The 43292-nt window shown below is 47.2% G+C and carries 20 protein-coding genes (1 of these 20 running past the window's edge); 7 read left to right on the top strand and 13 right to left on the bottom strand.

The features are described 5' to 3' along the window. Positions 1-134 precede the first annotated feature (134 nt). The gene (locus QGP82_RS01905) at positions 135-848 is read right to left on the bottom strand and encodes a DUF928 domain-containing protein (RefSeq protein WP_499056844.1); all 714 of its coding nucleotides are present in this window, start codon (positions 846-848) and stop codon (positions 135-137) included. A gap of 448 nt (positions 849-1296) precedes the next feature. Here QGP82_RS01905 and QGP82_RS01900 point away from each other — a divergent pair, with 448 nt between their 5' ends. The 3 genes from QGP82_RS01900 to QGP82_RS01890 all read left to right on the top strand — a co-directional run bounded on the left by QGP82_RS01900 (position 1297) and on the right by QGP82_RS01890 (position 5644). Then, the gene (locus QGP82_RS01900; RefSeq protein WP_499056842.1) at positions 1297-3312 is read left to right on the top strand and encodes a CHASE2 domain-containing protein; all 2016 of its coding nucleotides are present in this window, start codon (positions 1297-1299) and stop codon (positions 3310-3312) included. Between the two features lie 19 nt (positions 3313-3331). Continuing rightward, positions 3332-3937, top strand: coding sequence for a slr1658 superfamily regulator (locus tag QGP82_RS01895; RefSeq protein WP_499056840.1), 606 nt, complete (start codon positions 3332-3334; stop codon positions 3935-3937). 69 nt (positions 3938-4006) lie between these two features. Further along, positions 4007-5644: a mechanosensitive ion channel family protein gene (locus QGP82_RS01890; protein ID WP_499056839.1), complete on the top strand. Its 1638-nt coding sequence runs from the start codon at positions 4007-4009 to the stop codon at positions 5642-5644. Between the two features lie 52 nt (positions 5645-5696). Here the strand turns inward: QGP82_RS01890 and QGP82_RS01885 are convergent, their stop codons facing one another. From QGP82_RS01885 to QGP82_RS01865, 5 genes are all read right to left on the bottom strand, one after another. Then, positions 5697-7583 carry a calcium-binding protein gene (locus QGP82_RS01885; RefSeq protein WP_499056838.1) on the bottom strand — a complete coding sequence of 629 codons (1887 nt, stop codon included), beginning with the start codon at positions 7581-7583 and terminating at the stop codon, positions 5697-5699. 598 nt (positions 7584-8181) lie between these two features. Continuing rightward, positions 8182-8538 (bottom strand): slr1659 superfamily regulator, encoded by a 357-nt coding sequence (locus QGP82_RS01880; RefSeq protein WP_163665554.1) that lies wholly within the window; start codon positions 8536-8538, stop codon positions 8182-8184. A 94-nt stretch (positions 8539-8632) separates the two neighbouring features. After that, a complete protein-coding gene (locus tag QGP82_RS01875) occupies positions 8633-11644 on the bottom strand; it encodes a CHAT domain-containing protein (protein ID WP_499056837.1) in 3012 nt (1003 codons plus the stop codon). 47 nt (positions 11645-11691) lie between these two features. Beyond that, complete coding sequence (locus QGP82_RS01870; protein WP_499056835.1) at positions 11692-13410, bottom strand: ShlB/FhaC/HecB family hemolysin secretion/activation protein; 1719 nt, start codon at positions 13408-13410, stop codon at positions 11692-11694. Positions 13411-13438: 28 nt separating this feature from the next. Continuing rightward, entirely contained in the window at positions 13439-13618 is a 180-nt protein-coding gene (locus QGP82_RS01865) for a hypothetical protein (protein ID WP_163665557.1), read from the bottom strand. 150 nt (positions 13619-13768) lie between these two features. On the opposite strand from QGP82_RS01865, the gene QGP82_RS01860 reads away from it, so the two are divergent. Continuing rightward, positions 13769-14974, top strand: coding sequence for a PAS domain-containing protein (locus tag QGP82_RS01860; protein ID WP_499056832.1), 1206 nt, complete (start codon positions 13769-13771; stop codon positions 14972-14974). Positions 14975-15055: 81 nt separating this feature from the next. Next, positions 15056-15811 carry a MinD/ParA family ATP-binding protein gene (locus tag QGP82_RS01855; RefSeq protein ID WP_499056830.1) on the top strand — a complete coding sequence of 252 codons (756 nt, stop codon included), beginning with the start codon at positions 15056-15058 and terminating at the stop codon, positions 15809-15811. Positions 15812-16072: 261 nt separating this feature from the next. On the opposite strand, the gene QGP82_RS01850 is transcribed toward QGP82_RS01855, so the two are convergent. The 5 genes from QGP82_RS01850 to QGP82_RS01830 form a co-directional block, all read right to left on the bottom strand. Then, positions 16073-16912: an SDR family NAD(P)-dependent oxidoreductase gene (locus tag QGP82_RS01850; protein WP_163665560.1), complete on the bottom strand. Its 840-nt coding sequence runs from the start codon at positions 16910-16912 to the stop codon at positions 16073-16075. Positions 16913-16934: 22 nt separating this feature from the next. Further along, a complete protein-coding gene (locus tag QGP82_RS01845) occupies positions 16935-18890 on the bottom strand; it encodes an ATP-binding cassette domain-containing protein (protein WP_499056828.1) in 1956 nt (651 codons plus the stop codon). Between the two features lie 41 nt (positions 18891-18931). Beyond that, positions 18932-20095 (bottom strand): ABC transporter permease DevC, encoded by a 1164-nt coding sequence (gene devC / locus QGP82_RS01840; protein ID WP_163665563.1) that lies wholly within the window; start codon positions 20093-20095, stop codon positions 18932-18934. Continuing rightward, on the bottom strand, positions 20092-21270 hold the full coding sequence (locus QGP82_RS01835; protein ID WP_163665566.1) for an HlyD family efflux transporter periplasmic adaptor subunit: 1179 nt from the start codon (positions 21268-21270) through the stop codon (positions 20092-20094). Before QGP82_RS01835 ends, devC begins: the two co-directional genes overlap by 4 nt. Positions 21271-21423: 153 nt before the next feature. Beyond that, on the bottom strand, positions 21424-21672 hold the full coding sequence (locus QGP82_RS01830; RefSeq protein WP_163665568.1) for a DUF6200 domain-containing protein: 249 nt from the start codon (positions 21670-21672) through the stop codon (positions 21424-21426). Between the two features lie 519 nt (positions 21673-22191). On the opposite strand from QGP82_RS01830, the gene QGP82_RS01825 reads away from it, so the two are divergent. Beyond that, a complete protein-coding gene (locus QGP82_RS01825) occupies positions 22192-24303 on the top strand; it encodes an ABC1 kinase family protein (RefSeq protein ID WP_499056824.1) in 2112 nt (703 codons plus the stop codon). Positions 24304-24523: 220 nt separating this feature from the next. After that, the gene (locus QGP82_RS01820) at positions 24524-24937 is read left to right on the top strand and encodes a rhodanese-like domain-containing protein (protein ID WP_163665572.1); all 414 of its coding nucleotides are present in this window, start codon (positions 24524-24526) and stop codon (positions 24935-24937) included. 9 nt (positions 24938-24946) lie between these two features. Here QGP82_RS01820 and QGP82_RS01815 read toward each other — a convergent pair whose 3' ends face one another. Together QGP82_RS01815 and QGP82_RS01810 are read right to left on the bottom strand one after the other, a co-directional pair. Continuing rightward, positions 24947-30991: a thioester reductase domain-containing protein gene (locus QGP82_RS01815; protein WP_499056822.1), complete on the bottom strand. Its 6045-nt coding sequence runs from the start codon at positions 30989-30991 to the stop codon at positions 24947-24949. Between the two features lies 1 nt (position 30992). After that, a protein-coding gene (locus tag QGP82_RS01810; RefSeq protein WP_499056821.1) for an SDR family NAD(P)-dependent oxidoreductase crosses the window boundary here: on the bottom strand, positions 30993-43292 show its 3' portion. The gene runs 7761 nt beyond the window's last position; the window shows 12300 of its 20061 coding nt (coding positions 7762-20061); its start codon lies beyond the right edge, outside the window — the gene reads right to left on this strand; the stop codon is at positions 30993-30995.

The following is a 43292-nucleotide window of genomic DNA, read 5'->3' as shown; positions in this document are numbered from 1 at the left end:
AACACTCGTATCAAGGCATCTTTTGCCTCAGGGCTTAGGTCACTTAGGTCAGGAAGGTCTTGCATCCTTCTACACTACGATATTTTCTTATGGTTGCCATCCCCAGCGGGGGGAGTTGAGCAATTACCCATGCTTTAAGGTAGTAATGATTCATTCGCCAGAGTTTCTAAGCCCACCGATTGCAACAGATCCTTAAGATTTTGCTCAGCAGTCGCACGGTTAGTCCGGCTCGCCTCCATGAGGCTATTTAAGGTTTCTGGCCATAGTCCTGCTTCTGCATAAACAAATGGCTGCTGACTAACAGAAGTACCTTGCAGTTGCTGATTTACATTCCCACCACTAACACGCTCAAAGCTACCCTGCACAGTCATATCGCTAGCGCGCTCTCGAACATTACAAATTAACGAAAGATACCAGTAATAGCGCTGTCCTGTCCGCAATGGTGACACTGTGGCCCGAGCGGGTACGTCAACTCTGACTAAACCTGAGTTGCCAGTAACATTAAATAATGCTCCATAAACTAGTTCGTCAGAACCTTCTTCATAAAGAGTAAATTCTGCAAACTGAGCTGTACTTGCCGGGAAATAAGCATACACAACTGGATGAGATGCAGCAGTTTGCGCCAGATTATTGTCCGGCATCAACGCTACTAGCCCTTGCTCGCTCTGAGCACAGGCCCCGCTACGATTTGCACCTGACTCACGATTCCCTGGGGCTCCCGTCTGAGTAGGCTGAAAATCTAGACGTCTCTGGCCCCATGCAGGCGTCATCGTGCCAACTGTAATGGACAGGCCAAGGGTTACCCCTATCAGATAAGCACCCAGATTACTCAGCAGCATACGATTCATATCGATAAGTTCAAATAGTTACACTCAGGAGAGTTAAAAGCGCTGGAGAAATCCTAACAGGGAATATAGTTCCTAACTGAGTTAAAACAACCTTTTGTAACCTCTTCATTGGCAAATATTGGCCATCGGTAACAAATGTGGTCTAAAAAGCTTAATATGCGTTTAGCAATAGAATCTTCTGTAAATCAACTAATATTAATTTTAGGATAGTCTTGTTATCTTGTGCTGTCTACACAAACGTCAGAATAACTTGAAATAATTTGTCAGCCAGGGCCTGTAAATCCTTAAAGGGAAATAGACTGTACCAAGAGCTTCATAGTAATAGACAAGTTTATTCTAGTTTAATGGCGGCACAGCTTAAATACACCTATTAGGAGGATTGAGAATCAAACTGGTTAGCTTCAAATATCCTATTCAGGGTCTAAAAACAATATTGAGCCGTCTGCCATTGGTTAAGCAAGGTCGTGATCGTCCACTGTCCAAGCATTTAATCCAATTAGGGCAGCCTGTTCTGCTAACCAGCTTAATTGTTGCCTCGTCTATCCTTGCGATTCGACACCTGGGAGGCCTCGAAAAATTAGAGTTATGGGCCTATGACCATTTTATGAGTCTACGTCCCGAGGAAAGTATAGATCCTAGAATGCTGATCGTCGGGGTTACAGAAGAAGATATTCAGAGGCTGAATCAGTGGCCCCTTGCAGATCAAACAGTTGACCAACTTTTAGCCAAGCTCGAACAATACTCTCCCCGTGTGATTAGTCTGGACATCATGCGCGATGTGCCCTTAGAACCAGGCCGAGAAGCATTGCTTGAGAGGTTAACCTCCAGTGAAAATATTGTTACTGTTTGCAAAGCTAGTAACCAAGAGTCGTTGGGGGTACCTCCCCCCCCCGGTGTCATCAAAGAATCTGTTGGTTTTGCAGATTTGGTGGTTGACTCGGGCGGTGTGCTACGACGCACCTTGTTGTGGATGACTCCGCCTGCACCTGCTGGGGGACTGGCCAACCAACCAGGACATCTTTGCAGCGGTCCTGAAATCATTATCTCTCTAGGGCTACGCACTGCTTTTTACTACCTACTCGATGAAGACATCCAGCCAGAATTCACTGACCGTGGAGAGTTTCGATTAGGCAATACAACCTTTCCTAGACTGACATCTAAGTTTAGCGGTTATCAAACGGTAGATACGGCAGGCTATCAGGTTATGCTCAACTACCGCTCGGAGCAGAATTCTGCTCGACAAGTCACCCTTGAGGACGTTTTGGCAGACCGAGTTGACCCTGATTGGATTCGCGATCGCATCGTTTTCATTGGCTACTTGACCCCTCAAGCAGGGGATGACTTTTATACCCCCTATAGTCAGGCCCTAAGCGATGATCAAAAGATGCCTGGAGTGGAAATTCATGCCCAGTCCACCAGCCAAATTTTGAGCGCCGTTTTAGATCAGCGACCGCTAATTTGGGTTTGGCATACTCCCGTTGAAGCCCTTTGGGTAGTTGTCTGGGCCGGTGTTGGCAGCATCCTAGCCTGGTACATTCGCCATCCCTGGCGACTGAGCCTAGCGGTGTTGGGCGTAGCTATTGGTCTCTACGTTTTTTGTTTTTTGCTCATGCTCCGAGGCGGGTGGGTTCCCCTAGTACCACCGATTATAGCCTTGGGAGCGGCCGCCTCTACCACTATCACTATTCTCAACCAAAAGCTTAAGGCAGAAAACCTGCGCATTCAAACTGAACTCGACATCACCCGCCGTCTGCAGAAAATGATTTTGCCACCTGAGCGTGAACTGCAGGTGATTGAAGATCTAGATATTGCTGGGTACATGGACCCCTGTGATGATGTGGGAGGGGACTACTACGACGTCATATCAGATAGCAATGGACACCTTAAAATTGGGATTGGTGATGTCACTGGCCATGGTTTAGAAAGCGGATTAATCATGATTATGGTGCAGACCGCTGTTAGAACCCTATTAGAAAGTGGCAAAACCAAACCTGAAGAGTTTCTAAGTGCCCTTAACCGTTCTATTTATCACAATGTGCAGCGGATCAATTCCGATAAAACCATGACCCTTAGTTTATTGGACTATAAACAAGGCACTTTATACCTGAGCGGTCAACATGAAGATGTGCTAATTGTTCGTGCCGATGGCTCCCTGGAACAAATTGATACCGTTAATTTAGGCTTTCCCATTGCCCTCGAAGAAGACATTGACGATTTTCTGGCACATACTCAAATTCATTTAGAGACCAACGACGTAGTGGTACTCTACACTGACGGGATTACCGAATCGAGAAATATAGATCGAGAGTTTTACGGCCTAAACCGACTGTGTAATGTCATTATGAGCAATTATCAGCGAACGGCACAAGAAATTAGAGCAGCTGTTATTCAAGATGTGGCCAATCATATTGGTCAGCAGAAAATCTTAGATGACATTACGCTACTAATCCTCAAGAAAAGATAGATGGGAGAGACCTGAAACTATGGCTTCACCCACTTCATCAATGTCTGAGTCATTTGGCCAGTTCGCTAGCGAGCTTCATAACGAGAATCTATGTGTCAAAATCGATTTTCCGGTAGAACTAGTAAAACAGCGAAAGTTTTGGCCCAATAGCAATCTATCCGCCAAATTCGTTTCAGAATACATATCAATTTTTTTCCCAGTTGAAAACGCTCGATCTGAGCAGCTGCACCGACGCACGGAAATAACTGATGCAGCTCGATACATTACCAATGAGCTATTGGAGAATGCATTTAAATTCTCTTGTACAGCAGCTCAACAACCTGTACAGATGGCCTTATACTACTATTCTGATCGGTTAATTATCACGGTTACCAATACTGCCCACATCAATAACATCGACTCGTTTAGGTCGCTAATTCATGATCTCACAACATTAGATCTGACCGAACTATACGTAGAACATCTGGAGAAAAACTTAGACCATGAAAACGCCCTCAGTTCTGGCCTCGGTTTTATTACTATCTTGATTAATTACAACACAAAACTGGGTTGGAAAATTGAGCAAAATTCACCAGAATCAGACTGCTTCCTGGTGACCACTATGGCCCAGCTACTATATGACTAGAATATTTATGGCACTAAGACTATATACTCACCCTGAGTAGCCCACGGATACTTGTGCATAAGCGATGTTATGATAGCTCGGTTAAATCACTACCTGCAAGATATCTTTTATATTGCTCTTAGCTTAGTTATCACCGTCTTTGGTGCAATCGGTTTATATGTGATCTTGTTCCATCTGCTACGGTCTTATTTTCGCAGATTCGAGCGAGATATAGCATTGGTAACGCTGAATGTATCTGCCTATCCAGGCTTAACGTTGTTTGTACTGCTCGGCCTGGCAATGATAGCCCAAAATTCCAATAGTTTGGCTACTGTTGATTGGTTACAGCGTCTACTGCTAGGTTGCATCATTTTAACCATCAGCTATTGGTGCTTGCGCCTGTTCAAACAAGTCCTGATCTATTACCTCAAAGATTATGCTGAAACCACTGAGGTAATGTGGGATGAAGTGCTACTCCCCTTGCTAGAAGCAATTGTTCCAGTCATGATTATCTTAATGAGTGGGGCCCTTATTTTACAGCTTTGTTTGGGCTTAAACTTAACCGGTGCCTGGGTAACCCTAGGGGGTAGTGCCTTTATCATTGGCTTTGCAGTTAAAGACATTCTAGCCAACTTTTTTAGTGGTATTGCCCTATTGATAGATAGTCCCTTCCGGTTCGGTGATGTACTCCGCATAGAAAGCGGTAGTGAAGGGTCCAGCCATTTGGGCATTCTGCGAAAAATTGGAGTGCGTGTTACCCACATCTACATGTTTGAACTTCACACAGAGGTCTACATTCCCAACAGCGTGATGCAAAGTCACAAAATCACCAATTTGAGCCGTCCCATTGAACCTGTTTTTTTCTCAACACCGATTGAATTCAACCCACAGTGTAACCTGGAGCATGCCAAAAAGATTATGCAGGAGATCCTCCTGGCCCACCCGGATACTGTAGGTAACATTGAGTCTAAGCTAACCTGTCTCAAGAACTACTATGGCTGGGAAAATGAATTCGCCCAAAAAAAGGAAAATGGAATACAGCGACTCTTAGCTGAATATGCCGTCAACAACAAATTAGAAGAGGTTGAAGATGCCTTAAACGCTATGATGATCACGTTACAGTTTGTGGAACAAGGCGGACTAACCCAGGAAGAAATTGACACGGTACAAACTGAGTATGATGACATTCTAAAACTGATGGGTCTTACGGTCGTTAAACAAACAACGCGTAAACAGTCATTTCTTAATTTGCAGCATATTCAGCCTAAGTTTGTAATCAGAGAAACGAAAGACCCTGACTCCTTGATCCATCTAGTGCGCAAGTGGTATCGCATTTGGCTGGGCGACCCGAACATGGCTGATGAGGATGAATATGTATTGCTGGAAATTTGGGAACGCAAAATTGAGCTGCTAAAACGGCGCACACGTAAGCTCCATCAAAAGATTCTAAATCCACTTCAAGAAGAAACTCGATTAGATGATTATGTCAAAGAGCTAGTCCGATGGTTACGAGATCGCTTTAAACAAGCTCGTAGCTCATGGCATGAACCAGAGGTGCGCATGGAACGTGTGGTGAAGGATGAAGGACATACCTATATCCGATTTACCCTAAACTATTACGTTGATGATATCCGTCTAGAAGATGGGGAGCGAGGTACTCGTGTTAACAGCGATATCCATCGCGAGATTATGCATCATCTAAAAGATGATTGTCGTGGCCAGGCTTAATAGTCCCCGACATATAGTCCCTAACATAGAGAAGAAGCACAAATAGCCAAGATTATAAGGAACTCATCAGCTTATTTTCTTCTTCGGGGGTGATCCCATAGTCCTCTCGACTCTGCTGAATTACCTTTTTATCCTCTAACGACAGTGCCTCATCCGGTGCATCTAAGGATAGATCTTGAACTGAGTCTAGGGATTTTCGATCACCGGCCACAGCCAGCAAATCTGCACCTAATCCCTGAGCTGGGCGTCTGCGATCGCCAAAAACTTTCGCCAGCACCAGGCGATACCCCTCCAGGCGCAGCCAATCTTCTCGACTTTGCTGACGATCGGGATTTAGCAAGTCCGGATCATCAATGCCAACATCTGCTAAACAAGCACCATGCTCCTCATCAGTGATTTCTAGTTCCCGTCGCATATTTTGGAGTAGATCCAAACTAGTGACTGAGGTCATTGCACCCTCTTCTAGACTTTCCTGCAAAATAGCCCGATACGCCTGCAATCGTTTGTCATGGGTAAAGCCAGGTAAGACTTTTGCCAGCACATATACTTCATCCGCGCTCAGGTCATCCAGAGCACGCCCTTCTAAAAACTTACCCACATCTAGATTGAGCTTGCGTAACTGTTTCCGTAATCGACTGGCTAGCCCCTCACGCTGATATAAAGCCGGTGTCCGTGGCCATGTACGATACAGCCATAAACCACTAGAAATAGCAATGACTGACGTGAACAGATACTGACCAGGAATCGGCAACAAGCGTAAATTAGGCCTCGCCCCAAACATAAAAAATACGTTGAAAACCAAAAATGTGTAGAACGTAAACATCTTGTGCCGAATGAGTTCTATACTCGTTGGCCGCTTCCGTTTCAGAAAATAGGCCTTTAAACGTTTCTCTAATTGATCACCAATCCAGTAACTACCTAAACCAAAGCTCCCTAATGCCAGGGGTACAGCTATTAACTTAGGAATGGGAATTGCGTGACCCGCAATATAAAATCCTGGATTGAGAAGTGTGGCTAGTTGCTGCTCTTCATGGGTCCACACACCAGAAAAGTAATAATCCCAAGTTCCAGCATAGAGATAGTAGTAGACATAGAAGCCAACAGTAAGGCCGAAATAACCGTAGTATAGCCAGCGTTGATCTGGACGGGTAATTAATTCCCAATACGAACGTTCAGAATCAATATCAATACAAGGCACTTGGCAGGCCACACAGGCCGGTTTATCCTTACCCTCTTGAGTAACCGTGCGACACATCGACTGGGTAATCTTTTGACGATCATCAACGTGGGCAGCGCTATTCAACAATCCTCTTGGCTCACTGTAAATCTTTTGAACTGGAGCCATTGGACAAAAATACTGACACCATGCTTTGCCTCCAAATAAGTAGCCTACGTAAATTGAGGCAATAATGGTTGCTACGAGAAATATGCCAAGGGCAAGGCGATCAGAATTGACAAACAAAATACGGGTACATAAACCCAGATAAAATAATCCAAATTGTAGGGCAAGATAATTTTTCGACAACCAGGAATTCTTAGCCACCTTGACCAATTCTTTACGGGTTTTACCTGTTTTTGCATTTACTCGGATCCGATACCGCTGTAATCCTAGGGCACGCGGAATCTGTGAGAGAAAGCTAAGGGGACAAATCCGTCGCCAGAACTCATGGCCAAGTATAAACAGAATAAAAATACCTGCAGGCACAACAGCTGCCCAAAATACTCTTGCGCCAATAGGATAGGGCTGTTCTACTAAACAGTCCCCTTGCACCTTGACACAGACAGTTGGATCAAGACGAATTGGACTAATGGTATTAGCTGGGTCAGTCAACCACGACGTTAGAGGATCATAAAAGAGAGAAAAGATAATCAATAACCAGCCGATGGTGAGCATCCACCGAATGCGGTGCATTTGTTGCTCAGATGTGCGATTAAGCATGATTTGAGTAGATGACCCCCGCTAGGTACTTTTTCTATGACTATTAAAGTTGTCCCCAATTTTGAATTTTCTTCGGCCATTCAACACCAGGCCCAAAATTTCGGGAACAGGATGAAGATTTTTTATGCTAAACCACGTCCAAACTAAAACCTTGAGTTTTCTCTGCGGAAAACCCTCGGTTATGACCTTGAACAAGGTTTATAACCATTGCCTAAATAGTTCTACAAGAACAATATTATCTACTAAACATAAAGGCAAAGGCATTGATTATTATTTATCACGCTTTATTTCTGCTCTAGCAATTAATCGCAAAAATTAATGATTGATTCCAGGTACATTGAATATCGTTGTCCCTGATTACAATATTGATTACTCTCCTGTAGCAACTGGTCCTCATAGCTACAGGTACAAAGGATATCCAAAATCTATTAAGGAGGCGATAGGACAGGCAAAACCTATGCAATTACTTTAATAAAAGAGATATTGTTCATTTATAGCCGATTACTGAACAATACACCCCTATCACCTCTTGGACTTATCCAAAAATATGATTCGAAGCCCTATTGTGTCTTAAGTAGAAAGAGTTAAAGAGTATTCTTTAGCCTAACTCCACAATCATCCCAGGCATCAGGCGCTTCAGATTTACCAAAGACTTTGCCTGCCAGGGAATCGTGTCAGAGCCCCTGATCGTCATAGCAACTTTAGCTGATCTACGAACTTTGATAACAAACTTCGAAATAACGTTAATGCCAGAACTATTCAGAAATTTAAGCTCCCGCAGATCCAGCGTCAGTTGGCTGGGTTCCTGGCTCGTCGCATCTTCTAGACACTGCTCTAACAAGTTTGCAATTGGTGGATACTCCCCCATGCCCATCAGAGCTAGTTCGCCTTTGAAAGTTACGGTTGAAATCGCTTGCTCATAGACAACCTCATACTCCTTACCCTTTATTTCCATGTTCGCTCTCCAAAACTTTGCCCTTGGGGTAGATATCCAGCCTATCAATCATAGCTGAGCAATTGAGCCGTAGCAGCAAACGGCTCACAGCTTCTTATAACCAGTTACCCACCAAAACGTAGGGAGCCCAGAAAAAGGGATGCTGTCGAAAGCGAGGAATTTCTAAAATTGAGAGCTGAGCACGACGTAATGCCTCTGCTTTGGTCACTTCACCAGAAATCAGCTCATCATAAAACCGGCTAATCAGCAAAGCGGTTGCTTCGTCACTGACTTGCCATAAAGACCCTAAGGTACTCCTTGCACCGGAACGGACTGCAGTACCGGCTAATCCTAATGCTGCCTGCTGATCACCAATAGCAGTCTCACAGGCACTCAGCACCAGTAGCTCCACGACATCAGATGATGTTGTTTGGTCTAAGCCAGTGGTCAGCAAGAGATCCCGAAGTTGATGCACACTCAGTCGGTCATTCCAGGTCAATATAAAGGTTTCATCAAAATTGGAGCTAAACTGACCATGGGTAGCTAAGTGGATCACCGGTGCATTGGCTGTCCGAATGGCCTTAGCAAAGGTGTCACGGGTGAAGTCTTGATTGAGCAAGGTCCTTTGGGCAGAGAGCTTGGCTTCAACTTCGGCAATTTCAGGGGCCACGTTAGGCAGTGAAGGAAATCCCTGACGTGCTTCTGTCAAACCAGCGGCGAGTACTCCCAAATTCTGAGGCTTAATTGGGGTGGGCTCTAGCAGTTGCAGTCCTGGAGGCAAGGCAATGGCATAGCGTTCCATCAAGTACCGTTGACCATCGTAGAGTGCCGCCATGGGTACATTTCGCAAGACCCCATCAGAGACAAATACCAGGGTATTGACATCGCTATTTTCTAAATCTGTGCTCAAGGGCTGCACCAGCCAATCATATACCTGTTGAGAAAGCTCCAAATAGCGCTGACTGGTCCTTTGAACCAGGGCTTGTCGTAGGTCTAACACGGTCGCCTCTAATTGGGACTCAGAGACAGTGCTGCTGTAATGGCGAAGAGATTGACCAGGTAAGCGCACAATTATATCCAGTCGCTCCGGCAAAATAATTGGATAGACAACGGCTGCCTGTTGATCTATTTGATCAATCAGCACTGGGTTAGCCGATAGACAAGCTTCCCTAAAGAAATTATCGAGTTCTGCCAGCTGTAGAGACTCCATTACAGTCCTTGCCTTTTCAAGGTTTTCAGGTAGGACTGTTGTGTCCACCAGCAGTAGGCTAACGAGTTCACGATGGATCGGTTCCACACCAGTTTGAAAAGCCGTTTGCACCTCAGGGTTGATCGAGACCAGGTCGCTACGCAGCAGTTGTAGGGTTTTGATCGATTCACTATAGGCCTTAACGGCTTTAGTGTAGTTGGGGTTTTGGGGATGTTTGGAACTGCTTTGAGGAATATTTGCCTTGAAAATCCGCCCTAGTTGCCACTGCCAACGGTAGGAAATTTCTGGGGCATCCAGGCTTTGGGAAATCAGCAGCGCCTTTTGGGTAAAAACTTCGGCCTCTTGCCACTGTTGCGCCTGTTCATATAGATGCCCTAAACTACCCAGGACATAGGACTCTGAGCGTAAATCTCCCAGTGCTTGAGCATCCTTTTGAGCCAGCTGTAGCAATTGGATAATATCTGCTTGAGCATTGGCTGACGGTGTTTGCCTGGGTACTTCTAATGCAGGTGCTGTCTGGGGAACACTCCCATTCTCTCCTAAAAACTGTTCGACCAGACTGAGATTATCACGGGTATAAGTATCAGCATCAATAGCTGTTGCTGGTCCACGAACTGTTGTGGCAGATGAGCGTCCTCCTAAAAACTGTTCGACCAAATTGAGATTGTTACGGGTGTAGGTTGATGCATCTGGGATAGTCCTACTTTCGAACCCGTTATCGGGTGCTAAAGGAGTCTCTTTGATAGAGTCGATGGAGCGATCAATAAACAAATCAACCAAATCGAGATTATCGCGGGTATAGGTACTGGGCACGGTTGTTGAGTGGGGTGCTCCCAAGTATCTTGGAACTTTTTCTAAGCGAGCATTACGTTGGCTAATTTTGAGACGACTCTCTGCCAAGTTGATTTTGGCATAGACAACGGCCTGGCTGGAGGGCAACCCTTCTAGTGATGGCTGAATTTGTCGCGCCAGTGATTCTGCTCGCTGCCATTGTTGGGTATTGATCAAAACCGCCAGTTCACTCAGCTGGGCCTGAATGGTAGTAATGGGTTCTGCCGATTGGTTAACAGCCTGTTGATAGTATTGCTGGGCAGTTTCTAACTGTCCTCGGGCTTCAACCGTATTCCCCAAGCTCACCTGAATGGTTACGATCAATTGCGATAGGCCCAATTGTTGGGCCATCCTTAAACTGGTTTGTAATGCTGTCTCAGCCTGTTCCAGATCGCCAGCCACACGCAAAGCTTCACCCAACATCTGCAGTCCTGTTGCCTTAATTTCGGAATCGGGCTGGTCAGCGAGGGCCTCTGTCAAATCACTCAGGGTGACAATGGCACGTCGATAGTGCCCCATAGCCTGTAATGCTTGGGCCTGGGTCAGTATGGAACGCAGCCTTCGATCTTCATCGCCCAGTTGGTCGTAAATCTCAGTGGCCGATTGCCATGCTTGTAAAGCGTCTAATGCCTTACCCTGACTGAGATACAAATGGCCCTGTATATCTAGAATCCTGGCCAAGATTGGTGAGCGCTCCGCTGCTGGTAGCTGATCAATGACCTCTAACCCCCTGGAAATCGTCTGTCTGGCCTCGGACCAACGCCCCAACTGTTGATAAACAAAGGCTAGATTCCTTAGGGCCAGGGCTTGATTGAGATTGTCACCATTATTTTGGTAAAGCTCAACCGCTTGTTGGAGTTGTGCAATTGCCTCGCTGTAGGCACCAGCTTCAAACAGGTCGCGACTTTGTTGTGAGTTTGCATGCAGCTGCTCCTTTGGTCCTCGAAAATCTGCCCTGACCAATCCTGCTGGCAAAAATACAGCACATAGCAACGCTGTCATAAATCCTAAAAGTAGACGCCGCCAACGGTGCTGCCAGGGGGCTAAAAATAATCGCTTCAGGGGCCGAAAACTCAGTGAAACCATGGCATTAAACCCAGCGTGAATCTAGCAACAATAGTCAAGAACAACGGTTAAAAAAGGCGATAGTTAATGGCAAAGTAAAGGCCGTTTTCTTGCAAAGACGATGTTCGTTTATCAATGTCCACCAGGGGAATCCCCCAGTCCAGACGAGCCGTTAGGCGATCCCCCTGTTGCCACAGTAGACCTACACCAGTTGAGACCAATACGTTGGGATCTGGGTTAGTGCCATTATGATTCCAACCACCTCCCATATCTACAAAGGGTGCAAGCTGAAGCAGTCCATTAATCTCACGGGCACGGAACACTGGCAGACGCACTTCCCCTGACAGAGAAAATCCATTATCAGTTAGCAAAACATTTTGGCGATACCCCCGCACTGTTTGCTGTCCACCAAGACCAAATTCTTCTAGCGGCAGCAGATCATCACCACTCAGTTGTAGCCCGCCCTTGAGCAACAGCAGAGTTTCCGGAGCCAATAGCTTTACCCACTGGGCCTGCCCACGCCAGGCAAAAAACTGACTGTCGGGAGCATTGTCATTAATAGTGGCCTCTAATAGATCCAGCCCCAGACTAAATTCAGAAAACAGCGCTAGCACTTCACGATTGCCCGTTTGGGTCCATTCCTGAGAAAAACGCAAAGCTGACAGTCGGGTTCGCCCGTCCGCATCGGCCCCAGGGGAAGGAAAGCCGACAGACTCACCAATTACGTCACTCAAAAAATCTGTCTTGCTGCGCTGGTGTGTCAGCCTCAGTCCTAACGCCAATTCCTCGTTGGGAGTCTGTACCAGCGGTTGACGAAAAGATACCCCATAGGTTTGTGATTCTGATTGAATATCTAGGACCGTAAACGGGTCTTCTATCACTGAGCTATCGGACAAGCTTGTTTGCCAGCCGATGGTGCCGTTGCGAGCATTGACGGGAAATGTATAGTCCAGTTTGACTTCATCACTACCGCTAGTGTTGAGGTACTCCAGCTCAATGCGATCGCCCTGGCCCAGCAAATTACCTTCAGTTAGGGCAATTCCCCGTCGCCAGCTGCCGACACTGGGAGAACGATTGTTGTCTGTGCGTAGCTCGACGTCAAATGTATCCGCTACTGTCACCTCTACATCTAAAATACTTGTGCCCGGCTCAGTCCCCGTTGCTAGTTCAGCCGTAATGTTCTGAATTAGAGGATCGAGCTGTAGTAGCCGTAGCCCGTCTAACAGACGTTCTGAATTCAACGGTGTAGACCCAGCCAAAGCTAACCGACTACGAACATAGTTGGGGGATAATCTCCCAACTATGTCGACATTGATATCTGTTAGTTGACCTTCCAGCACTTGAATTTGCAAAATGCCATCGGTCAACGTTTGGGGTGGAATGTAAGCACCGGAATTGACATACCCCTGATCTACATAGCGCTGCGTAATGGCTGAACGCACCTCAAACAACTCAGCTGGGGTGAGAGGACGATTGAGATAAGGGGCTGTAATCGTTGCTAAGTCTGACTCACTAAAGACTGTACTGCCTATAACCTCAAAAGTACTGATCACAATGCTTTCTGGCACTGTACCTGGGAGAGCAGGGGATGGTGCGACATCAATCGGAATGTCAAGTATCCGCTCGGCTGGCAATGGCTGTATATCAATCGATTCTGGAAACTCACTCTGGGCATATCGGGTTTGGGCCAGTACTGACTCAGCAATCAAACCACCACAGACACCACACATCCAGATAGATAGGCAAAACCGTAGACAATGAAAAATAGGAACACGCAGCAGGGTCATTTTATAGTATTGCTTTTACCTAGAGTCTTTATAAATAAAGTTGGCATTGCTGCTCCTCGGGATGGATTGAATATGGATACTGTTGAATAGCAATGGTGCTAGACTGGCTCATCCCCTCAGCGATCGCAAAAAGTTGAGATAGGACAGTATGCGGTCTTAACACGTGACAGGTGCTAATTTTACCGCGAAGACTTTTTTTGAGGGACATCTTGAATCATCTCTTTGCAAGCTTTACCTTTTGATACACTCTTTTGATATTGCGCTTTTGATAAATGTATCGATATTGGGCGGTGATATAGTACTTCTAGTCATGATGGCTGCTTGATCCATGACTTAAATTACGGCAGCTTCATCGCCAATGGAGTCAGAGACTAATAACCTCAAATTACAGCTGAAAGTTTTACGACACCAATTGCTGAAAATACAGCAAGAAAAAGCAGATCTCGAAGTGATGCTGGAAAATGCTAGTGAGCATTCCGATAATCAGCTGCTAGAAGTCAAGCAAGAAAAAGCAGATCTCGAAGTAATGCTGGAAAATGTGAGTGAGCATGCTGATTTGATTCTAGCTGAGGTTTATGAAGACAAACAGGATTTAGAACTGATTTTAGAAACGTCAACAGTTCATGCTGAGACCGTTGAGTCTGATTTATACCGACGAGCTATCATCGCTAAACAGCAGATTACAGAACAGTTTCAGCTAATTGCAGAATCCTCGCCCGTTGGCTTAAGCATTGGTTGCATTGCAACGAGTAAATTTCTATATGCCAATGCTAAAACCTGTGAAATTCTAGGAATTTCCTTTGAAGAGATTCTCAGTCGAAAAACAACAGACTTTTATGTAAATCGAGCCGATCGTGAGCAAATCATTGCAGCATTACTGAATCAACAGACTTTCGAAGGAGAAATAGCGTGTGTGCGGGCACAGGGTGAGCACTTTTGGGCGATGGTTTCACTATGTCCGTTTATTTTTAAAGATGAGCCAGCCATTCTCATGGCAATGCAAGATGTGACTGCTCAAAAGCAAGCAGAAGAAGCACTGAAGCTGGCAGAAGAACGGTATCGCAGTATTTTCGAGAATGCTTTAGAGGGCATTTTTCAAACAACATCCACAGGGGACTATATTCGAGTCAATCCGTCCATGGCCCGGATATATGGATATAAATCACCGGTCGAAATGATCCGTCAGGTGCCTTCGATCTGGGCAAAACGCTTTGTTGACCCACAGATACAGATAACCTATGAAAAAACGCTTAGAATCAAGGGCCAGTTAAAAGAATTTGAATACCAGTGCTATTGCCAGGATGGTCGGACAATCTGGATTGAAGAAAATAGTCGAGTGGTAAAAGATAGCCTTGGACAAGTTTTGTACTATGAAGGCATTGTTCAGGAGATTACTGAACGGAAACAGGCGGAAGACGCTTTAAAGCAACAGATCAAAAAGCTGCAAATCGAGATTGACCAAACCAAACGACGCCGAGAAGTTAAAAAGATTGCTCAGACTGATTACTTTCAGTATTTAATGGCAGAGGCTGATAACCTTCGTTTTTCTGAGGAAGATTGTTAAGAGATCGCCGTAATCGCCCAGGATATTTATAAGTTATGGTAGTTTTTCTACACGCACTATCCTAATTTTAAAATTAATAAAATGGCTAAGGTTGTAGCAATTCACTCCTACCGAGGAGGTACTGGTAAATCCAATACAACTGCAAATTTAGCAGCTGTGATCGCAAGCACCGGACACCGAGTTGCTGTCATTGATACTGATATACAGTCACCTGGTATTCATATCTTGTTTGGCCTTGAACCAGACACGATGAACCAGACCTTAAATAACTATCTCTGGGGAGATTGCACCATCGTCGAAGCCGCCCATGATATCACCCCCCCTGAGGTTAAACAAAATCAAGGAGAAATTTTTCTAGTCCCATCCAGTAGTGAGCTAGCAGACATTACGCGAGTATTGCAGGAAGGATATGATGTTAAGCTGCTACGGGATGGCTTTCGAGATCTGGTTAAAGAGCTAAATCTAGACTATATCTTCATTGATACCCATCCTGGACTCAATGAAGAAACACTGCTGGCGATAGCAGTCTCTAACATTTTGGTCATTGTTTTGCGACCTGACAAACAAGACTTTCAAGGTACAGCAGTGATGGTCGATCTCTCTCGGAAGTTAAAGGTACCGAAGATGTTGATGGTGATCAACCGAGTGCTACAAAACACTGATTTTCCTGCACTATCACAGCAAATCGCCGAGACCTATGAAACTGATGTGGCGGGTCTCTTTCCTAACTGTGATGAAATGATGGAGTTGGCTAGTAGCGATCTGTTCTATTTACGTTTTCCCGAGCATCCATTATCTAATCTCTTCAAACAGGTTGCTGACCAGGTGATGGCCTAGGGTACGCTTATGAGGCAATATCAAAGGACCTCAGCACTGGCCCCACATTTTGTAATGCTTTGCTCGGTGCAATGTCACACCGAGATTGCGGAAACACAAGCTAGTTATGCTTGACCAAATCATCTGGGTGGGTGGGTTTATGGCCTTTAACTCCATCAGCGTGGTGTTGAATTCGCTACTCCTACGTTGGCAATTGAGGTAAAGGGATTGATTTTTGATAGCGTGTGGTGCGCCTTTAGCTTACTCATTAGCCAGATATCCCTAATGCTTGCGCGAAGCTTGCTTAAGCCAAAAGAGAATTAGCCAATCAACGATGCGATCGCTTAACACGCCCTGCAAAAATTTCAAAACCTTGGCATCGACTGTAGTGCAGTAAACGGTTTTGGGGCGTTTGGCGATGGCTGCTGCCACCATAGCTTTTACCGTACTGTCTACTCCAGGAGCCTTGGCATAACTCGTGGCCATAGAATGCCTGAAGTCATCAACTAAAGGCAAATAATCAGCGGGATGCTCAACGTGATCCAGTAAGTCAAACGCAACACGATCAAACCCTGTTTTAACTATTCCAGGCTCAATAATAATCACCTCAATCCCAAGATCTCTAACCTCCTGGCGTAATGCCCTGGCAATACCAGTTATGGCATGTTTAGTTGACGCATACCAGCCTGTGCACGCTATCGAGAGATGACTGGCGAGGGAAGCGGTGAAAATAATTCGACCACTTTTCTGCTGACGCATAGCGGGGAGCACAGCCTTGAGGACCCTTGCCACACCAAAAACATTAACGTCGTACTGGTTTTGGATTTCTTCTATAGCGATACTTTCTATTGTTCCATAAGCCCCATAACCAGCGTTCACAAAAACAACATCGATACGCCCTTGCTCCGCAAGTATCTGTTCTACACTTGCTATGATCGAGGCATTATCTGTCACATCCAACCCTAAGAGATGTGCCTTCTGTATAAGCAGATCTTGCATTTTCTCAACACTTCGAGAGGTGGCATAGACAATGCAACCCAGTTCTAACAGCATCTCTGCGGTTGCTTTTCCAAATCCTGACGAGGCCCCAACCATCAGCACTACTTTGGACTTGATTGACACTGCTACTAACTCTCCTTAGAAATCAGCTCAAATACTGATAGGCATGACGCATACACTGGATACTCATTTGGAAAACATTACCTAATTCACGGATAAACTCCAATAGTCTTGCCTCATCCTCTGAATCAAAAGGCATGTCACCTATTTTGTTGATGATCTCGATAACGGCAATCACTTCACCTGTTTGGAAACCAAAAACTGGTAGGGCCAATATATTTCGAGTAATAAAGCCAGCATCTTTATCAATTTGTGGATTAAAGCGATGGTCATCATAGGGGGATGGAATATTGAGGACTTCTCCTGTGATTGCAACATATCCCGCGATCCCAGTATCAAGCGGCATCTCAATTGCAAAAAGATTATTATCTTCATCTATGGCGGTATTGGTACGCAAGACCTGGTTCGAGAGATCCACTAAGAAAACGGCAACTCTCTCTACTCGAAGGGTTTGACCAATCTTGAGGAAAATAACCTGCAGCAGAACTTGAAGCTTTTGCTTTAACACTGATTTGTCAGGAGATACAGCAGAGTCTAAAAAAGATTGAAGTTCCTGGTTAAGTTGATCTAGAAAAGCAATAAATTTATCTGTGGATAGAGAGTCTACTTGTCGCCTTAATTCATGGGCGTTTTGAATCAACGATTGATGCCGAGAAACATTGGTTTCTCGCGCATATAAAATACTGGTTTCCAGAACATTTCCTAGAAATTGGGTTAACTCATAAAACCTGGTCTCATCTGCCTGGTCAAAGGCTGCATCACCAATTTTGTTGAGGGCCTGGATAACGGCACACACTTCACGACTAGAGTTAAAAATCGGCATACAAAGGATACTTCTTGTCCTAAACCCAGTATCCCTATCAACTTGAGGATTAAATCTAGAATCGTTATAGGGGTTAGGAATATTTAGACTTTCTCCCGTCGTAGCAACATGACCGGCAATACCAGCATTTAAGGGAATTTCAATATTAATCGGTTCTCCAGAGGCACTGCGTGCGCTTTGCGACCAAAGCTTATACCGATCTCTATCTACCACGAAAAAAGTTACTTGTTGGGCAGCTATCAGCTGAGAAATTTTAATAGAGACCGCCTGTATAATCAAGTTTAGTTTTTGATTGACAGAACGGTTTTTGAGCAGGTTCATCGTACTTAGAATCTGCTCGAATTCTTTATTAAGCTGCTTCAAGAATATGGAAAATTGCTCAATTGATAATGGATCAATCAATGTTCTAATTTGACTGGTTTCCATTTGAAAAATTTCCGACATCAAGTTATTGATGTTCAGCAATAATTCACCCTTGGCCTGGGATAAACGACCATCTTCTAAACTAATAATTCGATCAGCAATATCAAGAATTCGATTATCGTGGGTCACTAACACAATGGTGCAGCCTTGCTGTTTGGTGAGCTGCTGCATCAGCTCAACGACATCACGTCCACTGCTTTTATCTAAGGACGCAGTAGGTTCATCCGCTAGTAGAATTTTGGGTTGATTGACTAGGGCACGGGCAATGGCGACACGCTGTTTTTGCCCTCCCGACATTTGGTGAGGATAGCTTGTTATCTGGGGCTTTAAGCCTACAGATTCTAGCATCGCTTCTGCCCGATTCTGGGATCGTTTTCTTGATAGGCCAGGGTTTAGCTTTAGTGCCATCTCAACATTTTGTCTGGCGGTAAAGAAGGGCACTAAATTATGGTGCTGAAAAATGTAGCCTAGCTGATGGCGCAGTTCTAGCCGTTTGCGATCGCTCGCTTTAGAAATATCTCGATTGAGAACCATTAAACAGCCTTCTTGGACTGATCGTAAACCGGCAATTAATGTAAGTAGCGTGGTTTTACCAGACCCTGAAGGCCCAGTTAGAATAACAATTTCTCCAGATTCAATGGAAAGGTTAATGTTATATAAAACCTGCTGACGTAGTGTCCGTCGACCATAGTAATGATTGAGGTTTTTAACCTCTATAATGGTTTGCTTAGTCATCGGCTCAGCACACGAAATAAAAAATTATTCAGACTAGACTCTTACCTAAAGAGATCAGCAGGATCGGCATCCTTTAGTTTTACAATTGCTACAATACTTGCTAACGCACAGGTAATAAACGTTAGCACAAGGACCAAAGCAGCTCTGCTAAAACTCATATCCATAGGCAGCCGAGTAGCGCTCTGAACTAAATTAAAGAGATAGAGACAAAAAATATATCCGGGAATATACCCCAGAACTGCCATTAACATGCTTTCTTGGAGAACTGTATTGATCAAATATTGGTTTGTATAACCAATTGCCTTAAAGGTGGCATAGACAGATAGATAATCTGAAATTTGGGTAAATAGGATTTGATAGACAATTACTCCCCCAAATATCGAACCAATGACTGCCAATGTATTAAAAATGAACCCAATGGGTGAACCCGTCGTCCAATATTTTTTCTCATTGGCAATCAGTTCTTCTTTTGTCAATACTTCTATTCCTTTTGGCAAAATACTGACTATCTCCTGTTTAATGGCTTGAGGATCTACTCCCTCTTCTAAATTAACCAGTCCTAAACTTGCTTTAGCCAGGGAAAAACCTAATAAATTTGAATAGTTAAAATCACTCGTAATCAGGATGCCATTAGCGGATAAAATGCCTCCTCCTAAGGTAAAAAGACCTGCAATGGTAATTTTTTTATCTGCTATTTCTGTTGTAAACGAGCCTCTCTCCTGAACTTCTTGAATGATAGGCCCATATCCAGGCTTAGCCAGCTGATCATAGAGCCATGTGTTAGACCGCGTTATGACATCCAGCTGCTGATTAATTTCAGGCAGATTAAATACAGGGCGCTCAGGATCAAAGGCAAAAATAGTAATTTGTTTTTGCGCTAATGTTTCTGGGTTTTTGAAGTTGGTCCAATTCATATAAAATGGGCTGGTTTCCGTGACGCCACCAATAGCGGCTACTCGATCCATCACCCGCCGAGGAAATCCCCGCGCGCTTAGCGCCCAAAAATACTCCAATTGCCCCGGTTGTATAAATAAATCAGCTCTCAGAGATTTATGAATCGTAACTGCATCCTCAAAAATGCCATCACGCAGTGCCGTGGTGGTAAACATCAGCGTGACCGAGAGCATGACACTTAACAAGCTCACAAACAGACGAGACTTCTTATGGGTGAGTTGGAGCCATGCTTCTGATGTAAAGAAATTCATTGGACCGAAGAAGTGATTTGAATGGTAACGTCGGCTTCCATATGAATGAACTGGGTCACTTTCTCACTATCAGATGGGTTAAGACGAATTTCCACTTCAAAGACCCTGGCATCAATTTCCAAGGCCGGATCATTATCAAAAACTTCTTTTTGCCCTATTTGATGAGAGATCTTTTCCACGGTGCCCTGAAGTTCATCAGATAAGGCACTCAATTTGACTATGGCAGCTTGTCCTGCCTGAATTTTGGCAATATCGGTCTCATATACTTCAGCCAGGATATACATCTCCTGGGTTTGTCCTAAATCCACAATGCCATTCTGACCCATTTGCTCACCTGGCAAAGTATGAATTTTTAGAATGCGTCCAGCTACTGGAGCTCGAATACGGGTTAGTTCCAAGTTGGAAGCAGCTGTTACAGCGGCGGCGGTAGCGGCTTTAAGTTCAGCTTGAACAACAGCTATATCCACTGGACGCACCTCCTCTAACCTTTCTAGAGTGGCACTTTCACGGCGGATCTGCTGAGTACGACTGGACTGAATATTTTCTAATTGAGCTTTTACCTCATTCAACTGGGCCTGGGCAACCTCAAACTGTTCTTGCTTGTCATCTAAGTCAGAAATACTGATGGCACCATCTTCGTAAAGAACTTGAAAACGTTGATAAGCCTTTTCCGCATTCTGCAATTCAGCCTGCATACGCTCAATCAAAGCCTTTTTCTCAATCACTTCCGCACGCAATTGAGCTTCTAAATTAGCAATCTCTGCTTCCTGGGCAGCAATATCTCCAAGTTTAGCTTCACCAGCCAAGACTTTATCCAGCCGAGCTTTGGCCACTGAAACTCTCTGTTCGGCCATAGCTAACTCTGCTTGCTGGGAATAAAACGTATCCAACAAGGCAATTATTTGACCTGCTGTTACCTCATCCCCTTCTTGAACATTCACTTCAGCAATTCGTGCACCAAACAACTGAGACGGGCCAGATAAACTGATGACGCCGCTCTTGGGGATCACACGCCCTAAAGCAACAACCGTTTCAGGTTTATTGGCATTAATTTCAGGGACTTCTGGCAATGATTGCACTGGCTCAGAAGCCTTGGGAAATAGATGCCTATGCACTGCCAATGCAATCATTGCCAGTGTAATACAAGCAATGGCTAGTTTATATCTTCGCTGCATTGTCAAGTGAATTGAACTGATTTACTGAGCAAATAACTATTCACCAACATGGAATCAGTCCAAGGGCTATGGCTGACGAGTTTAGCTGGGAAATGGCCGAGTGAAACAGAAACGCTTGCCAAGATATTTTTTACTCTTTAATATACAGTTCCTCTACTTAAGAACAGCTTGCTTATTGAACCAATCTAGGGCTGTTTTAATTTTCTTTGGCTTTTCCTTATACACCACCACAATAGGGACAAGAATCTTATCCTCTGCTGCATCACCCAACTGGTATTGGGTACGTTCTAAAACTTCCTGAACTTCATCCATTAATTTCCCGCGACCTTTTTCAAGCTTCTTGATATTCTTTTTGCTCGTCTTACCAAGATTAACAACAACAGGCATTTGAATATTTTTCATGGTTCCTAAAAATCCTGATTTTGGTTCGGTTAATGGCTAAGCATGATCAGCATCATGCAACAAGTTGCTCTAATTCAGAGTGAGAAACTAATAAACTAAATATTAATTATGGTACATGAAATAATCTCCTATGGAGAGGTAAAGCCAGGAGGGCATAGAGACAAGCGATAAAGCTCGGGATCAAAAGAGTTGACAATGTGTTTTGTACAGGTGTTCTATAGAACACCTGTACATCCAAAAGCTGGAATTTAATCGGTCTTGCTTTCTAAGATGATTGGAATATAAAATCTCCTTGCCTACATTAACAAATTCAAACGTTCTTATATAAAGAAGACTTATACATGAAAATAACGTTTTCTTTTGAGAATATAGATAGATCCTTACATTTCTAATCATTCAGCCATTTATAACTAAATGATTAAATTCGAGCAGGTAAACGACCACTTCAAAATAAATCAATTCAAATAAATTTAAAATAATTCAAATGCATCATTGTGTTTTTAAAAAAGTTTAAGAATCATGGGTAAGAATCGTAAGCGACCTCGAATTAAAGTGATCAAACCCATAAACGTTAACGGTGACAATGGTTCATCATCAACAGCTTACACAAACTTGCCCAATATCAAACGATCATCATCTTCCTATCGCGTCCAAAAGGCTGTTAGCAGAGGCATTCAATCATGGCTTTCTCAAACCGCTAAGCCCTCTAAATCTCGCTTGATCAAACGGAAAAGGCGATCTCAAAAAGTTTTAGAGACTAACTCCCTCGAACCATGGGAAAACAATAGACCCGAATCCCATAGTTCCTCGAAGGGGATTGAGGATGAGGCCCCTATTCGCTCTATGCAACGTCGCCAACAGTTAGGTATAAATCCCGATATTTATGGTAGCCCACCACCGATGATGAGCATCATGCAAATCCAGGTGAGTTTTCTGCAGGTACTGATGAGATTGGGGGTGTGGATATATGCCATCGTTAAATTTTGGACTCTCATATTTTGGGATTGGCTACAACGAAAAGATTCGGTAGAGCGCCGCGCCCAGCGGGTACGGATCATATTACAAAGCATGGGGGGGATTTTTATTAAACTTGGTCAACAAATGGCGATGCGGGTTGACCTATTGCCCTACCCTTACTGCCTTGAGCTATCTAAACTTTTAGATAAGCTACCGCCCGAAACAACAAAGCATGCCATCCAGGTGATTGAACGGGTTACCCAAAAACCTTTAGCAGACACCTTTACTCAGTTTGACCCAGAACCTATTGGCTCTGCCTCAATTGCCTGCGTTTATCAAGCTGTTTTACACAATGGCGATAAGGTGGCAGTCAAGGTACGTCGCGCCAATATTGGCAAACTTATGATGGCTGATTGGCAAGCCCTGAATTGGCTGTTAGGGATAGTGGAACTGTTAGCCATTGTTCGCCCAGGCACCACCACCTATTTAAGAGCCGATTTACGGGAGGTCATCCTGGGAGAATTAGATTTTCGCCATGAGGCCCGATACCAGGAAGTTTTTCGTAAAACGGTGAAAGAATCGAAAAATTCCTTTATCAATGCACCAAAGGTCTATTTTGAACTGCTGAGTGAAGATCTTCTAGTCACAGAATTTGCATCTGGCGTTTGGCTTTGGGAAGTTCTAGCTGCCATTGAGCAGAAGGATAAAGACGCCCTTGCCTATTTGGAAAGCATTGATATCAACCCAACAATTGTGGCCAAACGGTTAGCTTGGGCAAATTGCTGGGGTAATTTAGAAAACATTATTTTTCATGCTGATCCCCATCCAGCCAATATTGTGATTCGGCCTGGCAATAAACTAACGTTTATTGACTTTGGGGCCTGTGGGACCATGAGTGAAAAAACTCGTCGTCATAGCCAACGACTTAATTACTGTTTTATTAATAAAAATGTTCGAGGCATGGTGCAAAGTGCCATCAGTGTCTTAGAACCCTTACCTCCCATTGATGTCGATTCATTTGAGCGTGAGTTAGAGCTGATTTATTGGCAAGTTGTCTTTGCATTTGAGTCTAAACATGCAGAATGGTGGGAACGGACATCGATGACGGCCTGGTTAGGGGTGATGAAGCTGGCTGGAAAGTATCAAATTCCAGTAGCTCGCGACACGTTGAATTTGGTGAGGGCAACGTTACTGTATGACACTATCGTAATGCGGCTGGATAGCAAGATTGATTCTATCAAGTTGCTGACTAAGTATCTGAAATCCATGGGTAAACAGTCGCGAAAACGGATACGCAAACAGTCACGGAATCTATTCAATCAAGAGCAAAGCTATACGCAACTGGAAGAATGGTTCAGGTTAGCCGATACAGCCCGTAATCGATTGGAACAGTTTTTGGATTTCCCAAAATATACCTTTACCTCTTTGGTGGATAAGCTGTCTTATGCTGTTTCTAATATCATGTGGACGGTTGGATTTATTTTGATAGTGGGGGTGGTGTTTGCGATCGCAATTGCAGGCATCCAAAACATCCAGGGAGACATGCTCCTCCAGGGAGAGCTTATCAGAAAAGTTTTATCCAACCGTCTGTACCAAGGCTTTATGGTAGCAATAGCCATCATTAGTACTCGTCGTATTTGGTTTCGGGTTCGAGATCGATCCATTCGTCGTTAGTTCGTCGGTTTACAGGGGAACATGGTGAGCGTCATCATTCCCTTATAAGATCCAGATCACACCTATGGCCTCCTTTACTTAAACACCTGAATAAACCTGAATTGAAACCTGAATAAACCTGAATTTTTCGGGATGTTTTCTGTCGGGGAGTTTTCTGATAATAGATTCAACGTTGCACAGGAGCTGTGCGACTCCTAATCACTAAACCGGAGACTATCCCATGCAATCCACATCCAAACCCTGCTGCGTTAACATCTCTCCTAAGGAATTTCTAAACTTACCTAACCGACCTATTCTCATTGATGTTCGCATGGAGATAGAGTACAAGACGTTTCGAGCTCCCAATGCCAGGTTAGTGGGGATGACTGACGTTCTCTTGGGTCTACGGTCTAAAGAAAGTCGAAAAAATCGCTGGCCTCAGTGGCTACAAGATTTGACTAAAAAGAGAGATACCCCTGTTGCCATTATCTGCCTGGCTGGCCAACGTAGCTATTTAGTAGGAGAGCAACTGGCTAAAGCCGGGTTTAAGGAAGTTTATAACATCCAGGGGGGCATGATGGAATGGTGCCGTCTAGGCTTAGATGTGGAAAAGGGGGAAGCTGATGCAATCAATGCTGTCGTTGCAGCGGCATAGTTGCCCCAGCTAAGGCACCGGAATTGAATCGGCCTTGGGTAAAAAATCATTTTGACGCCAATGGGTTACATAGGTTTTGAGTAATGTTTCATCTAAGAGCGGATAGCTCAAACCACTGTTAGCCAGCCCAATAGCAGTATTTTGGGTATTAATACGGCTAAAATCTATCCCAGCTTTTTGAAGATTTAGTAGATCTTCTCGAAAATCTACCATGTAAGGATAGAGAGAATTCTCAGGACATAGTTTTAATATGGCGACCCACTGATCTAGGGGAATTTTCTTAAGGGTATACCCAAAAGAACTTAACCATTGGAACAGGTTCTCCGTGGGGATAGATTGGGGGTGAAGCAGATGGAATGTAGACCCCATAGGTTGAAGAGAAAGCTGGGCAATGGCTTGAGCTACATAGTCAACGGGTACATAGTTACTGAACACCCCTGGGAGCGCAGGCACCTGGCCTAGCTGAACGCACCCCTTAATCATGCGAGAAAACAAGTCTTCGTTATTACCTACTCCGGTTTGACTGTTCCCAGTCACAATACCTAATCGATAGATAGATGTGGGAAGACCGCGATCTCGCGCTGTTTCCACTAACTTTTCTGCCACCCACTTACTTTGCAAGTAGCCATGCTTCAGTCCCTTGGGAGATAGTAACGGATCCTCTTCTCGAATGGGCTCCTGGTCATCTGTATAGGCCGAGGCCATAAACACCCAAAGCGTGGAAACAAAGTGAACGGGCTTAACTCTATGGGTACAGGCCAGACGCAGCATTTCTACTGTACCCAACACATTAGTCGCCTTCAAGGTGGAATAGGGATAAACATGATTAACCCATGCTCCACTGTGGTAAATCACTCCGATGTTCTCGGCTAGTTGTTGAAACACCTCGGCTGACAGACCCAGCCAAGGTGCTGATAAATCCCCCACCACTGGCACAATACGCTGGTTAAACCAGGGCTGCCATAAACCAAAGGTTTCAAGTTGGCGCTTTAGCTTTTGCTGGGCAGCCGCAGCATCTTGAGCCCGGATAAGACAATAGATATCGACGGTTGTTTGCTGCAGTAGTTCAGCTAACAGGTGAGCGCCCACTAGACCAGTGGCTCCAGACAGCAAAATTGGTTCGGCATGTAACGGATCTGATACGGACAATAATGCCGGGTTCGTAGGATCGATAGCTGGCTCTAAAATGGCCTCTGCTTCTAAATCTGGTTCTGCACTATCGGTTGCTTCTACTGTCGTTCCATCACGGGCGTCATCAATAAATCGAGCTAACCCAGCAATAGTTACCCCTTCAACTAATTGCCCCAGGGGAATGTCCACCCTCAGGGTACTTTCGAGCGCTTCTTTGAGTTCGAGGGCCATCAGGGAATCGAGGCCTAAATTACCCAAAGGTTCAAGCAGAGAAACTTGGGCTGGGGGTAGCTCCATGATTTGCGCGATCGCAGTTTGAATATGGCTACTCAAAAGCTGCTGACGCTCGGCACTAGATGCTGTGTCTAGTTGAGCAAGAATACTCTGTTGGGAACGGTGCGTTCTTGGTAATTCTGCACTTACTACGAGGTCAGGTTGATCCTTAGAGAATAGCTCCTGTCGATATTGTTGAGATAATTGCCGTAATAGCTTCGGTAAAAGCTGTTGTTCAGCCGGAGAAAAAATCCCCCCCGTACTCAATTGATGGACTAGCGCGTCCAGATGGCCCGTTTGTAGAGCTTGCATCACAGGGGATAAAGCTGGGACAGACAATGGATCCGTCATGACTTGACGCTGAGGGTAGCCCTGATAAAAGCCTGCCCAATCAATGGGGACTCCACGGATATAGAGTTCGCCCAGACTGCGCAGCAGTTGTTTCCAATCCGATAATTTCTCCCGTAAACTTGCTAGCCACAGCCCGGTTCCAGGCGGTACACTGGCCCGCCCCATGCTCAAACTGGCGGCATCGTCGCTGACGCCGAGAAAAATCTCGCAGCCATTATGCAGACAGGTGTGAATCGCTTTAGAAAATTGGGCTGGTTCCAGGGCCATGCGAGTCCAATAATTCGAGGTGGTCAGGACCTGATCAACTAGCTCTCCCGTCAAAGAAGACACCACCTTTAACTGGGGAGGAGACAGAGAAATATCTGCCATTGTTGGCGTATTTTGTACTTCCGGTGTCTGGAGCTGTTGAGTATGGAATCCATAGGTCAGCTGTAGATCAATGGTGGCCACCTGTTGATCACTCAGGTGTTGGATCACGGCCTCCATCGCTGCAGGTTCTCCTGAAATTAAGTTACAGGCCCCGGCGTAAACAATGATTGACACCTCCTGGGCAACAGGTTTAATTGCTTCTGTTACTACAGCTTCATTAGCATTGACGATCACCGCTTGATGGGTGGGAGCCACTCCCTTTAATGCCTGCCCAAAGGATGCCAACAGATGTAATGTATCGTCTAGGTCAATCACCCCAGCCACATGGGCCACAGTGTATTCACCAAAACTGGCCCCCAGCAACAATGATGGTGTTATTCCCCAAGATTTCCATAGTTCATACAGGGCATATTGCAAGGTAAATATGACAGGCATGGCATAAACCATGTCCTGATCAGTTGTTGGGGCAGTTTCATTAGGAGATTTATTGGCAGAATAAAGGTAATCCAGCAGCGATCCTCCCAAGAGAGATTGCACAATGGCATCACAGCGTTGGATGGCTTCTCGAAAAACAGGTTGAGTTTGATACAGTTCATACCCTGCCCCGCGATAGGGCCATTGAAAGCCGCCAAATAGAAAGGTGATGTCCGCACTTGTGGGGCTACTGATTTGTCCCCACAACACATTGGGAACATCTTGCCCCGCGAGGAATTGGAGGATAGTCTGATGCAGTTCTTCTGCGGACTGAACGATGACGGCTAGGCGATGGGGATGGCGCGATCGCGCTCCACTATCATAAGTATTTGCCTCAAAACAAATCGCTGTTAGATCTGGTTTAGCTCCTAAATCTAACGATGTTTGTAGGCGCTTGACCGTAGCTTCAGCCTGGGTAAATAGCTCTGCTTCAGTAGCTGCAGATAAACAGAAAATTTGAAACGGAAGATAGCTAGTATCCGGAATTCTCCGCGCATGGGACATCTCTACTGAGGGGGCGCATGGCCATGCACCCCTACGATCAGACAAACTTTTATCTTGTATGTCCGTTTTTGGCTCTTGGAACCAATGGCGCTGACGCTGCCAGGGATAGGTGGGTAAGTCAACTTTTTGGTAATCAACACCGACATTAACCTGTTGCCAGTTCACCGCTGCCCCTTGCACGTAGAGCGAACCTAAATTCTGTAAAATAGAGTCCTTGTCAGATTGGCTTGGATACAAGCTGGGCAACCATATCCCTGAAGATATGCATTGTTGTCCCATCCCAATCAATAGCGGCTTAGGCCCCATTTCCAGGAATAGTGGCTCTGTTAAAGAGTGCGTCTTCCCGTTTTGAGACGGCACCTTTTCTAACGCTTGCTCAGGTCCCAGAAGATCGCTGGACTCCTGGGTTTGTTCATACAGTGTTCTAATGGCAGCCGTAAACTGAATGGGTTGGAGAAAATGATCGCTCCAATAATCAGGGGTAGCCACCTCATCTCCTACTAAAGTGCCATTAATGGTTGAAACCAGGGGAATTTGCGGGCAGGCATAGGAAATGTTCTCTGCAGCTTGCCTAAATTTCGCTAGCAACGGCGTTAATAGCGAAGACTGAACCCAATGGGGCGAAAGCGCACCCGTTTCCAAGCATTTGTATAGGATGCCCTCATCCTCCAAGGCATCACAAACGTCAGCCATTGTTGCAGTCGCACCAGACAGTACAAAATGATTCGGACTGTTATACGCCACTATCTCAACGGATGCTCCATAGGAGGCCAGCAATGTCTGACATTGGGATACAGGTGCGAGCACGGTCAGTGCCTGTCCCCGATCTGTGATGTTTGCCCACCATTGGTCCCTCTGGGCAATCAACTGTAGTCCATCCGCCAAGCTAAAAACACCCGCAACACAAGCCGCCACAAATTCTCCTAAGCCATAGCCCATCACCTGGTTAGGCTGAATACCCCAGGATTGCCAGAGCTGAGCGAGGGCATATTCAAAGGCGAATAGGGCGGTTTGGGGGAGAGGGGGAGAAGGAGAGGGAGACTGTAGGGGCTGGCCTTGTGCCTGCCCTGACTCAGAGGACAACAGATCCGGATAGAGAATCTCCAGCAGATTGTAATGTGGACGCAGAACCTCGGTACATTGGTCAAGGGCTTGCCGGAAAACAGGGTAGGTTTCATAGAGCTGCTGCCCCATTCCTGAATATTGAGCACCGTCCCCCGTAAACAAAAAGGTAATGTTGGGCCTGTGGTTCGTCTTAGGCAATTGCCACTGCTGCACCTGGGCTGACGTCTGACCCGCTTCAAGTTGTTGCAGTGCCGTCATCAGCCCTTGCCGATCGGTAACTCGAATCGCTAACCGATGGGTAAAGTGAGATCGCCCCACCTGCGAACCACAACAAATATCTGCCAATCCCTGCTCAGGATATCGTTCTAAGTGTTGCCCATACTGATTCACTAGCGTCTCTAACCCTTTTTTACTCTTAGCCGACAACGTAAGTAAATTTTTAGACTGATTTTCCGACTTCCGACTTCCGACTTCCGATTTTAGTTTTCCGACTTCCTCCACAATCACATGGGCATTTGTCCCACTAAACCCAAAGGCACTCACCCCAGCCATACGTCGGTCATCCTTAACGTCCCAGGGTGTCAGGCTTTCTGGCACCGTCACCGGCAACGTATCCCAATCAATGTGCGGGTTCGGTGTCTGGCAATGGAGGTGGGGGACAATTTGTCGATGCTGCAGTTGCAGAACCACTTTGATCACACTGGCAATACCAGCTGCAGCTTCTAGATGACCAATGTTGGTTTTGACAGAGCCGATATGCAGAAATTGAGCGGTGGTGCGATCCCGAGGGAAAATCTCCCCTAAGGCATTGACTTCAATGGAGTCTCCCAGAAGGGTGCCTGTCCCCTGCACCTCCACATAGCTAATTTGTGAATGATTGACACCACTGTTCGCCAGTGCTTGGCGGATCACCTCAACTTGGGCAGGGCCATTAGGAGCCGTTAACCCACCCCGATGGCCGTTCTGGTTAGTGGTTGAGCCCCGCAGGATAGCCTGGATGGGGTCTCCATCCGCCAGGGCATCCGAAAGCCGCTTGAGCACAATCACCCCGCAGCCTTCACCGCGAGCATAGCCATTGGCACCGGCATCAAATGTGCGGCAAGGACCACCAGGAGACACCATACCGGTTTGGGAAAGCACCTCATGGGTGTGGCTATCCAGTAAGAGATTGACCCCACCGGCCAGCGCCAGGGTACATTCTCGTTGCCGTAAACTCTGACAGGCCAGATGAACGGCAACAAGGGAAGAGGAACAGGCGGTATCAACGGCTAGACTTGGCCCCGTTAGGCCCAGCTGATAAGAAAGCCGACCAGCCGCCGTACTGAAAGCATTACCGGTCCCAGAATAGGTGTCGATGGGTTCGTCTGCCGCCAACAACTGATTGGCATAGTCCTGGCTGCTAATACCGACAAACACCCCTGTGGCACTGTTGCGCAGCTGGTGTGGCACCTGATGGGCCTGTTCCAACGCCTCCCAACTGACTTCTAGCAGCAGGCGTTGCTGCGGATCCAAATTACGAGCTTCCCGAGGCGTAATCCCAAAAAACTGGGCATCGAAGCTATCCACCTGGTCCAGCAGTCCCGCTAATGATGTCGTGGTTTCATAAGTAGCTGCCTGCCCAGGCCAACGATCTGAGGGAATTGGGCCAACGGCGTCTTGTCCCTGCTGGAGCAATTGCCAGAATTCATCAGGAGAATTAACACCACCGGGAAAACGGCAGCCCATGCCGATAATGGCGATGGGCTCAGTCTGGGCAGACTTCACCGCTTGCAGTTCAGCCCGCATTTCCCTAAGGGCAATCAAGGCTCGCTTAGTAGCGGACAAGCTAGTGGCGGACAAACCATCGGGCTGATGTTGAGGTGAAGGCGTTGAATGGTTACTACTCACGTTATTGCCCCCCTGATGATTGAGTGATACTTTCCAGTTCTTGCAACAGAATGGCTTCGGCTTCAGCTTCTGAAAGCTGGGTCACCTCTGCTCGAATCTCAGAAACATCTGTTTGCGGCGAGCGGTGGGGGGGAGTCGGGTCCGGATGGTCTGGGGGAAAGATTTTCTCGAAGAGGTAAGTTGCGATCGCATCCACCGACGGATAATCAAATAACACCGTTGCCGAGATAGATATCTGCAATTCTGACTGCAGGCGATTGCGAAACTCCACCGCCATGAGAGAATCCATCCCCATATCAAACAACGACTCCTGAGGATCAATCTGTTGCAGATCAGTGATGGCCAAGGTATATCCCACGTTTTTCTGAATAAACTGAATCAACAGCTCCTGTCTCTTAGCAATTGGACCGGTTTCTAATCGCTGGAGAAACGTGGACGACGGCTGAGATGACGGTTCTGCCGGTCGTAATCCCTCCAGGATAGGCATGGTCAGATGCCTGGGCAACTGTTCAAAGAACTGGGACCAATCTGCTGGCAAGACAGCGACTTGGGCAGTAGCGGTGGCCAACAGGTCACCCAAAACCTGCACACCGGTCGCTGGGGCAATAATTCCTAAGCCCCGCCGGTCCTGAAGGGGAAGATTTGCCGCCATACCGCTAGACCACCGGCCCCAGTTAATACTTAACCCTGGTAATCCCTGGGCCTGACGGTAATGGGCCAACCCATCCAAAAAGGCATTGGCCGCAGCATAGTTCCCCTGCCCCGGTGCCCCCAGCAAAGACGCCACCGACGAGAAACAGACAAAGAAATCCAAATCTAGATGCTTTGTGTTCTCATGCAATAACCAAGCCCCCTTCACCTTAGGAGCCAGAACCTGGGCAAACCGAGACCAGCTCATCTCCTGGAGCACACCATCATCCAACACACCGGCTGCATGAATCACCCCTCGCAGCTTTGGCAGGGGGGCAATCTGTTGAAACAGCTGCGCCACATCGGCTTGCTGAGTAATATCGACTTGTAAAGCCGACACCTGTGTACCGTTTGTTTGCAAGTCAGCGATGATTTGCTGCGCCACTGGTGACGGTTGACTACGCCCTGCTAAAACCAAGTGTTTTGCCCCCTGTCGCCCCAACCACCGGGCAACGTCTAAGCCGAGAGCACCCAGCCCCCCAGTAATCAGATAGCTGCCCTCAGATTGGATAGACACTGGCCCATCGGGGAACTGCACCACCACTTTCCCAATGTGCTGTGCCTTTTGCATAAACCGAAAGGCATCAACCACATCGTCAGCGGAAAACACGCGATGGGGTAGCGGCTTTAGATGCCCCGTGGAAAACTGTTGACTTAAGTCACACCACAAATCTTGTAGCTGTCTGGGAACAGTCTGGGCAACTTCTCCCAGATCAAACAGGAAATAGCTTACATCTGGACGATGCTGCGCAACCCGCTCCGCACTCCAGATGCCCAGCTTGCCAATCTCAACAAAGCGTCCGTTTTCAGCCAGCACCTCAAAGCCCTTATCAATAAACTCTCCTGTAAAGCTATTGAGAACAATATCCACTCCCTGTCCCTGGGTTCTCTCCTGAATCTCCGTCGCAAAATCCAGGCTGCGGGAGTTCATGACATGCTCAATGCCCTGCTGTTTTAACCAATCCAATTTAGCTGGGCTAGCCGTGGCAAAAATTTCAGCCCCCACCTGTTGAGCAATTTGGACAGCAGCCTGACCCACCCCCCCAGCTGCAGAATGGATCAGAACACGGTCCCCAGGTTGAAGTTTTGCCAGATGATGCAGGCCATAGTAGGCCGTTAGATAGGTAAGCGGGAGTGTGGCCGCTTCAGAAAAGCTCATGGCCTTGGGTTTGGCTATCACCCAGTCAGCCGTCACGGTGACATAGCGACTAAAGCCATCGGGTAGGAGAATTGCAATTACCTCATCCCCCACCTGCCAGGGAGAGATCTTGTCTTCTCCGACATCACCAACAGCTGTGACAATGCCGACACATTCAAACCCAAAGGTCAACTGTCTCGCCTGAGTAATGCCAAACTGTTCAGCATAGTAATCTTTCAACAGACCCAGCGCATTCAGCACATCCCGCAGGTTCAAACCGACGGCTTTGACTTGAATCTCAACCTCTCCAGGTTTGGGAGCACTGCGTTCGAGTGGTTGCCACGAGAGTTGATCCAGCCTGCCGTATTCATGCAACTTGAGCTGAACAGACTGATGGGTCTGATGGGCCAACGCCTTGGGATTGAACTGCCCTAACCGAGCCACGTGACGCAACCCGCGCCGGTAGGCAATTTGATTTTCTGTTGAGCCAGTTCCATGGGATTCCAGTAGCGCTTGCACCAGATCCTGTACAACTTGCTCAGCCACCGGGTCTAGATCCAGACACCGCAACGATACATCTGGATACTCCAAGGCAATCACTCGTCCCAGACCCCACAGGAGCTGATGTTGGGGCGCACAGCTAGCATACTGCTGGTCTGGCAGCATATGAGCCCCCTGGGTAATTAACCATAGGGGCGGTAATGGAGTATCTGGCCAAGTTGTTGTCATACCCTGCAGTAAATGGAGGGTCATGCCACAGGTCAACGTTTCAGCGTGATCTAAGTCTTCTAGATCTGTGGCTAGACTCCAGAGATGAAGAATTCCTAGCAGGGGCGTCTCTGTTAATGCGCAATTCTGTTTTAACGATGCCAAAACCTGGCGCAATGCTTCCGGCTGACTTGGGGCCAGCTGATACTGCCCATCATCCACCTGACAAAAATCAGAACCAGGATAAACAACCACGCATGCTTGAGCATGATGATTCAGAGCATTCTTCAGTTGTTGACCAAATTTGACATCAGGAGCCAGAACTAACCAGATCCCCTGGGTCGTTGGTGCTAATGGATCTTGGGATGACGGTAACGCCTGCCACTGCAGTTGGTGATACCATTGGTACAAATCAGGAGTTTTGAGAACAGCCTGATCGGTTACCGGTACCAGGGTGAGACCAGAGAGGTCGATTATGGCCCGACCTCGGACATTACTCACACTCAAGGTAGCTTTTCTAGAACTCGCTGCATCAGTTACTATCGAACCCGCGACCCAAGGATTCAACGTTTTCTCACCTCGTCGCCAATGAAGTTTTTCAAGGGCGATGGGTAAATAGGTGGGACCCTCCTGCAACAAGATGGGGGCAAGACTCTGCAGCGCACTATCCAATAGGGTGGGATGCATATGATAGTCCTCTGGATCATCAGATCCTTTAAAGACCAATTGACCCACAATTTGATTGGAGCCTCGCCACAATTGTTGAATGCCTTGAAATTGTGGCCCGTAGTCAATTCCTCGCTGCTGATAGGTCTGATAAAGTTGTGGCATTTCCACAGCCTCTAAACAAGCGACTTTCAATGCCTCGATATCGATGTCATTGGGAGTAGTGCTCCCGTCTAATGCAGAAAGTTGCCCCTGAACATGAAGTGTCCATTTAGGTTGTTGTTCTTCTAGTTGCAGGCTCAGAATCTGGAATTCATATCGATGAGCATTGCCTGAAACAGGATTCAGCACCGTTTGGATTGTGGTGGTTTCAGTCTCAGAGAGAATGAGCCCCTGGTGAATGGTGATATCCTCCAGGAGTAAATCGTGGTTTAGCGTTCCTTGACGTGCAAACACATGATGGCCAGCTGCGATCGCAATCTCCAAATATCCCGCAATCGGGAATAGTACCTGACCAAAGATACGATGCTCCGCTAAATACCCTGGCTCCAAAGCACTCAACTGTGCTTCAAACTGAATCTGCTGCGGCTGGGTCGCACTATAAAATCGACGTCCCAACAGGGGATGAGTCTCTGTTTTGCTAGTAGAGCTAGCCTTTGGCATGGTCGGTACCATGGAGGTTTCCACCCAATAGCGCTGGCGTTGAAAGGGATAGGTGGGCAGTGGTACTTTCTGATAGTGCTGTCCCTGAGCTACATTCTGCCAATTCACCTCAACCCCATGGGTATACAGATGTCCCAGACTCTCTAGCATCTGTTGCCAGTCATCTTGTCCAGACCTCAGCGACGGTAGCCATAGCCCTTTCTCTTCTGAAAAACTCTCTTCCGAGAGACACTGTCGCCCTATGCCCAACAAAATTGGCTTTGGCCCCATCTCCAGAAAGACGTCGCAGTCCTTGGTTAACAAGGTCTCCATCCCCTGGGCAAACCGCACTGGCTGACGTACATGGTTCACCCAATAGTCTGCAGTGGCCATCGATTCATCGGCCCATTGTCCCGTCACATTAGAAATTAAGGGCAGCGTGGGTGAATGGTAAGTAATTTGGGATGCGATCGCACCAAACTCCACCATCATTGGCTCCATCAAGGGAGAATGGAAGGCATGGGATACTCGTAATCGCTTCGTCTTAAACCCATCGGCATCCAACACCTGTTGCAGTGCCTGAATTGCGTTATCTTCTCCCGAAACCACAACACTCTTCGGCCCATTGATAGCCGCCAACGTCACCTGTTCTTCATAGGGCATCAGCCGAGCATTAATTTCTGCTTCCGACCCTAAAATCGACAGCATGGCTCCACCACTGGGAAGTTGCTGCATCAACCGGCCTCGATGGGCCACCAGCTTGAGACCATCTTCTAAGCTAAATACCCCAGCAATACAGGCGGCCACATATTCCCCAATGCTGTGACCCATCACAACACTAGGCTCAATTCCCCAAGATTGCCAGAGTTTAGCCAGGGCGTATTCGAGGACGAATAGGGCAGGTTGGGTGTAGGCCGTTTGGTCAATCTGTAGGGGCTGGCCTTGTGCCTGCCCTACCTCCGAGATATCTCGGTAGAGAATGTCTAGAATATCTAGATCCAGAGATTCCTGCAGGCTCTCATTACAGTGATCGAGAATCTCTCGGAACAGTGGCTGAGTCCCATAGAGCTGCCGCCCCATATTTACATACTGAGAACCCTGTCCCGTAAAGAGAAAAGCAATTTTAGAACGCTCGCTGGCAACACGATTCCGAGAACAGCCAACCGGAATGTCTGATTGGGAGCCTAACTGCTGAAGACGATGGGTCAGTTCTGCCAAGGTGGTGGTTGCGATCGCAACCCGATAATTAAAATGAGATCGCCCCGTATTCGACGTAAAACAAATATCCGCCAGCCCTAAGTCTGAATGCGTTTCCAGATACCGTTGATACTCCCCAACCAATGCATCTAACGCCGTCCTATTTTTCGCCGACAACGTCAACAAATGCTCCGGACGACGTGGTGATACTTTCCGCCTTCCGCCTTCCGCCTTCCGCCTTCCAACTTCCTCCAACACCACATGAACATTTGTCCCACTAAACCCAAATGAACTCACCCCTGCAATCCGAGGCTCTCCCTCCCCGTCCCAGGCCGTCAGCTGAGTGGGAATCTTCACTGCCAGGTGCTCCCAATCAAGATGGGGATTGGGGGTATCGAAATGAAGGTGGGGGACAATCTGTTGATGCTGCAGTTGCAATACCACTTTCATCAAACCAGCAATCCCCGCAGCGGCTTCCAGATGCCCCATATTGGTTTTCACCGAACCAATGATGAGGGGCTGCATGGATGAACGATCCTGTCCCAACACCCGATTGAGAGCCCGCACTTCGATGGGGTCACCTAAGGGCGTCCCAGTACCGTGGGCTTCAACATAACTCACCCGGTGTGACGGCACACCGGCATTGGCTAACGCTTGTTGAATTACAGCCTCCTGGGAAGGGCCATTAGGCACCGTCAAACCACCACTGGGGCCGTCCTGGTTAGTGGCAGACCCACGAATCACCGCCAGAATCGGATCGCCATCTGCTAGGGCATCCGCCAGACGCTTCAGCACAACCATACCACAGCCTTCTCCTCTCCCATATCCATTGGCTGCCGCATCAAAGGTTTTACAACGACCATCGGGAGCCAGCATTCCAGCCTGGGAGAAGACAATGCTATTGCGAGGAGACAACATTAAATTCACACCACCGGCCACCGCCAAATGACATTCCTGCTGCTGCAAGCTCTGACAGGCTAGATGCACAGAAATTAGGGAAGAGGAACAGGCGGTATCCACCGCCAGACTTGGCCCGGTTAGCCCCAGCTGGTAAGACAGTCGTCCCGCCGCTGCGCTCAATGAATTCCCAGTTCCGAGATAGGCATCTGGGATTTGTCCAGCCACGGAAAGCCGGTTGGCATAGTCCTGAGTACTAATGCCGACAAAAACGCCTGTCAGGCTGTTGTAAAGTTGTTCGGGCAGCTGATGGGCTCGTTCTAGCGCTTCCCAACTCACTTCCAACAACAGCCGCTGCTGAGGGTCTAAACTCTGGGCTTCCTTAGGGGCAATGCCAAAAAATTGGGCATCAAAACCATCTACCTGATCTAAGAAACCACCCTCTGTGGAAATCATTTTGCCCACAGCGTCGGGATTTGGATCATAGAATTGCTCTACTGACCAGCGTTCTGAGGGGACCTGACTGATGGCATCCCGACCTTGCTGTAGTAATTGCCAAAACTCCTCGGGAGATGTCACACCACCGGGGAAACGACACCCCATACCAATGATGGCCACTGCATTCGATTGCGATCGCGTTAGATCAGGATTACGGTCAGAAACTCCCTGACTCTTTTCATCTGTTAATTCAATCTCAGCGTCTAGCGATAAGATATCCTGTTCCAGATAATCCACCAGGGCCTCCAGAGTCGGGTAATCAAATAGCAATGTGGACGGCATCGACAAGCTTAATTCCGACTGCAAACGATTACGAAACTCCACCGCCATCAGCGAATCCATTCCCAAGTCAAATAACGACACCCGCGATTCAATCCGCTGCACATCGGTCATCCCTAATACTTGGCCCACCTGTTGTTGTACAAACTTGACTAAAATCTCCCGCCGTTCTTCCCCAGGCGTTGCTTTTAAGGTCACAAGTACCTCAGACGATTTGGAAGGAGACAATTTTGCCCCTCGGAAGTTGTCTAGCACCGGCAATGCCAGGTTCTTCGGCAGCTGAGCAAAAAACTGAGGCCAGCTCACTGGAAAAATTCCCACCTGGGCCTGCGAGGTGCCTAAGAGATTGCCTAAAACCTGTAATCCAGCACCTGGCTCAATAGCCCTTAATCCCTGCACCTGTTGACGCACCTGATGTTTGCGTTCCACATTGGCTGCCATGCCGTCCAGGGACCACCCGCCCCAATTAATACTCAGACCGGGTAATCCCTGGGCTTGACGATAGTGGACTAACGCATCTAGAAACGCATTGGCAGCAGCATAGTTTCCCTGACCGGGTGAACCCAACAGAGATGCCACTGAGGAGAAACAAATAAAGAAATCCAGGTCTAATTCCTGTGTGCCCTCATGTAACAACCAGGCCCCTTGCACTTTAGGTGCCATCACCTGGGCAAATCGAGACCAGCTCATGTCCTGCAAAATACCGTCATCCAGCACTCCAGCAGCATGGATAACACCGCGCAGTGTTGGTAAATGTGTGGCAATGTGTTGAAACAGTTGCTCCACCTTTCTCTTTTGGGTGATATCGGTTTGAATAACAGCAACCTGTGCTCCTGCGTCCTCTAATAGGGAAAGCCTGTCCTGTACAGATTGAGACGGTGTACTGCGTCCCACTAGAACGAGATGGACTGCCCCCTGCTGCGCTAGCCATTGAGCAACTTCTAATCCTAGGGCACCTAAGCCCCCCGTAATTAAATAACTGGCTTCAGCTCGAACAGCCACAGACGAGGGTTCTGACGAAGCTGAAATCTCATCGGCAAAACTCACCACCACCTTGCCAATGTGCTGGGCCTTTTGCATAAACCGAAAGGCATCCATCACCTGATTTATGGGAAAGAGCCTATGGGGTAATGGTTGGAGAGTTTTATCAACAAAGTGCTGGCTTAGCTCACGCCATAGATTTTGAATCAGGTCAGGATGGTCTTGGGCGACGTCTCCTAAATCAAAGGGATAATAACCGACATCAGGCCGCTGCCGTTGCACCTGCTCCGGACTCCAAATACCCAATTTGCCAATTTCAATAAAGCGTCCATCGTCAGCCAGGGCATCAAAACTTTTATCGATAAAGTTTCCGGTGAGACTATTCAGGACAATATCCACCCCCTGGCCTTGGGTTTTCTCGTGAATCTCCGCCGCGAAGTCAAGGTTGCGGGAGTTCATCACATGCTCAACCCCCTGCTGTTTTAACCAATCCCATTTAGGGGGACTGGCTGTCGCAAAGACTTCCGCTCCAGCCCGTTGGGCAATTTGCACAGCAGCTTGACCCACCCCACCTGCAGCAGAATGGATCAAAACTCGGTCGCCCGGTTGAATATTGGCTAAGTAGTGAAGTCCATAGTAAGCCGTCAGGAATGTTAAGGGTAATGTGGCCGCCTCAGTAAAACTGATGGCAGTTGGTTTGGGCATCACCCATTCGTTGGGAACAGTAACATAACTGCTAAAGCCATCGGGCAACAGAATGGCAATGACTTCATCCCCCACTTGCCATGGAGAAACTTTCTCTCCATCAGCATCACCCACAGCGGTAATAATCCCAGTACACTCAAAGCCAAAGGTGAGTTGGTCAGGGTGGGTAATTCCCAACGACTCGGCGTAATACTCTTGCAAAAGCCCTAGAGCATTGAGCACATCCCGCAGGTTGAGACCCACGGCTTTAACTTGAATTTCTACCTCCCCAGCCCTGGGGCGGCGGCGCTTCAGGGGTTGTAGAGAAAGATTCTCTAATAGGCCATAGGCCGAAAGCTTTAGCTGAACGGGTTGAGTGGCTGAAGATAATACGGGTGGAGAACCGTCTGGATATTGCGATCGCACCAACCTAGCCACATAACGTTTGCCCTGGCGATACGCAATTTGATTCTCCACCGTAGGCCATAACAGTTCCTGTACCAGTCGATGGGTCAAGTTCTCGGGGAGAATTTTGTAGGGGCTGTGTCTTGTGCCAGCCCTGCCACACCGATAATCATCAGCCTGGGTTTCATAAGGGGGCAAATCCACCTGACGACAGGACAAGTCAGGATATTCCAGGGTGATCACCCGACCTAGCCCCCAAAGAGGGCTTTGTTGAGGCTGCGCCACATCCGTTGCCAAAACAGGTTGTGCAGCCTGGGTCATCAACCAGATTGTGGGATTCGCTGGCCCAAACTGCTGTGAGGAGTGCTTATTTAGTGCCTGTACCAAATGCAACACACTACCACAGCCGATTTCTTGAGCAGTTTGTACAGTTTCTAAATCTAAGGGGGCCTTTAAAGCAGACTCTCCCCAGAAATGGATAACTCCCCGAATTGGACCACAGTCCTGCAGTAGCTGATCAAATGCCTCTGGTTGAGTTGGGGGAATTTGATACTGGGCCGCATCTAACTGGCGATACTCCGTCCCGGCTACAGCCCAGACACATTGCTGTGACTGTTGTTTTAAGGCAGCAGCTAATTGCTTGGCTAAGCCATCCTCATTTGCTAACAAAAGCCAGGTTCCCGCTGCTGGCTTTGGAGAGAGTTCTTGTGGTGGTTTATAGGGTTGCAACTGCCAATCAAGACGATAGCACCAGTCTTTAAAGCCAGGTTTGAAACATTTAAGTAATGCGTCTAAAGTGGTTGAGACTACTTTGAATCCTTTGATGTGAGCTAAAACGCGGCCCTGATCATTGGCCAGGATAATATCTCCCTTTAATGGCTGATTGGGCTGAACCGACGCGATCGCCCATACACTAGTCTCGGCAGTCTCGACAGATTGACTCACCCTGACCTGGTCAACGGCTGCTGGCAGATAAAGCTGCCCCGGTGCTAAGTCAGCTTCCGCCAGGGAGTTAGCATAGATCAACACCTGAGTGGCAGCATCGAGCAAGGCTGGGTGTAATTGATAGGCTGTGGCAGAGGCGTTTAATGACTGGGGCAATTCAATGCGAGCAATGGCCTGATGCTCCCCTTGCCAAATCTGTTGAACTCCCTGGAAGCTAGGGCCATAGGTAATACCTTGTTGTTGATAGGTTTGATAGTGATCGACAGCCTGAATAGCCTCAGGGCAAGCGGCCTTAATTTGTTCCAGCGTAACCTGGTCGGTTGATTCTTGATCTGCATCAGCCGTGCCAGCCCGTAACAGCCCTTCTGCATGGAGAATCCACTCAGAGTCTTGATCGTCTTCACCACTATTTTCTGTTGAGCGATGGCTAGGTAACGCTTCACTGAAGATTTGCAAGCAATAGGTTTCCAATGAATTTTCAAGGTCATCGGAAATGTCCGACGTTAGGACCGTTTGAACTGTTCTGTTGTTCCCATCGGGAAAAATTAAGCCTTGCCGAATAACCAAGTCTTCCAGAGTCCAGTGAGAGTCTTTCCTATGGGCATGGGCAGCTGCGAACGCCATTTCCACATAGCCCATCATCGGAAACAGCACCTGGTCAAACACTTGATGGTGACCCAAATAGTTAGGCGACTCTGCTGCCACAACAGATTCAAACCGAGCTTGATCATCCGCTCCGGGTAAGGGAATTTGTCGGCCCAGTAAGGGATGACCAGCCCACTGTCTGTTTGACGCTCTGACGTTCTGCTTTATCTCGTCCAGCCAATAGCGCTTTCGCTGAAAGGGATAGGTGGGAAGAATTATCTTCTGATGGCCATAGCCTTGTTCCACCCCCTGCCAATTGACCTGCCCTCCGTGCACATATATCTGACTCAAACTTTGAAAGAGCTGTTGCCAATCTGCCTGGCCAGGCCGTAAAGATGGCAGCCATACCCCCTTCTCTTCACACCGCTGTCCCATGCCCAACAAAATTGGCTTTGGACCCACCTCTAAAAAGACATCACAGTCTTTGGTCAATAAAGTGTCCATCCCCTGGGCAAATCGCACCGGCTGACGCACATGGTTCACCCAATAATCAGCAGTCGCCACTGACGCATCGGCCCAGTGACCAGTAACGTTAGAAACAAATGGCAGCGTTGGTGAGTGATAGGTGATCTGGTTTGCGATCGCCCCAAACTCCGCCATCATCGGCTCCATCAATTGAGAATGGAAGGCATGGGAAACCTGTAACCGCTTCGTCTTAAAGCCATCCGTTTCTAAGGTTTGTTGCAATGCCTGAATCGCACCATCGGTCCCAGAAACGACAATACTTCTTGGCCCATTAATGGCCGCAAATGTAACCTGACCACCATAGGCCGACAGTCGCGGACTAATCTCCGCCTCTGATGCCAGAATCGATAGCATTGCTCCACCCGCTGGCAGCTGCTGCATCAATCGACCCCGATGGGCCACCAGTTTCAGCCCATCCTCCAAGCTAAACACACCCGCTACACAGGCCGCAGCATACTCACCAATGCTGTGCCCCATAAGCACATCTGGCTGGATACCCCAGGACTGCCAGAGCTTAGCCAGGGCATATTCAATAACAAAAAGAGCCGGTTGGGTGTAGATAGTTTGATTGAGGAGAGGGTGAGCATTAGACGGTAGGGGCTGGCCTTGTGCCTGCCCTGGGTCAACCTGTAGGGGCTGGTCTTGTACCTGCCCTCCCTCAACAAGATCTGGATAGAGAATAGCAAGGATATCCCCCCCCAGATAGGGCCGCAAAATCTCATTACAATGCTCCAAAATCTCACGGAACAGTGGTTGCGTCTCATACAATTGACGCCCCATATCCACATACTGAGACCCTTGTCCCGTAAAGAGAAAAGCCACTTTGGGACGCACACCTGCACTGTGATGCCGATAAACACCCACAGGGGCTTCTTCCTGACTGTTTATCTGCTTGAGAGTTTGAGCCAATTCTGCTGATGTGGAGGTCGCGATCGCCACACGATAATTAAAATGAGATCGCCCCGTATTCGCCGTAAAACAAATATCCGCCAACTCTAATTCTGAATGACTTTCTAGATGCCGCTGATACTGCCTAATCAGATCATCTAAAGCCCCGTCACTCTTAGCCGACAATGTCAACAGATGTATCGAACGACTCTGTAATACATTCTTCTTACTTCCGCCTTCCGCCTTCCGCCTTCCGCCTTCCGCCAACACCACATGAGCATTCGTTCCACTAAACCCAAACGAATTCACCCCAGCAATCCGAGCCCCTGACTGCCCATCCCAGGCCGTCAGCTGAGTCGGAACCGTCATCGGCAAATCCGACCAATCAACATGGGGATTTGGTGTTTCGAAATGCAGATGGGGAGCTATTTGGCGATGCTGGAGCTGCAACACAATTTTGATTAATCCAGCAACGCCTGCAGCAGCTTCCAAATGACCAATGTTGGTTTTCACCGAACCAACAGCCAGGGGACTATTCGATAAACGATCTGGGCCAAACACCTGATTGAGGGC

This window comes from Leptothoe sp. LEGE 181152 (genome assembly GCF_032906605.1).
Taxonomy (GTDB): Bacteria; Cyanobacteriota; Cyanobacteriia; order Phormidesmidales; family Phormidesmidaceae; genus Leptothoe; species Leptothoe turfae.
The sequence above is the reverse complement of the archived record's forward strand: the minus strand, read 5'-3'. Positions and strand labels throughout refer to the sequence as shown.

Excerpts from the sequence above, each read along its gene's own strand:
- QGP82_RS01870 (WP_499056835.1), bottom strand. The coding sequence starts at position 13,410 with ATGACCCTGCTGCGTGTTCCTATTTTTCATTGTCTACGGTTTTGCCTA.
- QGP82_RS01835 (WP_163665566.1), bottom strand. The coding sequence starts at position 21,270 with ATGCAGCGAAGATATAAACTAGCCATTGCTTGTATTACACTGGCAATG.
- QGP82_RS01905 (WP_499056844.1), bottom strand. The coding sequence starts at position 848 with ATGAATCGTATGCTGCTGAGTAATCTGGGTGCTTATCTGATAGGGGTA.
- QGP82_RS01880 (WP_163665554.1), bottom strand. The coding sequence starts at position 8,538 with ATGGAAATAAAGGGTAAGGAGTATGAGGTTGTCTATGAGCAAGCGATT.
- QGP82_RS01825 (WP_499056824.1), top strand. The coding sequence starts at position 22,192 with ATGGGTAAGAATCGTAAGCGACCTCGAATTAAAGTGATCAAACCCATA.
- QGP82_RS01885 (WP_499056838.1), bottom strand. The coding sequence starts at position 7,583 with ATGCTTAATCGCACATCTGAGCAACAAATGCACCGCATTCGGTGGATG.
- QGP82_RS01845 (WP_499056828.1), bottom strand. The coding sequence starts at position 18,890 with ATGACTAAGCAAACCATTATAGAGGTTAAAAACCTCAATCATTACTAT.
- QGP82_RS01860 (WP_499056832.1), top strand. The coding sequence starts at position 13,769 with ATGGAGTCAGAGACTAATAACCTCAAATTACAGCTGAAAGTTTTACGA.
- QGP82_RS01875 (WP_499056837.1), bottom strand. The coding sequence starts at position 11,644 with ATGGTTTCACTGAGTTTTCGGCCCCTGAAGCGATTATTTTTAGCCCCC.
- devC (WP_163665563.1), bottom strand. The coding sequence starts at position 20,095 with ATGAATTTCTTTACATCAGAAGCATGGCTCCAACTCACCCATAAGAAG.
- QGP82_RS01820 (WP_163665572.1), top strand. The coding sequence starts at position 24,524 with ATGCAATCCACATCCAAACCCTGCTGCGTTAACATCTCTCCTAAGGAA.
- QGP82_RS01890 (WP_499056839.1), top strand. The coding sequence starts at position 4,007 with ATGATAGCTCGGTTAAATCACTACCTGCAAGATATCTTTTATATTGCT.
- QGP82_RS01830 (WP_163665568.1), bottom strand. The coding sequence starts at position 21,672 with ATGAAAAATATTCAAATGCCTGTTGTTGTTAATCTTGGTAAGACGAGC.
- QGP82_RS01865 (WP_163665557.1), bottom strand. The coding sequence starts at position 13,618 with ATGTCCCTCAAAAAAAGTCTTCGCGGTAAAATTAGCACCTGTCACGTG.
- QGP82_RS01895 (WP_499056840.1), top strand. The coding sequence starts at position 3,332 with ATGGCTTCACCCACTTCATCAATGTCTGAGTCATTTGGCCAGTTCGCT.
- QGP82_RS01855 (WP_499056830.1), top strand. The coding sequence starts at position 15,056 with ATGGCTAAGGTTGTAGCAATTCACTCCTACCGAGGAGGTACTGGTAAA.